This window comes from Desulfogranum marinum, from assembly GCF_963675105.2.
In the GTDB taxonomy this organism is placed as follows: domain Bacteria; phylum Desulfobacterota; class Desulfobulbia; order Desulfobulbales; family Desulfobulbaceae; genus Desulfogranum; species Desulfogranum marinum.
In genome coordinates this window covers 180,514-238,184 of the sequence record NZ_CAXXRO010000002.1, presented here as the reverse complement: position 1 = coordinate 238,184, position 57,671 = coordinate 180,514, and the positions used below count along the sequence as shown (strand labels likewise).

Annotated in this window: 49 protein-coding genes and 1 pseudogene (1 of these 50 running past the window's edge); 23 read left to right on the top strand and 27 right to left on the bottom strand. The window is 45.4% G+C overall.

Annotated features, from left to right (window positions below):
• Nucleotides 1-108: 108 nt before the first annotated feature.
• The 5 genes from ACHZCY_RS01825 to ACHZCY_RS01805 are packed head-to-tail and all read left to right on the top strand — an operon-like array spanning nucleotide 109 to nucleotide 4,847.
• Nucleotides 109-792, top strand: a complete 684-nt coding sequence (locus ACHZCY_RS01825; RefSeq protein WP_205223128.1) for an amino acid ABC transporter permease — start codon at nucleotides 109-111, stop codon at nucleotides 790-792.
• Nucleotides 789-1,553 carry an amino acid ABC transporter ATP-binding protein gene (locus tag ACHZCY_RS01820; RefSeq protein WP_205223129.1) on the top strand — a complete coding sequence of 255 codons (765 nt, stop codon included), beginning with the start codon at nucleotides 789-791 and terminating at the stop codon, nucleotides 1,551-1,553. Before ACHZCY_RS01825 ends, ACHZCY_RS01820 begins: the two co-directional genes overlap by 4 nt.
• Before the next feature lie 2 nt (nucleotides 1,554-1,555).
• Nucleotides 1,556-2,221: an amino acid ABC transporter permease gene (locus ACHZCY_RS01815; protein ID WP_319547635.1), complete on the top strand. Its 666-nt coding sequence runs from the start codon at nucleotides 1,556-1,558 to the stop codon at nucleotides 2,219-2,221.
• Between the two features lie 32 nt (nucleotides 2,222-2,253).
• Complete coding sequence (locus ACHZCY_RS01810; RefSeq protein ID WP_319547634.1) at nucleotides 2,254-3,666, top strand: FAD-binding oxidoreductase; 1,413 nt, start codon at nucleotides 2,254-2,256, stop codon at nucleotides 3,664-3,666.
• Nucleotides 3,663-4,847, top strand: a complete 1,185-nt coding sequence (locus ACHZCY_RS01805; RefSeq protein WP_205223131.1) for a pyridoxal phosphate-dependent aminotransferase — start codon at nucleotides 3,663-3,665, stop codon at nucleotides 4,845-4,847. The genes ACHZCY_RS01810 and ACHZCY_RS01805 overlap by 4 nt, the downstream gene beginning before the upstream one ends.
• 77 nt (nucleotides 4,848-4,924) lie before the next feature.
• Here ACHZCY_RS01805 and moaA read toward each other — a convergent pair whose 3' ends face one another.
• Nucleotides 4,925-5,971, bottom strand: a complete 1,047-nt coding sequence (gene moaA / locus ACHZCY_RS01800; protein WP_205223132.1) for a GTP 3',8-cyclase MoaA — start codon at nucleotides 5,969-5,971, stop codon at nucleotides 4,925-4,927.
• Between the two features lie 89 nt (nucleotides 5,972-6,060).
• Between moaA and tsaD the strand changes: the two genes are divergently transcribed.
• The 4 genes from tsaD (at nucleotide 6,061) to ACHZCY_RS01780 (ending at nucleotide 9,773) form a co-directional block, all read left to right on the top strand.
• On the top strand, nucleotides 6,061-7,068 hold the full coding sequence (gene tsaD / locus ACHZCY_RS01795; protein WP_319547633.1) for a tRNA (adenosine(37)-N6)-threonylcarbamoyltransferase complex transferase subunit TsaD: 1,008 nt from the start codon (nucleotides 6,061-6,063) through the stop codon (nucleotides 7,066-7,068).
• 69 nt (nucleotides 7,069-7,137) lie between these two features.
• Nucleotides 7,138-7,995 (top strand): 16S rRNA (adenine(1518)-N(6)/adenine(1519)-N(6))-dimethyltransferase RsmA, encoded by an 858-nt coding sequence (rsmA, locus tag ACHZCY_RS01790; RefSeq protein WP_319547632.1) that lies wholly within the window; start codon nucleotides 7,138-7,140, stop codon nucleotides 7,993-7,995.
• 84 nt (nucleotides 7,996-8,079) lie between these two features.
• On the top strand, nucleotides 8,080-8,595 hold the full coding sequence (locus ACHZCY_RS01785) for a DUF2062 domain-containing protein (protein ID WP_319547631.1): 516 nt from the start codon (nucleotides 8,080-8,082) through the stop codon (nucleotides 8,593-8,595).
• Nucleotides 8,596-8,600: 5 nt separating this feature from the next.
• Entirely contained in the window at nucleotides 8,601-9,773 is a 1,173-nt protein-coding gene (locus ACHZCY_RS01780; protein WP_205223136.1) for an iron-containing alcohol dehydrogenase, read from the top strand.
• A gap of 35 nt (nucleotides 9,774-9,808) precedes the next feature.
• Here the strand turns inward: ACHZCY_RS01780 and ACHZCY_RS01775 are convergent, their stop codons facing one another.
• The 6 genes and pseudogenes from ACHZCY_RS01775 to ACHZCY_RS01750 form a co-directional block, all read right to left on the bottom strand.
• The gene (locus ACHZCY_RS01775) at nucleotides 9,809-11,665 is read right to left on the bottom strand and encodes a monovalent cation:proton antiporter-2 (CPA2) family protein (protein WP_319547630.1); all 1,857 of its coding nucleotides are present in this window, start codon (nucleotides 11,663-11,665) and stop codon (nucleotides 9,809-9,811) included.
• Between the two features lies 1 nt (nucleotide 11,666).
• Complete coding sequence (locus tag ACHZCY_RS01770) at nucleotides 11,667-12,275, bottom strand: NAD(P)H-dependent oxidoreductase (protein ID WP_319547629.1); 609 nt, start codon at nucleotides 12,273-12,275, stop codon at nucleotides 11,667-11,669.
• 182 nt (nucleotides 12,276-12,457) lie between these two features.
• Nucleotides 12,458-12,853, bottom strand: a pseudogene (locus tag ACHZCY_RS01765) (IS66 family transposase); the annotation flags it as partial.
• A gap of 334 nt (nucleotides 12,854-13,187) precedes the next feature.
• Nucleotides 13,188-13,607, bottom strand: coding sequence for a single-stranded DNA-binding protein (locus tag ACHZCY_RS01760; protein ID WP_319548315.1), 420 nt, complete (start codon nucleotides 13,605-13,607; stop codon nucleotides 13,188-13,190).
• Between the two features lie 87 nt (nucleotides 13,608-13,694).
• Nucleotides 13,695-14,810, bottom strand: a complete 1,116-nt coding sequence (locus ACHZCY_RS01755; protein WP_319547628.1) for an SPL family radical SAM protein — start codon at nucleotides 14,808-14,810, stop codon at nucleotides 13,695-13,697.
• Between the two features lie 2 nt (nucleotides 14,811-14,812).
• Nucleotides 14,813-15,658, bottom strand: a complete 846-nt coding sequence (locus tag ACHZCY_RS01750; RefSeq protein WP_319547627.1) for a glycosyltransferase family 2 protein — start codon at nucleotides 15,656-15,658, stop codon at nucleotides 14,813-14,815.
• A gap of 128 nt (nucleotides 15,659-15,786) precedes the next feature.
• Here ACHZCY_RS01750 and ACHZCY_RS01745 point away from each other — a divergent pair, with 128 nt between their 5' ends.
• From ACHZCY_RS01745 to ACHZCY_RS01725, 5 genes are all read left to right on the top strand, one after another.
• A complete protein-coding gene (locus tag ACHZCY_RS01745) occupies nucleotides 15,787-17,286 on the top strand; it encodes an Rne/Rng family ribonuclease (protein WP_394713360.1) in 1,500 nt (499 codons plus the stop codon).
• 208 nt (nucleotides 17,287-17,494) lie between these two features.
• Nucleotides 17,495-18,886 carry a M23 family metallopeptidase gene (locus ACHZCY_RS01740; protein ID WP_205223142.1) on the top strand — a complete coding sequence of 464 codons (1,392 nt, stop codon included), beginning with the start codon at nucleotides 17,495-17,497 and terminating at the stop codon, nucleotides 18,884-18,886.
• A gap of 53 nt (nucleotides 18,887-18,939) precedes the next feature.
• Nucleotides 18,940-20,370, top strand: a complete 1,431-nt coding sequence (locus tag ACHZCY_RS01735; protein ID WP_232371084.1) for an LptF/LptG family permease — start codon at nucleotides 18,940-18,942, stop codon at nucleotides 20,368-20,370.
• A complete protein-coding gene (locus tag ACHZCY_RS01730) occupies nucleotides 20,367-21,272 on the top strand; it encodes a lysylphosphatidylglycerol synthase transmembrane domain-containing protein (protein ID WP_319547625.1) in 906 nt (301 codons plus the stop codon). The genes ACHZCY_RS01735 and ACHZCY_RS01730 overlap by 4 nt, the downstream gene beginning before the upstream one ends.
• Nucleotides 21,273-21,306: 34 nt before the next feature.
• Nucleotides 21,307-22,524: a glycosyltransferase family 9 protein gene (locus ACHZCY_RS01725; protein WP_319547624.1), complete on the top strand. Its 1,218-nt coding sequence runs from the start codon at nucleotides 21,307-21,309 to the stop codon at nucleotides 22,522-22,524.
• 210 nt (nucleotides 22,525-22,734) lie between these two features.
• Here the strand turns inward: ACHZCY_RS01725 and ACHZCY_RS01720 are convergent, their stop codons facing one another.
• Nucleotides 22,735-23,439, bottom strand: coding sequence for a phosphatase PAP2 family protein (locus tag ACHZCY_RS01720; protein WP_319547623.1), 705 nt, complete (start codon nucleotides 23,437-23,439; stop codon nucleotides 22,735-22,737).
• A 544-nt stretch (nucleotides 23,440-23,983) separates the two neighbouring features.
• Between ACHZCY_RS01720 and ACHZCY_RS01715 the strand changes: the two genes are divergently transcribed.
• The 4 genes from ACHZCY_RS01715 (at nucleotide 23,984) to ACHZCY_RS01700 (ending at nucleotide 28,349) form a co-directional block, all read left to right on the top strand.
• Nucleotides 23,984-25,537 carry a glycosyltransferase family 39 protein gene (locus ACHZCY_RS01715; RefSeq protein WP_205223147.1) on the top strand — a complete coding sequence of 518 codons (1,554 nt, stop codon included), beginning with the start codon at nucleotides 23,984-23,986 and terminating at the stop codon, nucleotides 25,535-25,537.
• A 170-nt stretch (nucleotides 25,538-25,707) separates the two neighbouring features.
• The gene (locus ACHZCY_RS01710) at nucleotides 25,708-26,190 is read left to right on the top strand and encodes a hypothetical protein (protein ID WP_205223148.1); all 483 of its coding nucleotides are present in this window, start codon (nucleotides 25,708-25,710) and stop codon (nucleotides 26,188-26,190) included.
• Nucleotides 26,191-26,254: 64 nt separating this feature from the next.
• On the top strand, nucleotides 26,255-27,865 hold the full coding sequence (locus ACHZCY_RS01705; protein ID WP_319547622.1) for an NAD(P)H-hydrate dehydratase: 1,611 nt from the start codon (nucleotides 26,255-26,257) through the stop codon (nucleotides 27,863-27,865).
• Between the two features lie 28 nt (nucleotides 27,866-27,893).
• On the top strand, nucleotides 27,894-28,349 hold the full coding sequence (locus ACHZCY_RS01700) for a CBS domain-containing protein (protein ID WP_205223150.1): 456 nt from the start codon (nucleotides 27,894-27,896) through the stop codon (nucleotides 28,347-28,349).
• Between the two features lie 49 nt (nucleotides 28,350-28,398).
• On the opposite strand, the gene ACHZCY_RS01695 is transcribed toward ACHZCY_RS01700, so the two are convergent.
• The 9 genes from ACHZCY_RS01695 to rplU all read right to left on the bottom strand — a co-directional run bounded on the left by ACHZCY_RS01695 (nucleotide 28,399) and on the right by rplU (nucleotide 39,986).
• Nucleotides 28,399-29,745 (bottom strand): diguanylate cyclase domain-containing protein, encoded by a 1,347-nt coding sequence (locus ACHZCY_RS01695; protein WP_319547621.1) that lies wholly within the window; start codon nucleotides 29,743-29,745, stop codon nucleotides 28,399-28,401.
• Nucleotides 29,746-29,951: 206 nt separating this feature from the next.
• Entirely contained in the window at nucleotides 29,952-31,640 is a 1,689-nt protein-coding gene (locus ACHZCY_RS01690) for an ATP-binding protein (protein ID WP_319547620.1), read from the bottom strand.
• Between the two features lies 1 nt (nucleotide 31,641).
• Nucleotides 31,642-34,923: a UvrD-helicase domain-containing protein gene (locus tag ACHZCY_RS01685; RefSeq protein ID WP_319547619.1), complete on the bottom strand. Its 3,282-nt coding sequence runs from the start codon at nucleotides 34,921-34,923 to the stop codon at nucleotides 31,642-31,644.
• Nucleotides 34,920-35,585 carry a nicotinate (nicotinamide) nucleotide adenylyltransferase gene (gene nadD / locus ACHZCY_RS01680; RefSeq protein WP_319547618.1) on the bottom strand — a complete coding sequence of 222 codons (666 nt, stop codon included), beginning with the start codon at nucleotides 35,583-35,585 and terminating at the stop codon, nucleotides 34,920-34,922. Before nadD ends, ACHZCY_RS01685 begins: the two co-directional genes overlap by 4 nt.
• Before the next feature lie 8 nt (nucleotides 35,586-35,593).
• Complete coding sequence (locus ACHZCY_RS01675; RefSeq protein ID WP_205223155.1) at nucleotides 35,594-36,859, bottom strand: glutamate-5-semialdehyde dehydrogenase; 1,266 nt, start codon at nucleotides 36,857-36,859, stop codon at nucleotides 35,594-35,596.
• A gap of 229 nt (nucleotides 36,860-37,088) precedes the next feature.
• Nucleotides 37,089-38,255: a glutamate 5-kinase gene (gene proB, locus ACHZCY_RS01670; RefSeq protein ID WP_205223156.1), complete on the bottom strand. Its 1,167-nt coding sequence runs from the start codon at nucleotides 38,253-38,255 to the stop codon at nucleotides 37,089-37,091.
• Entirely contained in the window at nucleotides 38,239-39,264 is a 1,026-nt protein-coding gene (obgE, locus tag ACHZCY_RS01665; protein ID WP_205223157.1) for a GTPase ObgE, read from the bottom strand. Before obgE ends, proB begins: the two co-directional genes overlap by 17 nt.
• Nucleotides 39,265-39,392: 128 nt before the next feature.
• Entirely contained in the window at nucleotides 39,393-39,647 is a 255-nt protein-coding gene (gene rpmA, locus ACHZCY_RS01660; RefSeq protein ID WP_205223158.1) for a 50S ribosomal protein L27, read from the bottom strand.
• 27 nt (nucleotides 39,648-39,674) lie between these two features.
• Entirely contained in the window at nucleotides 39,675-39,986 is a 312-nt protein-coding gene (gene rplU / locus ACHZCY_RS01655) for a 50S ribosomal protein L21 (RefSeq protein WP_205223159.1), read from the bottom strand.
• Nucleotides 39,987-40,230: 244 nt separating this feature from the next.
• On the opposite strand from rplU, the gene ACHZCY_RS01650 reads away from it, so the two are divergent.
• Nucleotides 40,231-40,389 (top strand): rubredoxin, encoded by a 159-nt coding sequence (locus ACHZCY_RS01650; RefSeq protein WP_205223160.1) that lies wholly within the window; start codon nucleotides 40,231-40,233, stop codon nucleotides 40,387-40,389.
• 137 nt (nucleotides 40,390-40,526) lie between these two features.
• Here the strand turns inward: ACHZCY_RS01650 and ACHZCY_RS01645 are convergent, their stop codons facing one another.
• A complete protein-coding gene (locus ACHZCY_RS01645; protein ID WP_319547617.1) occupies nucleotides 40,527-40,943 on the bottom strand; it encodes a hypothetical protein in 417 nt (138 codons plus the stop codon).
• 500 nt (nucleotides 40,944-41,443) lie between these two features.
• Here ACHZCY_RS01645 and ACHZCY_RS01640 point away from each other — a divergent pair, with 500 nt between their 5' ends.
• The 3 genes from ACHZCY_RS01640 (at nucleotide 41,444) to ACHZCY_RS01630 (ending at nucleotide 44,390) form a co-directional block, all read left to right on the top strand.
• Nucleotides 41,444-41,935, top strand: coding sequence for a DUF3124 domain-containing protein (locus ACHZCY_RS01640; RefSeq protein ID WP_232371085.1), 492 nt, complete (start codon nucleotides 41,444-41,446; stop codon nucleotides 41,933-41,935).
• 10 nt (nucleotides 41,936-41,945) lie between these two features.
• Nucleotides 41,946-42,749 carry a transporter substrate-binding domain-containing protein gene (locus ACHZCY_RS01635; protein ID WP_319547616.1) on the top strand — a complete coding sequence of 268 codons (804 nt, stop codon included), beginning with the start codon at nucleotides 41,946-41,948 and terminating at the stop codon, nucleotides 42,747-42,749.
• Nucleotides 42,750-42,821: 72 nt separating this feature from the next.
• Nucleotides 42,822-44,390: an RNA-binding domain-containing protein gene (locus ACHZCY_RS01630; RefSeq protein ID WP_319547615.1), complete on the top strand. Its 1,569-nt coding sequence runs from the start codon at nucleotides 42,822-42,824 to the stop codon at nucleotides 44,388-44,390.
• Between the two features lie 33 nt (nucleotides 44,391-44,423).
• Here the strand turns inward: ACHZCY_RS01630 and ACHZCY_RS01625 are convergent, their stop codons facing one another.
• From ACHZCY_RS01625 to kdsB, 8 genes are all read right to left on the bottom strand, one after another.
• Nucleotides 44,424-46,235 (bottom strand): ABC transporter ATP-binding protein, encoded by a 1,812-nt coding sequence (locus ACHZCY_RS01625; protein ID WP_319547614.1) that lies wholly within the window; start codon nucleotides 46,233-46,235, stop codon nucleotides 44,424-44,426.
• Nucleotides 46,228-47,988 (bottom strand): ABC transporter ATP-binding protein, encoded by a 1,761-nt coding sequence (locus ACHZCY_RS01620; protein WP_319547613.1) that lies wholly within the window; start codon nucleotides 47,986-47,988, stop codon nucleotides 46,228-46,230. Before ACHZCY_RS01620 ends, ACHZCY_RS01625 begins: the two co-directional genes overlap by 8 nt.
• The gene (locus tag ACHZCY_RS01615; RefSeq protein ID WP_205223166.1) at nucleotides 47,985-48,989 is read right to left on the bottom strand and encodes a hypothetical protein; all 1,005 of its coding nucleotides are present in this window, start codon (nucleotides 48,987-48,989) and stop codon (nucleotides 47,985-47,987) included. Before ACHZCY_RS01615 ends, ACHZCY_RS01620 begins: the two co-directional genes overlap by 4 nt.
• 61 nt (nucleotides 48,990-49,050) lie before the next feature.
• Entirely contained in the window at nucleotides 49,051-51,033 is a 1,983-nt protein-coding gene (locus ACHZCY_RS01610; RefSeq protein ID WP_319547612.1) for an ATP-binding response regulator, read from the bottom strand.
• Nucleotides 51,026-51,394 carry a response regulator gene (locus ACHZCY_RS01605; RefSeq protein ID WP_205223168.1) on the bottom strand — a complete coding sequence of 123 codons (369 nt, stop codon included), beginning with the start codon at nucleotides 51,392-51,394 and terminating at the stop codon, nucleotides 51,026-51,028. The genes ACHZCY_RS01610 and ACHZCY_RS01605 overlap by 8 nt, the downstream gene beginning before the upstream one ends.
• Nucleotides 51,391-53,031 carry a hybrid sensor histidine kinase/response regulator gene (locus tag ACHZCY_RS01600; protein WP_319547611.1) on the bottom strand — a complete coding sequence of 547 codons (1,641 nt, stop codon included), beginning with the start codon at nucleotides 53,029-53,031 and terminating at the stop codon, nucleotides 51,391-51,393. The genes ACHZCY_RS01605 and ACHZCY_RS01600 overlap by 4 nt, the downstream gene beginning before the upstream one ends.
• 86 nt (nucleotides 53,032-53,117) lie before the next feature.
• Complete coding sequence (locus ACHZCY_RS01595) at nucleotides 53,118-55,481, bottom strand: gluconeogenesis factor YvcK family protein (protein WP_319547610.1); 2,364 nt, start codon at nucleotides 55,479-55,481, stop codon at nucleotides 53,118-53,120.
• Between the two features lie 140 nt (nucleotides 55,482-55,621).
• Nucleotides 55,622-56,383, bottom strand: a complete 762-nt coding sequence (gene kdsB, locus ACHZCY_RS01590) for a 3-deoxy-manno-octulosonate cytidylyltransferase (protein ID WP_205223171.1) — start codon at nucleotides 56,381-56,383, stop codon at nucleotides 55,622-55,624.
• 114 nt (nucleotides 56,384-56,497) lie between these two features.
• Between kdsB and ACHZCY_RS01585 the strand changes: the two genes are divergently transcribed.
• A complete protein-coding gene (locus ACHZCY_RS01585; RefSeq protein ID WP_319547609.1) occupies nucleotides 56,498-57,304 on the top strand; it encodes a class I SAM-dependent methyltransferase in 807 nt (268 codons plus the stop codon).
• A 44-nt stretch (nucleotides 57,305-57,348) separates the two neighbouring features.
• Here the strand turns inward: ACHZCY_RS01585 and ACHZCY_RS01580 are convergent, their stop codons facing one another.
• On the bottom strand, nucleotides 57,349-57,671 hold the 3' end of the coding sequence (locus ACHZCY_RS01580; RefSeq protein ID WP_205223173.1) for a DegT/DnrJ/EryC1/StrS family aminotransferase. Its footprint extends 877 nt past the window's final position; only the last 323 of its 1,200 coding nucleotides appear in the window; the start codon falls outside the window, past its right edge; it ends in the stop codon at nucleotides 57,349-57,351.

The window sequence follows — 57,671 nt, the reverse complement described above, 5'->3', positions numbered from 1 at the left end:
AAAAAAACCTAATTATTCAAGACATCCTATATATTTTCCCCTGACCCCATCACCCCATTTTCTGACTCCCTATAACCTCTAAGGGTTATATTTCACTCTCCGGAAATTATGCCAGCCAGCCTTTCTGTTATTGTAGATTCTTTTCCTTATCTTCTTCAAGGCACTCTCAATACCGCTGGTATTGTCTTTGCTGCAATGTTTCTTGGGTTACTGATAGGAATTGCTGTCGCGGTTGGGATTGTCTATGGCAAGCGGCCGATACAGCTTCTACTGAGCACCTATGTTTGGTTTTTCCGGGGTGTACCTGTTTTGGTACTGCTCTTTCTTTTTTATTTTGGCCTGTTTTCTTATTTCGATATAGGTTTCAGCGCTTTCACCTCTGTCACCATTGTTCTCGGCCTGACAACCGGCGCTTATCAAGCAAATATTTTCAGAGGGGCCATTCTCGCGTTACCCAAAGGCCAATTTAGAGCTGCCAGTGCCTTGGGAATGAGTAACAGCCAGGCCGTACGATCTATTATATTGCCCCAGATACTGCGTATGTCCATTCCCGCATGGTCCAATGAATATTCCATTATCCTTAAAGACTCCGCCCTGGCTTTTGTTATAGGCGCTCCGGAAATCATGGCCCGGACCCAGTTCGTCGCTTCGAGGACCTATCAGCATCTTCCGTTGTATATAGCAGCTGGAATCCTCTACTTTTTCCTGACATGGGCAGGAGTGTATGCATTAAACAAACTTTCTGATGCGGTACGCATTCCCGGCTACAGTCACAATGGTATACAAGAATGACCTCCAATACTCCAATACTCAAAGCACAAGCCATCCAAAAATCCTTTGACGGCAACACCATTTTAAACGGTGTTGATGTTGTACTGGAAAAAGGTGAAATTATCGTCCTCATAGGACCTTCCGGGGGTGGTAAAAGTACACTGCTGCAATGTATTAATTGCCTGGTTATTCCGGACGACGGCCAGATAGAACTGGAACAACAGCCGATAGATTTTTCCAACAAGCAAGATCTTTATCGACTGCGGCAACAGGTTGGTATGATTTTTCAGGAATTCAACCTGTTTGATCACCTCACAGCCTTGGACAACATAACGATTGCCCTGCGCAAGGTAAAAAAACTCGACCGTAATACAGCAGAAAAACGCGCCCGACTGGAACTGGAACAGGTCGGACTAGGGGAGAAAGGTGACCTCTACCCTGCTCAGTTGTCTGGAGGACAAAAGCAGCGCGTCGCCATTGCCAGGGCATTGGCAATGGATCCTAAGATACTGTTGCTCGATGAACCAACTTCGGCCCTCGATCCCGACCTTATAGGCGAGGTCATATCCGTCATCAAAAACCTGGCTGCAAAAGGGATGACCATGATTATGGCTACCCACCAAATTAGCCTGATCTCGACCCTTGCCGATCATATTCTTTTTATGGAAAACGGGCAGATTGTGGAGTCCGGAACCCCAAAAGAGCTCCTTGCCAAGGGCAACGTCAATAAAACGCAAGGGTTCTGTGACCGCTTAAACGAGCTAGCCACCGGAGAGCAATAAACGTGGATTTTTCTCCATTCTATCAGGAACTTTTTTCAAGCCTTAATCGGGGCCTGCTCATGTCTGTTGCCCTGATTGTTCCCTCTGCCATTGGCGGTGTCCTTATCGGGATTACCGCCGGGTGCTTACGCGCATACGGCAACCGGGCAGTCCGGCTACTTGGTAACGGCTATGCTGCCGTGTTCAGAGGGACCCCGCTTGTAGTCCAACTTTTTGTGCTCTACTTCGGGTTACCCAACCTTGGGATCTATTTCTCTCCCTATGCAGCTGCTGTAACCGGTTTTATTCTTTGCAGTGGTGCGTACCAATCAGAATATATTCGCGGAGCACTGCTCTCCATAAAACGCGGCCAATACGCCGGTGCCCATGCACTCGGTTTAACCCATTTTCAAACCATTTTCTGGATTATTATTCCCCAGGCAGTGCGCCGCGCTATTCATGGCTGCGGCAATGAAATCATCTACCTTATTAAATATTCATCTCTTGCCTATATCGTTACGTGTTTAGAGCTCACAGGAGAAGGTAAAACCGTCGCCACTGAATACTTCCGTTTCACTGAAGTATTTATAATCATCGGCCTTTATTATCTTGCCCTGGTAACATGTGCCTCTTTTCTTCTAAAAATTATCGAAAAACGACTCTATATTCCTGGTTTTGGCCATAAATAAAACACCAAACCGCTCCCAACCTTTTCTTTGCCATGCCATATCCCTTTTCTCCCCTTACCTCCGCAATTAAGGAAATAATCACTGCTGCCGTTGCACCAGGTTCAGTGATTACCGACGACCAAGCTTTACACAAATATTCCGGCGATGCCTCCAAGTTACGCTACCCCCCTGAAATGGTCATCTGCCCTCAGTCTGTTGCCGATGTCCAGCATGTTATACAACTTGCCAATAAATATAATTTCGCGGTAACTCCTCGGGGAGCTGGATCCGGTCTTGCCGGAGGGTGTCTTGCTGATCATGCCGGCGTTGTCCTCTCAACCGAACGGCTTACCGACATCCAGGTTATGGATCCGGTTAATGGTATTATCAAAGTACAGGCCGGCGTAATCAGCCAAGATGTGAAAAGTGCAGCAGATGCCGGCGGACTCTACTATCCTCCTGATCCGGCTGGCATGGATCTCAGTACCATTGGTGGCAATGCCGCTACAGACGCCGGCGGACCTGCCTGTGTTAAATACGGGACTACCAGAGATTATATTCTTGGCCTGGAAGCGGTATTGCCTAACGGCGAACATATTGCCACCGGTGTCCAAACCAGAAAAGGCGTGGTGGGGTATGACTTGACCAACCTGCTTGTAGGCAGTGAAGGAACTCTTGGAATTATCACCAGCCTCTGGCTAAGGCTCATACCCAAACCTCCCGCTGTTATCGGGTTAATGTGTGTGTTCAGCGACATGAGCTCGGCCATGCAAAGTGTCACTACCATAATGGCTTCTGGGCACCTGCCCTGCGCCATTGAATTTCTTGATCACAAATGTATTTCCCTGGTTGGAGAAATGCTCCCTTTTGACCTGCCAGGCGCGACGCCCTCCATACTCATCATCGAACTCGACGGCCCGGCAAGCCAGATTAAAGAGGAGCTCAGCACCATCGAGCAGATCCTCCACTTACATGGTGCTGCTGCCATTCTACCGGCCACCAACAATCAAGAACGGCAGGAAATTTGGAACGTTCGACGACAGGTAAGTTTACGCATTCATGATTACGCCAATGTATACATCCCGGAGGACGTAGCCGTTCCGATCAGTGCCATAGCCCAACTCATTGATGCACTGCCTCTTTATGAGGATAAATATGGCGTTGAAATCTTTGCCTTTGGGCATGCAGGGGACGGTAATATACATCTCAGCGTTACCGCAAAAGAGAGTAACAACCGACATAATGCTGAATCCGCTGTCAAGGATCTGCTGGCGCACAGCATTGAACTCAAAGGAACCATTTCAGGTGAACATGGAATAGGACTTGCCAAAAAGAGTTACCTGCCGATGGAACTTTCGCCAACGAGCATAGCCTTGCAGCAGAACATAAAGAAGCTCTTTGATCCCAATGCTATCCTCAACCCCGGAAAAGTTTTCCCCGACCTTTCTGAAAGCTCAAACCCATGACCCCAATGATACGCAAACCATTTAGTCGACCAAGTAGCAGAATACAGGCTGTTGCCCCTTCAGCCACCAAAGTAATGGCAGATCGTGCAGCCGGTATACACAATTGCGTTTCTCTGGGGCAAGGCGTCCCCGGTTTTGCTCCTCCGCCGCATGTTATGGAGGCCGTGCAACAAATGCTTGTGGATAATCCCACCATCAGCAGGTACACGCTCCAAACGGGTATGCCCCAACTGCGCGAACGGCTCAGTGAGTACTTGCTGGCTGAAAAGGGAGTTAAAGCCGACCCGGTTCACGAAATATGCGTAACAGTCGGCGGTATGGAAGCACTGCTCGCATCGATCCTTGCAGTGGTTGACCCTGGTGATGAGGTGTTGCTTCCTTCCCCCACCTATGCCTCGTACACGGAGCAAGTCCTGCTTGCCGGAGGCGTTCCTGTTTTTGTCCCTTTAACCAAGCAGTGGGGGCTGGATCCGGCCGGTCTTAGAGCGGCTGTTACCCAAAAAACAAAAGCAATTCTGCTCTGCAACCCCGGCAACCCAACGGGAAATGTCTATTCCGCAGACGAAATCCGTGCTCTGTGTGAGCTCGCTGTCGCCAACAACATTGTTCTCATCATCGACGAAGCATATGACTACATTGTCTACGATGACACCACGATCCTTAATCCACTGAGCGTGGATGCGTATAGGGATCACGTGATAGCCATCGGCTCTTTATCAAAAAAATATTGTCTTACCGGATGGCGGGTGGGCTGGGTAGCAGCAGCCAGGCAATGGATGGAACATATAACCAAAGTACACGACGCGGCAACGATATGTGCACCAACCATATCACAATGTGCAGCTCTTGCAGCACTCAATGGTGATCAACAATGGGTAGCTACCTGTTGTCGGGAATTAGCAAAGAAAAAAGAAGTGTGTTGCAGTCGGTTGGACAGGCTGGCTCCCCACTTTAGTTACGTTGCTCCCAAAGGTGCATTTTACATCATGGGCAAGTATCATTTTACCACCGATAACTCGCAACAGACAGCACATCGATTACTGGATGAAACCGGCGTTATAACGGTACCTGGAGGTTCCTTTGGCCAAGGTGGTGAAGGTCATCTCCGGCTCTCATTTGGAGGCGAAACTGCAGAGATTAATGAGTCTTTTGATAGGATTGAACGTTGGTTGGGGGCGTAGCCTCCGCCCCTTAAGGATTTCCAATGAATCTGTTGGAGTAGCTATACAATCATCATGAAAAACGCGGGTTCAACGACTCAGCCGCCTATGCGAGACATCTGGCCGTGGCAATTGTTTCCTGAGTTTTTTAAACGCTCTTCCAGTTGATGTCCCTTGGGTTTGTTACGAATAGCATCCAACAACGCCTTACAGATTTCCTCATCACCGCCGCCCTGCCTGAGCACCGAACGAAGATCGACCTCATCATCATGCAGAAGACACGACCTGAGCCCCCCCGCTGAAGTAAGCCTTAATCGGTTACATTGATCACAAAAGTGATGTGACATAGGGCTGATAAAACCAATGGAGCCCACTGAATCTTCTCCAAGTCGGTACACCTGGGCAGGTCCATCCGCCTGAAGACGCTCCATGGGGATCAATTCACCATGTGCTTCCAGACGCTGTTTTATTTCATCGGATGAAATAAAGGTTTCATCATTCCAACGGCTGGAATCGCCGATGGGCATAAATTCGATAAACCGAATCTGCAGCGGCATTGTCTTTGAGAGGTGAACAAAATCACTAATCTCATCGTCATTGATATGGCGCATAGCCACTACATTAACCTTTACTGGGTTAAAACCGACTTCCAGAGCTTTATGCAGCCCCTGCCAGACATCGTTAAAACAATCGACACCGGTGATGGAAGCAAATCTCTCCGGGCGGAGGGTATCCAGGCTGACATTTATCTTTGATACCCCTGCGGAAAAAAGCTCTTGGGCATATTTGTTGAGCAGTACCCCATTGGTGGTCAAGCGGACATCGGTTAGCTGTTCTATCGCGTTAAGGTCGCGAATAAAACCGAGAACATTTCTGCGTACCAGCGGTTCACCGCCGGTAAGCCGAACTTTTGTAATTCCCATCCGAACAGCAACCCGCACAACTCGGAGCAGCTCTTCATAAGTGAGGAGATCATCATGACGCAACTTAACAGGTCCGCCTTTCCCTTCTTCTTCAGTGACACAGTACATGCATCGCAGGTTGCAGCGATCAGTAAGACTGAGCCGCAGATAGGAAATGGAACGTGAAAACATATCAATGAGTTTGTTTTCACTGGGAAGGGAACTGGCTATTTCTTTATTCATCGAGTAGTATGTCCAAAAAAAATTTATCCTTCAATTTTGTCAACAGATACCACTGAATTGTTCTGATTGCAATAGCTCCCAAGCCATCTATGCTCATTCTTGCCATTGAAAGCTCATGCGACGATACAGCTGCCGCTGTACTCGAAGCAAAGACAAATACTGTTTTATCTTCGGTTGTCAGTTCTCAAAACGATGTCCACGCACGTTTTGGCGGCATTGTCCCTGAGCTTGCCTCCCGTTGCCACATCGAAATGATCTGGCCCGTTGTCAATCAGGCCCTGGCTGATGCCGGGGTACAACTCGATGATATCCAGCTGATTAGTGCCACCCAAGGACCCGGCCTTGTCGGCTCCCTGCTGGTTGGTTTTACCTTTGCCAAATCCCTTGCCCTTGTTCGCGGTATACCCTGTGTGGGAGTCGATCATATGGCAGGCCACCTTTTATCCTGCATGCTGGAAGAGGAAAAGCCCGAGTTTCCGTATACAGCGCTGATAGTCTCCGGCGGTAACACCTCCCTTTTTTCCGTTGACAGCCCTGTCAACTACACCCGTCTCGGACGGACACGAGATGATGCTGCAGGAGAAGCATTTGACAAGGTCGCCAAACTGCTCGACCTCGGCTATCCAGGAGGGCCGGTTGTTAGTCAATATGGCCAAAAGGGCGATGCCACCGCCATTGCTTTTCCGCGGGCATGGCTGAGCAAACACAGTCTTGATTTTAGTTTCAGCGGCCTGAAAACATCGGTGATGAATTACGTTCATCAACGCCGTCAAAAAGGGATCGAACTTGGCATAAACGATATCTGCGCTTCCTTTCAAGCGGCGGTGGTAGATGTACTGGTAAAAAAAACCATCATTGCTGCTAAATCTAACCATCATCATAGAATTGTCATGGGTGGAGGTGTTGCTTCAAACAAACAGCTGCGAACCGACATGCAACAAGCGTGTCGGCATGCAGGAATGGATTTTTTTGTACCCCGTCCTGTTTACTGTACTGATAATGCAGCCATGATAGGGCTAGCCGGCTATCACCATTTTCAAAATGGCAGCATGGTCAATCCGGACGATGATGCCTACTCCCGCTCTCCCCTAAACTAGGCTGACAGCAACAGGTTGTCGCAGCATCATCCTGAAACTCCCCATAACCCATCATTTTCTCTATAGCTTATGGCTTACCAGCAGACCAGAAAAGTCCTTAAAAAAGAAGGCCTTGCCCCCAAAAAGAAACTTGGTCAAAATTTCCTTGTTCACCAGCATACTGCAGATCGTATTGCCGGCGCTGCCCATTTGGACAAAACCGACACGGTCATCGAGGTTGGAGTCGGTCTCGGTGCCCTGACAATGCCTCTTGCGAGCATGGCAGCAAAAGTTATCGGCATTGAAGCTGATTCAGGAATTGTGAGGATGCATCAGGAGCAGGAGGACCTGCCGGCCAATGTTGTGCTTCGCCATGAAGATATTCTCAAAACCAATTTACCCGCGCTGAGAGATGAGACCCAGGCAAGACTAAAAATCGTTGCTAATCTTCCCTACTCGATTTCTACTCCTTTTCTCTTTCGCTTGATAGAGTTCAGCGACTGCATCCACTTTGCAGTGGTTATGGTCCAGAAGGAAGTGGCCGAACGGCTCATGGCAAAACCTGGAACAAAGGCCTATGGAGCGCCCACAATTCTCCTTGCAAGCTGTGCCACCGTGGAGCCTTTGCTGCTGGTTAAACCTGCAGAATTCCACCCCAGGCCCAAAGTGGATTCCCTGGTCATTAAAATTACGTTTTTTCCGAGCCCGGAGAGATTACAATCGATTGAAGCCTATGACAAAAGGTTGTTTAAACGGGTTGTTAACGCAGCATTTGGTCAACGGCGAAAAACGCTTGTCAATGCATTATCAGCTAGCTTTAAGGCCACCGACAAACAGGAAATAGCCCAATGTATACAGGATGCTGATATTGATCCCGGAATCCGGGCGGAAAAACTGGAACTTGAAGATTTCATACGGCTCAGCTCTTTTCTCAAAAATAGAGAGTAAAGGTATATAGAAAAAGGCTTTGTTTAGTTCTCTGCTTCGTATACAGTTGATACATCGTTCCCCTTTGCTCTCTTTTTTATACTTGTGAACCTTAAACGAATCACAGTCTATTATTACCTGCGCCTGCGAAGGCTGCAGGGTACTCCGAGGGCCCTTGCCATGGGTGCTGCTGTCGGCGCTGCCATAGGCATTACTCCCACCCTTCCCTTTCATACGGTGATGATCCTGACTGCATGCCTGATCATGCGAGTCAATCCCATTGCCGCCATCATTGCCGGTACCATAGTCAGCAACCCATTGACCTTTATTCCGCATTACTATGCTGCATGGTGGCTGGGTGACTTTTTTTTGCCTGACCGGCTCACATGGCTGCAAATCAAAACACTGCTTCACCAACTCAAGAGTGTCGGTATATTGGAAAGTTTGCAAACTATTTGGGAAGTAGGCTTAAATACAAGCATGGTCATGATGACAGGTGGTCTTTTACTTGCCATTCCAACTGGAATAATCAGCTATATACTTGCCTTAAAATTTTTTGTTATCATGCAACGTAAACGTCACGAAAAACATTTACTTAATCACCGGCGGAAGCAGGGCTAACCCGTATGCATAACTTTGTATTCCATAATCCTACCAAAATTCTGTTTGGCAAACAGACCCTGCCATCCATTGGGCCGGAAACAAAAGCATTTGGTTCAAGAGCCATGCTTATTTATGGCCGACAGAGTTTAAAACAAAATGGCACCTACCAGCAAATAGTCCAATCCCTTGCCGCTGCAGGTGTTGAGGTGACCGAGTTTGGCAACATCCAGGCAAACCCTTTACTTTCCCGAGTCAGGGAAGGAATACAGGTGGCCAAAAAGGAAAAAGTAGAGGTCGTGATCGGTGCAGGCGGCGGCTCTGTAATAGACACCGCCAAAGCCATTGCAGCTGGAGCGGTTGTGGAACATGATGTCTGGAAATTTTTCACCGGTAAAAAAGGCGTAAAAGGTACCCTTCCTGTCAATACGGTCCTTACGCTACCAGCCTCCGGCTCAGAAATGAATTCCGGAATGGTCTTGACCCATGACGAAAAAAAACAAAAATTCGGTTTTGGTCATCGGTTCCTGTTTCCTAAAACATCTATCCTAGACCCTGAACTCAGCTATACAGTGCCGCCTGATTACACTGCCTATGGGGCTGTTGATGCTATCTCCCACATCCTCGAATTCTATCTCACCACCGCAGACCCTGATACACCTGTCCAAGATAGATTTATGGAAGGCCTGATTGCAAGCATTATGAATGCATGCAATCGTTGTTTGACACATCCAAGGGATTATGGTGGCAGAGCAAGCCTGATGTGGTCTGCCACTCTTGCCCTTAACGGATTAACAGCAGCCGGACTCGGACGGGTTGGATTTCCCATGCACCTGCTGGAACATTCCCTAAGCGGTCTTTATAATTCTGCGCATGGGGCAGGACTTGCAGCTCTCCTGCCCGGATGGTTGCACTACTATAAAGAAACCGCTCCAGAACGCCTGGCAATGCTTGGTAAAGGAATTTTTCCGGAAACAATTTCGGCAAACGCTCCTCCTGCAGAAAGGGCCGAACAATGTATTACTCAATTGCTGCAATGGCTTAGGGAAATAAATGTTCCCACATCACTTGCCGAGATGGGGGTTACAGCTGCAGACATACCTACCATCGCCGAACATTCCAGCGGGCTTGCTAAAATCTGGCGCCTACGTGAATACTCGCAGCCATTGCTGGAGAATATTCTTACTCGATGCTGTTAAGGAAATTTTGCACAATGAGAATTTACTGAGCATCTTTACATTTCCGGATTTTTTGCAGTCCAGGCCTTGTCCAATTCTTCGGTGTCTGCATTCTGGTCCAGTCTCATCAACTCCTCAAGATCGATGTTATGCTTCTGGTACATAGATATATACTGATCTTCATCTTCTCGATGCATTCGGTATAACTCAGGCATCATTTCTTCATCTTTTTTCCTGAAAATACGTTTGAGCCTATACGCCTCATAGGGGTCAACACCCAATAATTTCAAGGATTCCTGGCCCAGGGACAATGCACTGCCAAAGGTCTCCCGCCGAATAACAGTAATGCCAAGATCCATGAGTTGGTAGGCTGCTGAACGGTCTGCCGCGTTGGCGGCTATTTTGAGATGCGGATAGTGTTTCTGTACCAACTCAACCAGCTCGGATGCTTTATCTTTATCCCCTATGGTAACGATGAGGAGTTCCGCTTCATCGGCGCCGGCAGCTTCCAGTAGATCCAGACGTGTAATATCTCCGTAATATACCTCAAAGCCGAATTTTCTGAGTATATCTACATTGGCTGCATCATGATCGAGAATGACCGGTTTTATGCCTGCCGATATCAGGAAACGGCCCAGGTCGGTGCCAAGACGACCGAACCCGGCAAGAATAACCCTATGCTCTCCATGGTCGATCGTGTCGGCTTCCCGCTGCACGTCCTCTGCACCATGGGGGCCTGCAATAAATTTGTCATGAGCGAGAAAAAGCAAGGGAGCGAGAAACATGGAGATGGCAACGGCGCTGATCAGCGGCTCTATGATCTGCGCCGGCAGTACGCCGTTGGTCCTGGAAAACTGAAAGAGAACAAAGGCGAATTCTCCTCCCTGGGCAAGGGCTATGGCAAAAAGGGAGCGCTCCTTTTTAGCCATCTTGAAAAGGAAACCGGTTACGACGAGTACCAGCCATTTCAAGCCGATCAACGCTATTGACAGGCCCGCGATCAGCAGAATTTCTTCACCGATCAGTGTGAAATTAAGACTGGCTCCTATGGAGATAAAAAAAATGCCAAGTAATAATCCCTTGAAAGGCTCTATATCGCTCTCGAGCTCATGGCGGTATTCACTGTCGGCCAGGACAACCCCGGCAAGAAAGGTACCCAGTGCCGGTGAGAGCCCTACAGCGGTCATCAATAGGGAAATACCAACCACCAGTGCCAGAGCCGCTGCAACAAAGATTTCCCTTACCCTCGTTGCCGCAATGGTTCTGAACATCGGCCTACCCGCAAATTTACCGAGGAGAAAGATAGAACTGATGGCAAGCAGAGTAACAAGGATTCGCAAGTATCCAGGCAGTGAGCTTATGTCAAAAAATATTGAACCGTGATGGCCGTCGTCGAGCATGGCGATGGTTGCCAGCAAAGGCAAAACAGCAAGCATCGGAATGACCGCGAGATCCTGGAAAAGCAGCACCGAAAAGATAGAGCGTCCTGGAGAGGTGTTCATCAACCCTTTCTCGCGCAATGTTTGCAGAACGATCGCTGTCGAGGAAAGGGAGAGAATAATGCCGACGGCTACTGCCTGCTGCCAGGGTAAGTAGAGCAGAGAAAAACCACTGATAAGAACACTCGATAACGCAACCTGTAACCCTCCCATCCCCACGATGGGGGTACGCATCTGCCAGAGAAGAGAAGGCTTGAGCTCAAGTCCGACCAGGAAAAGCATCATAACCACACCGAATTCAGTAAAGTGCATAACTTCTTCAATATCGGCAATGAGCGAAAGACCAAACGGTCCTATGATTATTCCTGCTATCAGGTATCCGAGAACCGAGCCGAGCCCCAGTTTTTTGGCAATGGGTACTGCAATGGCTGCGGCAGCGAGGAAAATAAACAGCTGAAGGAGAAAATGCTCCATGCTAGGGTCTCCTGATTATTGCATGTAAATCGTTGTTGAGATAGTCTTCCTTCCTGCCCTGCTCAATATCCAGCGTACCGTCGCGTAATCCGATGACCATTCGACTATAATCCTCTCCGTGCATCTTAATTTCTTCTTCGGGTAGTCCCCTGTGGATACCGAGGACCGCAAACGGAGGAAGCCATACCATATTGCACAATTTGGCTGTGGCTCGATAAGGCGAGATAAGTTCCCTGAGGGAGAACTCATTATACCCGTCTTTACGGTAGGTGGAGTCGTCGCCGCCGGCAGTTATAGCCTGCAAAAAGAGTTTTCCCTTGAGTAGGGAAGCTTGCGAACCGTATGCCCAGCCATGTTCAAGCACCAGATCAAGCCACTCTTTCATTATGGAGGGTGTTGAGTACCAGTACAACGGATGCTGAAAAATAATGGCGTCGTGTTCTTCACAGAGCTGCTGTTCCCTTTGGACATCGATCAGAAAATCGGGATAGGTGGCATAAAGGTCATTAATGGTGACCCCATCAAGTCCCTCTACGGCAGCACGGAGGGTATTGTTGATTTTTGAGCGTGATCTCGCCGGGTGTACAAATTGAATAAGAATTTTTCTCATGGGGTAGTCGGGATTTCTCATCAATTCAGACGGTGCCGGGTTCAGAGTTTTTGGGAGTAAAAAGGTAGCGCTTACCTTTTACTGCCAAAATACTGGTTATGATGGTTCCGAATGGACTGACCTTTGGTAAACATTTGGTTAATTTCTATGTAACTGTTCAGCCTATTTTTACTTGCAAAAGCTTATAGTTTCAATGCAGGATAATTTCCTTCAAAAAAAACGGACAAAGCATGGCTTAAACTAAAGCCTTGTTTTCTACAAGTAGACAGGTAACTTCGAACACGACAGAAAATATGAGCGCCGTCAATTGAACGAAAGCATCCCGATATTTTTTGTTGAACTTTTGTCATCCTGAGATCGTTTTCTCCAAGGTTGTTCGTGAAAAAAACGATCACATTTTCCATGAACAAAAGGGTATCATCTTCGTAGTCACGCAATCTTTCTAATAGGTTTCGGGCTTTTGTTTTCTTTATCCGCCCTCTTTTTCCTTTTCTTTTTGTCTTATCTGGTGGCGGGCTTTCCAGGTCCCCTGCTTTTAAGATTGCTCTATATTTTTGCCGATATTCTTCAGCTTCATCTGACCTGGGAACAAATCTCGTCAGACCATGGGTAAATGAGTTTATGGACACCTACCCTGACTTGAGTGTGCGTCTCACTCTCAGTGACAGCAATGTTGGCTTAAATTGATTACCCCGGCCGCAAGGCTGCTCAGGGACACAATAAAAAAGAAATGTACCGATATCCTGACTCAATTAATCGATCATGATATCGTAGAGGAATGCCTTCTTGATGAGAAAATTTTAAATCGTGAACCTTGTAAGACTTGCCGGCTTTAGGTTAGCTTTCAAACCAAAAAGCCTGCTTATACAAGCAGGCTTTTTGAAAAAAATACTCTGTGTAGACAGGAATTATCTAAAACGGTACATCATCGGCCATTGGAGGCGGTTCCTGTGGATAATCGCCAAAACTGCCGCCACCGCCACCGCCTGTTCCGGCAGCACCAGCACCTCGTGGGGACAGCATCTTCATTTCCCGTGCCACAATTTCAGTGGTGTATTTATCATTCCCATTCTGATCCTGCCATTTCCGAGTCTGTATCTTTCCTTCAATATAGACCCTGGAACCTTTTGACAAATATTCACCACAAATTTCTGCAAGACGTCGCCAGGCAACTATGCGGTGCCATTCTGTCTGTTCCTGCATTTGCCCATCTTTGCCTTTCCATCTCTCGCTTGTTGCTACAGTGAACGACGCCACTGCGTCGCCACTCTGGGTATACCGTATTTCTGGGTCAGCACCAAGATTACCGATAAGAATCGCTTTATTAATCATCATTCACCTGTTGTTTAAAATTCAGTTTACGGTTTCCCTTATACTTTTGATTTTGAAAAATTACAAAATAATCATTGGCCGAAGATACTAACTAACCGACCGATCCAGCATCTTGGGTAACCCTCCATGTTCTTCCGGGGTATAACCAAATACCTCCTGCCATATCTCGCTGCTTTCCATACAAAAGTAAATACAAGTTCGGTCTGCAGCATATTTTCTTAATTCACCAAGAATGAATTGGTACATGGAGACACGTTCTGGTCGGAAATAGCGGTATTTATTATCAAGGCCATTGATAAATTCTTCGTAAAAAAAAGTCGAAGTCGGAAACCGTTCTGTGGCTATATTTTTAAGGGACGGCAGGTAACGTAAAGCCCCCATGCTTATCCAAGCAATTTTGTCTGCAGGGACGGCCTCGAATAATCGCCTAATAGTCTCCCGGTAGCCTTGCTGCCAGTTATCATGTTTAATGATAGGATCAAAATGAAAAGCAAGGTGATATCCCCACTCAGCTACTTGGGATGCAGCTTCGAGTCGTTCATCCAGCGTGGCGGTTCGCAACTCCTCTTTGGCCATTATGATGGGGCTGTTGAGTGACCAGGCAACTACTGTGCGCCCATTGTGTGGAACATCTTTCAGTTGCTTTATAATGTTGCACTTGGTTTTTAATTCAAGAACAGCATTACTTTTGTCGTTCATGTACCTGATTAATCGTGAGCTTAAACCTGTCAACGAATCAATGGCAAGGCTGTCCGTAAACTCACCGGTGCCAATCCGGTAGAATTGTTCGGGTTGGTTCAGCAGCGCGTTGTCCAATTCGGCCAACATATCTTCAACGTTAACACAAAAACTCAGCCACGGATTGTTGAGGTAGGCCTGCAAAATACAGTACACGCAATCCATGGGACAATTCATACCTATATTGAGCACCTGATACCCACAACAAGTATACTCCCTTGTACCTGGACAAGGTTTAAAAAACACACCCCGATGTTTGCATAGCAGCAGGTGGTGTTTCCCCTGGGTGAGGTTTTCAGGATAGCTTCCTGGAATATCAGGCAGGGTGCCGTCTTCAAGAATCGTAACCGGAAGATTTGCCCTTTCTATAATCTCTTGAGCATATGGGTTGTCCACACACTCTCTGGTAACATGAAGATGAGTCACATAATGTGCCGGATCACCATAGGAAATAACTTTTTTCACGCTTACTGCTCTCCATTTGACAAATATTTATTTGGCAGTTCCAGATATCGCCGGCCCTCCTGCAGGCGACCATGTTTTATACAGCCATTCCCATAAATAGTACATTTTCGCTGCAATTCAATGAGGGTAAGGGCTCGCTGTTTTTCACTAAGACGGCCACCTTCTAACAGATTACACAAAGCCTGTATTCGAAAAGTATCCATCCCCATTCTGTGAATAAACGACAGCTGGTCAGCACGCCCCCCATCTTTACAGATTAGTGGTGTATCAATTCTCAAAAAAGGAAGCTGACAACTCATTCTGAGCCAAAGATCATAATCTTCGCAACATGGGAGCTGTTCATCAAAAAAACCAAATGTTTCAAAGCACGCCTTTTTGGCCATCACTGTCGACATACCCACCATGCACATACGTAAACTTGCCTCAAAAATATCGCCATGCGGAGGATCATGTTTCTTTTTCTGATTTACCCTCTTGTCGTTCCTGTACCACATTTCGCGTGTATGGGATATCTGGTAGTGTGGCTGACTAAGCATGGACTGATACTGCTCTTTCAATTTTCCAGGAAGCCACCAGTCATCGGAATCGAGGAAAGCCACATATTCATACATGCTTGCCCTGATGCCTGCATTCCTGGCAGCGGCAGCACCACTGTTTTTCTGATACCGGTATTGTATTGGAACAGGGCTGTCACCAGCTATATTCTGCACAATTTGCGCCGTATTATCCGTAGAACCGTCATCGATTATAATCAATTCTGCAGGAGAAAATGTTTGACAAACCACCGACAGGATTGAACGAGAGAGGAAATCAGCTCGATTAAATGTTGGAATAATAACGGAAATCACAGGGAGAAGTTTTCGATTTAATATTTATTTTTGGCAGTTTTATCAGGTGTGTAGTATACTGCGAAGTTAATTGAAAAGTGATATCTGCCTTCATGGTATTCATCTGCTCCGGCGTCGACCGCACATATATGTACACAGACATACTCATCAATGCAACAACGTATGAAAATCGTATAGCTTTAGTTGAAAACGGCACTCTCCTGGAATTTCACACTGAGCGTTTTTCTGAAGAAGGCCTTATCGGCAACATCTATCTTGGCCGAGTTGTTCGGGTTTTGCCCGGCATTGATGCAGCCTTTGTTGATATCGGCCTTGCGAGGACCGGCTTTTTATATGTTGATGACATCATCGTTCCAGCTCAAGGCGGACTCAATCAACAATCTTTTCAACCGGTAGATGGCGTTGAAAACGGGAAAAAGCATACCAATCGTCCAATAAACGAACTCCTCAAAGAAAACCAACCGATTCTTGTTCAAATAGCCAAAGAACCTATTGGCACCAAAGGCGCCCGCCTGACCTGCAACATCACCATCCCCTGTCGCAATCTGGTGTACATGCCCCTCACCGATCATATCGGTATATCGAGAAAAATCGAAAATGAAGGAGTTCGCAATCAACTTAAGGAAAAAATAGAGAAACTTCGTCCCTCGGGAGCGGGTTTCATCATCAGAACGGTTGCTGAAAATATCAGTAGCGATGAACTAGAAGCAGACATGGAATTCTTACTGCTTCTTTGGGACGAAATTCTTTCTAAATCAACGAAGGGTAAAGTTCCAAGTCTGATCTACAAGGATCTGGATATTATTCTTCGTGCGGTGCGCGATTTTTTCACCGAGAACATCCATGAATTAGTGGTTGACAACCGTGAAGTATATAATCAATTGCTAACCTATGCCAAAACCTTTGCCCCACACCTGCAACGAAAAATTATTTACTATGATGGAGACGCCCCCCTGTTTGAGTCATATGGAATCGAGGTGGACATCAATTCAGCACTGGATAAAAAGGTGTGGCTGAGATCAGGAGGCTATATCATCATAGAACCGACTGAAGCACTGACGGTTATTGATGTCAATACTGGTCGATATGTAGGTAAAAATGATCTTGCTGAAACCATATTTAAAACAAACATGGAGGCTGTCAAAGAGATTGCCTACCAGTTACGCCTTCGAAATATCGGTGGGATTATAATCATAGACTTTATTGACATGGACGATGAACAGGACAGAGAAGACCTGTATAACGCCTTCAAAAAAGCAATGCAGGATGATAAAAGTAAAGTTAATATCCTGAAACTCTCTGAATTCGGCCTGGTCCAAATGACAAGGAAACGACTTTCAGAGAACCTGATCCAAACCATGTGCGAGCCCTGCTTTTATTGCGGTGGTGATGGATTTATAAAATCAAGCCGTACCATATGTTACGAGATATTCAGGAAATTAACAAAAGATGCTCGTAAAATCGAGTGTGCTACAGCAGCTCTGAAAGTGCATCCCAATGTGGCTGATTTACTGCGAAACGAAGAGGCCGTCCATGTTGACCAATTGGAGCAGGCCACAGGAAAACGGTTTACCATTACTTCCGTTCCTGATATGCATATAAAGAGATATGAAATTATTTGGAAGTAAGTTCGGCATGGGTGCTGTTATCTTGTCATGTTGAAAGAGCTGGAATCAAACAGATCAAGGCAACGAAACAAAACGGTATGCGCAAGATACGCATATTCGTGAACTACTATATAATAGTTAGTAACCCTACACCCAACGTCTTGCTAGCAGTCAACCTACTTAGAATGCTTCCCATTGGTACTTAACCACAATTTAAAAGATATATACAATGGCAAGAAAAAATAGAAGGCGTAACACTTCACGCCCCAGTAAAGGCAGTTTCTTTCGTAAATTTTTCATTACTCTTTTCGTCGGAGTAGTAATTGCGGTTGCCGTCTCAGGGTTTATTTTATTTGAAACGGAAAAACCCACTCTTCTCCTCGAAAAACAAGTACATTCTCTCGGCACCAATGTGGATTTTCCACTCAAGGCCGAAGATAAAAAAAGTGGTATTCGGTCGGTTGAAGTTGCACTGGAACAAGATGGCAAAACCAGCCGGCTTTTTAACCGTTCTTTTGACCGCAAGGCCTGGTTTAAGGATGCAGGTCCCCAAAAGGTGGAGGAAACACTCGTAATCGATGCCCAAAAAGCGCAATTGGCAGACGGTCAGGCATCACTGATTATCAGGGTCCGAGACTTTTCGCTTAACTCGATGATGCGAGGTAACGAGACCGTGCAGACCATACCGGTAATGATTGACACGAAACCACCTAAGGTTTCCATCACCCATTCTCAAAAATATATTACACCAGGCGGCAGCGGTATAGTTACATACCAGCTTTCGGAATCCTCCCATCGCCATGGAGTTCAAATCGACGATCTCTTTTTCCAAGGATTTCCTACGGGTAAAAGCGAGAACCAATTTGTAGCTTATATTGCCCTGCCCTGGAACAGCGAGGAACCGGTTCTCACAAAAGTGATAGCAGTTGATGAGGCAGGCAATGAGGGAAAATCTCTTTTTTCCTTTACCTTTAAACCCGCCAAGGAAAAAACGGATAAACTTACGGTGAGTGATGGCTTTTTAAAAAACAAGACCCCGGAATTCGAACAACAGTATCCTGCTATTGAAGGGCAAATGATTGAAAAGTATCTGTATGTTAACAATGAAATCCGTAAACAGAACGCAGAACGCATTAAAAACATTTGCACTAATCCCAACAGCGGCCGACTCTGGACGGGTCGTTTTTTGCGAATGCCGGGAGCCAAAAAAGCAGGGTTCGCAGATCAAAGAACCTATTATTACAAAGGCAAACCAGTAGATTACCAAACGCACCTCGGCATCGATCTTGCTTCTACTGCACGGGCAGATGTACGCGCAGCTAACAGAGGTACAGTTGTTTTTGCTGATTACATGGGTATATACGGCAACATGGTCATCATTGACCATGGACAGGGTCTTTACAGTCTTTACTCACATTTAAGCCGTATCGACACTGAAAAAGGCACCATCGTTGATATTGATGAGCATATCGGCAATACAGGAACGACAGGTATGGCTGGAGGTGACCACCTCCATTTCTCTATTCTTGTGCATGGTATTTTCGTCACCCCTGTAGAATGGTGGGACCAACACTGGATAGATGTGACTATTGATGCATTTGTCGGTCCTGACCCGTCTTAATTTTTTTAGCACTTACCTCACAAAACTGACTTGCTGTTTCAAAAGTGAAACAATTGCGCCTGCCATTTATATTGTACAGCTATATAGCTGCTGAACTTCTTGCGCCTTTTTTTGCAAGTTTTATCATTCTTTACTCGGTTTTTTTCCTGGTAAGACTGATTCCCTTGCTTGAAGTCGTCCTTGAACTACGTATAGGGTTTGCGGATTTCATCCGTCTCTTTAGTTATATTTTTCCCCATATGTTGCTCTATGTCATCCCCATGGCCAGTATGACCGGGGTGATCATCGGTTTTACCCGCCTGACCAATGACCGGGAAATTCTCGCCCTGAAAGCCTGTGGAGTCAGTCTTCGCACAATGCTGCCTCCAGTGGTTATGATTGCCGCATCCATTGCCATTCTTACCGGTTTTTTCTCTATTCGCTTAATTCCTGCAGGTGAACAGGGCATAAAATTGCTCATGTTCCAGCTTGCTAAAGAAAAAATCGACAAAGGACTCAAAGAGAAAAAATTCACTGAAGCATTGGGAGACCTGGTTGTCTACGTTGATGAGATTGATGAGCAGGAGAACTGGTACGGAGTCTATGTTTCTGACATGAGGAACCGTGACCAACCGATAATCACAGTTTCTAAAAGCGGCAGAATGAAGGCTGATGTCAATAAAATGGTTGTCACCATTGTTCTTAATGACGGTACGCTGCATAATGCAGAGGGCCCCGATAACCAGGTCGTTCGTTTTCAGCGCTATCAGCTTCAAATTCCCCTTCGACCACCAACCAGAATAGATGGTGATGATGTCACCCAGATTGGGAAGGGGGCAATGAGCCAAAAACAATTGCTGCACACAGCAGCCCAATTTGGGCCCAATACCAAAAAAGGGATTGTTTACCTTACGGAATATCACCACCGACTGGTGCTCCCTGTCGGGTGTTTTATTCTCAGTTTACTTGGTCTTCCTCTCGGCCTGCAGGCCGGTCCTGGAAAACGTGCTGCCGGTATTCCGCTCGGTCTCGGCTTCTTTGTTTTTTATTACATAGCCTTTACCACCGGCAGAGTATTGACCGAAGATATGGTTCTCCCACTTGTGTTAGGCATGTGGCTCCCCAACTTCCTTTTCCTCCTGCTTACAGTCTATGTTTTTTATAGAGTAGACCGCGAAAAGCCTATACTCCCTGAAAGGCTGCAAGCAGCAATCAGCAGACTGTATGAAATGCTCATCCAGCCGTTGATAACCATTGTAGCAACAGGATGGAAGAAAATTATCACCAGAAGGACAGAACAAGCTCCGATAAAGGACACTATAAAGCTAGACAAAAATGTCCCTGTACATGCGAATGCAGTGAGCCGTATTTACCATTTTTCAGCATGTGAAGAATATAATTGCTCCCAGTGTACCATTGAATTTCTAACATCTACCATTGCCGAAGAATCAGGGTTTAAGCCGTGCCCCTTCTGCAAATCCCTGGTTGAAAAGCAAAAAACGTGAAATTTGTAACCAAACTTGTCATAACCACCCTCCTCTTTGTACTCATCTTTCGTAACATTGACTTTGGGGTAACGTTTGAGGTCGCTTCCAAGGTCAAGGGAAAAGCCCTTGCCATGGCATTATTCCTGCTGATCTGCAGCAGCTGCACAGCTGCTTTTCGGTGGAGCATCATCATGAAACAAATAGGATTCAAGGAGCCATTCTCCTTTTATCTGCAAAGCTACTTTAAAGGTGCCTTTTTCAATCAGGGATTGCCGACCAGTATCGGTGGCGATGGCTTACGAATTTTAGATACCGCACGCATAGCAGAAAATAAAGAGGACGCTTTTAACGGAGTATTGATAGATCGCATTGTTGGCCTTGGAGGTCTTTTGCTGCTCAACATGACGGCCCTGCTACAAAATCGTACCCTTTTGCCGCTCCAAGTTTACCACCCCCTTTTGGTGATTATTGTCCTTTCTTTAATAGGACTGGTTGCTTTATTTTTCCTGCACCATATTGAGCTCTTGAGCAGAATTAAGTTACTTAGATACCTGAACAGACTTTCGCAACGGTATGCCAGCATCTACTCTTCAATAAATGCCATATCGATACAGGTGACGCTGAGTGTATTAACCCACCTGTTTGCGATGAGTGCCTTCTTTATTCTCGGACATGGTGTCGGGTTGATGTATCCCTTGCAAACGTACCTTGCTCTTGTTCCCCCGGTGATCCTGCTTACTATCCTGCCGATATCACTAGCTGGATGGGGAATCCGAGAAGGTGCAATGGTTGGTTTTTTTGTATTGATCGGTGCTGATAAAGCCTCCGTCCTTTCACTTTCCATCCTGTACGGAATACTTGCCTTAGCTGCCTCACTGCCGGGACTTTTCGTATTTCTAGCGCAGAGACAACGCATCTAAAAAATATCTGCTGTACCCCAATTTAGGAAATATCATGAATATTGACACAATGCGAGCGGTTGACAAGTGGGCCGGAATACCGCTGACCTTCTTCCTCACTTTGCCGGTTAAACTTTTCTCTCGCTTCAAAAAAACGCAGGGGAAAAAGCCACAACGTGTTCTGTTTATAGAACTCTCGGAAATGGGGTCAACCATTCTTGTTAATCCTGCTCTGGAAAAAACGAAAACGCAACTCGGAGCGGAAGTTTTTTTTGTTATATTCCGTAAAAACAAACCCAGCCTTGACCTGTTGCACACCATCCCGAATACTAATATATATACTATCCGTGAACACAATATAGCGGTTCTTGCTTTAGATACGCTTGGCTTTCTATTATGGGCCCGCTCAAAAAGAATCGATACGGTTGTGGATCTTGAACTTTTCTCGCGCTTTACAGCGCTGTTAACCGGCCTTTGCGGTGCTGCTTTCAGGGTTGGTTTTCATAGTTTTCATAATGAAGGCCTGTACCGTGGCGATCTGCTAACCCATAAAGTTGCCTACAATCCTCATGTACACATTGCCAAAAATTTTATCGCTCTCGTCAATGCGTTACTTGCTCCATCTAAAGAGCTCCCTTTTTCAAAAACATACATAGATGATAAAGAGATTGAGCTTCCTGTGCTCACCTCATCAGAGGCAGAGATAGCGTCTATCCGAGCACTCATTAAAAAACGTTACAGTGCTTACGATAGTAAAGTACACAAAATTGTGCTTATCAATCCCAATGCCAGTGAATTATTGCCGCAAAGACGTTGGATGCCGGAACGATACGTAGAGTTAATCCAGCGAATCCTCAAGACAGATGAGAGTATCATAGTTCTGATTACAGGTGCTCCATCAGAGGCGAAAGAAGCAGATGAAATGTGTGCCCGAACAGGCAAGGAACAGTGTGTTAATTTTGCAGGAGCCACCCCCTTACAGCAGCTACCAGCCTTGTACAATGTTGCCACCCTAATGGTGACCAATGATTCCGGACCAGGTCACTTTTCCTCGATTACGGCCTTACCGACCTTTGTCCTTTTTGGACCTGAAACCCCTGCATTATATGGATCGTTGGGAAATTCCACGCCAATCTATGCCGGGCTAGCCTGTTCTCCCTGTGTGAGTGCATCCAACCACAGGAAAACACCATGCCAAGATAACAAATGCTTGCAGGCTATTTCAGTGGATCAGGTATTTAGCCTTGTTAAAGAACAGCTCCAACAAGGCTGAAGCAGAGCCCAGCCGGCACAGTTGCCTTTTCGCGCAACCTTTCGGAGTCCTCGCTTACCTCGTTATGTTCGAAAAAAGCTTCCTCGGAGCTCAGCGTTAGACTCCAATAGTAAACATATGACTGTGCTGGTTTTTTCAAGCATGCCTCAACCTTGAACAACCAATCCAATTATTCAAAATACACTACAGCATGACCAGAGTGGAGATTGCTTAATGGCTCTTCCTTTCCAAGGATAGCTTGTCCGGTGCCGGCAACTCTGGTTTTATCCATATAGCAAGGAGTTGACCGACGATATACACTATCCCCCCGGCCCAGAGCGTATCACTAAGAAAATGTCCTCCCTGGAGTATCCGGGTAATGCCGACCAAGGTGCCCCACCCAATCCCGATTAATAAGAGAAAACGGGCGTCCTCCCGCCCGAACTTACGAAACACAAACCAAGGGCCTATGAGAGCAAAGGCGATGCTGGCGTGGCCTGATGGAAAAGAGCTGTTTGCTCCGGCTTGCCCAGGCTCCCAAAAAAGATGGAACTGATGTTGCCCGTTAAACTCCACCACTTCTCTCGGTCTCGGCCTGCCGAGGTTGTCTTTCAGGAGAACATTGGCTATTAATCCGGGGCCCAGCAGCAAAAACAAGAGTATAAATATGGCTTGTTTTCGAAGGCGTCTTAATGTAACCACTTTGCTTCCAAGTAGCAGGACGAATAAGGCAATCCCACCCGTCAACCAGGCCGGCAATGGTGCCCACGTGTAAATAAACTCCCAAAAAAATGCATTTACACCTATCCATCCTGTATCTTTATCAAACGCCAGTGCAGCCAGCCATCTGTCTGCATCGGTCAACCAAATGAGCAAGGTCGATGCAATCAACACTAAAAGCACTGCAAAAAGTTCGTTAAGCTTGTCTATAAGCATAGAAATGAGATAAATAAAAATTGTTGGCGTCGTAAAAAGTCTGATCTATAAGGCGCAGTTTTTGTCCTTAGCCATCTTGAGTGTGTGATGGACTTTTTATGAGTCCATTAAACTTATTATTACCTAAATCTTGCATGTCAAACATGACAAAAATACTTTTAATTATGTTTTTTCAGACTGTTGTCGGTTTTATCAACAAGAAATCAGTTCACTTTTTATGTGAGTTACATTTAAGAGCATTTTTCTCATGCTTGCCACCCTTCGGGATTGCCGATTTTACCGAATCTGCTTTGTTTGCGCACACTTGAAGTACTACGGTACGTCTGCGTGTACGCAGCCTCGCACCTTCGGCAAACTTGGCAAATGCAGGATTTAGGTATTATTAAAATACGTTAAAATATATCAAGGTAGCCGCAACCAATTCATTGTCCTTTTTTCAATCTATATAGCCCTCTTGAAGACTCCAGGCAACGAATCTCTTGCCATGTGAAAAGCTGAATCTTTTAAGATATTGCGCAATCAATTCAAATTTAAGTACTTGTTTATGAAAACCACAGGCCGTAATTATCAGGTGGCGACCGGAATCGTCATATTGGCAGCGCTAGCCATTCGCCTTTTTATAAGTTCTCAATTTCTACTGGTCCCAGATGAAGCCAACTACTGGCAATGGACCAGATACCTTGCCCTCGGATATCATGATCATCCCCCGATGATTGCCTGGACAATCCGGCTTGCTACCGAAATTTTCGGACAAACCGAATTTGCAGTACGCTTACCGACGGTCATAGGATGCGCCATTTTTTCTTGGTATACCTGTCTCCTTGCAGCACGCCTTTTTTCCTGGCGGTGCGCCCTGCACACTGGAATTCTCCTCCAGCTTATATTGCTTATTAACGGTTCTGCCTTGATTGCCACCCCTGACGGACTCTTACTGCCGTGCTGGGCTGCGGCATGCTACCATGGCTACAGATCGATTACTGATCGAAGCGCCGCACAGTGGCTGTTTACAGGTCTATGGTTCGGCCTTGGACTTTTATCCAAATACACTATGGTCCTGTTTCCGGCATCTCTCTTAGTCTGTATTCTTTTTACCCGGGAATACAGAACCTGTCTTCGTTCCATCTGGCCCTGGATTGGACTCGTTTTCAGCCTTTGCATCTTTTCGCCGGTGCTTGTCTGGAACAGCCAAAACGAATGGGCAACATTTCGCCATGTTCTCTTTCAAGGGGGCGTTGACAACCGAGAATTGGTAACGCTTTCTTATTTAGGAGACTTTTTAGGATCCCAGTTATTGTTGGTGACTCCGGTTTGTTTTCTCCTACTCCTGCATTTCTGGATATTCCCTGCTTCACGCGTAAAATTTCCAGGGCCTAAGGTTTCGTACTTGCTGTGGATGTCTTTACCTGGCTTTGTTATTTTTCTTCTGCTCTCATTCCATGTACGCATCTATGGCAACTGGCCGGCACCTGTTTATACCACCGGCATAATTCTCATTGCCGCTGCATATGCTCCCTGGAAAAGCAGGGGTATAAAAATGAATGCAATCTGGAAAGCAACTCTTGGTGCAGCTGCGCTCATCTCTTTGCCTGTGATGATTCAGGTCGTTTATCCCCTTCTCCCACTCCCTATAGATCTGGACAGAACAGCCAGGGAAACGGTCGGCTGGGACATACTTGGGAAAAAAGTCGAGGCTGCAGTACAACAAATGCCCACTCCAGAGGCTACCTTTATTTTTGGGTTGCGTTATCAATATGCCAGTGAGCTGGCTTTTTATACGCCTGGTCAACCAAAAACATTGTCCATCAATAAATGGGCAAGACCCAATGTTTATGATTTCTGGTTTCATGACAGTATGGTTATCGGCCAAGACGCTGTGGGAATATTCACCTATCCAGGAATGGAAGATAGGGTAGCGACCTTATTTGAACATTCGGAACCTGTGGAAGAAATAATTCTCACCAGAAAATCCCCTTGGTTCGGTATCCAGAACGTGCAGAAAATCTATCTCTTTCGTGGTTATGGATTCAAAGGTGGATTGCGATGGCAGCCACAAAATAACAACGATATCCGTGCCACCTTACACCAAACCTCGCCATAATATTTAAGGGTACCAGTACAAAATACTGTATATTCAGGCTTACTTTTAGTGTGAAATCCCCTTGATAGAGGTATCATGCAATGATACCGTATAATAAGGGTACAGGAGTAGAAGAAAACTGCTCTGGAGATCTCATACGCGGTTAAAAGGAATATGCAGGGGGCCATAAATTGAAAACAAAGAATGTTTATACCGTTACCCGTAAGGTCTTTTTTTTTGAATGTCTCACTATTTTATTGTTGATGTCAGGAATCTGGGCAGATGAACTGTTTGATATCCCCTTTCTTTTATTTGGCGCACAACCAACACCTGTGAATTGGCAGGAAGCAATTTTTGAAAGTGTGCTCATCCTCGGCGTCGGTGCCTTGGCTATTGCCCATAATCGCAGGAGCCTGCTTAAACTAAATAAAATTGCCGAGGTAATCCCTGTTTGTGCTTCCTGCCATAAGACGTATGATACTGAGGAATTTTGGAATATTCTCCAAGAAGGCGCGAATCAATATTGCAAGTCACAGTTTGTAGACGGCATCTGTTTGGATTGTCTAAAAAAATACTCTCCGGAGGTATACGCTCAGCATATGGAAGAGATGGCTCAACACAAAAAAAACGAATCTGATATAGAAAATGCTGAATTAAAAAACAGTCAACTATAATCACTTATATTGATTGTTATACATCTCAGTAACTATCCCGAAACTCATATCATTTGCATTAGCCATGAAACTTGCCACCACCCAACAAATGCGAGAACTTGACAGAAGGACAATAGAAGAACTGCAGGTACCAGGAATGGTGCTGATGGAGATAGCCGGTCGAGGCACCGTTGAATACCTGGAAAAAGCCGTTGAAAAAGTAACTGGAAAGCATGTCGTTATCTTTGTCGGTCCGGGCAATAATGGGGGTGATGGGCTTGTCATTGCACGCACAGTCTTTAACCGAGGTGCTGTACCACATATCTTTTTCCTTGTTGCCCCAGATGAACTGACAGGAGATGCCGGACATAATTTTTCAATTATCAAACATTGGGGCATTCACTACACGGTCGTCGATACCGCAGACACTGTCCATGCTGCTCAAAAGACTATCCTAGCCCTCCACAACGAAAAACCAATCCACTCGATTGTTGATGCTGTTTTCGGAACAGGACTCTGCAGAGACGTTCGAGGTCACTTTTTCGATGCGCTTACTCTTATCAATACGCTGCGTCAAAATTACCAGTTCTTTGTTGTCTCAGCAGATATCCCATCCGGCATGCACAGCGATACAGGACAAATCTTAGGCGGTGCCGTCCGTGCTGACTTGACTGTCACCTATGGGTTGCCCAAACCCGGACATGTGCACCATGGAGGAGAAGGTATTGGACAACTCAAAACGGTTGACATCGGTATCCCTCCTTTCTTGCTTGATCCGGTTGGTGTCACCGGCTTTGCTCTTGATGAAACAACATTGCCCCAAATACGAGAGAAATCCACAACAGGGCATAAAGGAAGTAACGGGCACCTCCTCGTCCTGGCAGGATCAACTGGAAAAACAGGCGCAGCTATATTAAGTGCCAGAGGGAGCCTGCATAGCGGCTGTGGCCTGGTTACCTTGTGCGTACCACAGGATCTGAACCAAGTCTTTGAGACTTCCCTTATTGAGGCAATGACTGTTCCTCTGCCCGGCTCAAATACGGCAATTTCAATTAAAGATTATCAACAGATCACCGAGCTCTGCCAAGGAAAAAACGCCCTTGTCATAGGACCGGGAATGGGAATGGAGCCTGAAACTGTCGAGCTTGTTCTCCGCCTGTACAAAGAATGTAGTCTGCCGCAGGTGCTGGATGCTGATGCTATTACTATCCTGGCTGATCATCCGGAGTGTCTTGCTCATCCTGCCGGGCCAAGGATTTTCACCCCTCACCCAGGTGAAATGGCTCGATTAATCAACACTACGATACCCGCAATACAGCTTGACCGGCTGCATGCCGCACAATGGGCTGAAACCATGGAAGACATGGAGCACGATTTTCCTATAATTACCGTACTTAAAGGGGCTGGGACCGTGATCGCCTCCAACCAAGGTCAATGGTGCATCAATACTTCTGGAAACCCGGGCATGGGGACAGGCGGGATGGGGGATGTTCTTTCAGGCATAATAGGCAGCCTGTTGGCACAGGGATACAACCCATGGGAAGCAGCCTGTATTGCAGTCTATATTCACGGAGTAAGTGGCGACTTGCTGGCAAAAAAACAACCCTACGGTTTTTCCGCTTCCCAGGTTGCCTTGGCGCTTCCAAAAGCTATTGGGCATATTTTACACCTACCAAAAAAATCTTCGGTACACTAATCGAAACTGATCCTCCAAAGGAGAAAAGATGTTAAAAGCAAAAGATATCATGAGTCATGAAGTCATCGTTGTCAATGAATCGGACTCTGTTAGAGAGCTTGCAGTAACCCTCATTACCCATAAAATTAACGGGGTGCCGGTTGTTGATGATACAAATCAAGTCGTTGGTGTGGTCACTGAAAGTGATTTAATTTTTCAAAATAAAAAAGTTCATATTCCGACTGCCGTGGCTATTCTTGATTCCTTTCTCTTTTTGGAACGACCTAACAAAATGGAAGCAGAGATGAAAAAAATAGCCGGCTCCCAGGTCAGTGATATCTGCTCCTACGAGATTGTCAGCGTTACTCCTGAAACACCGCTTGATGAATTGGCCACATTAATGGCGGAAAAAAAGGTTCACACCTTGCCTGTGCTGGAAAAAGGAGAATTGGTGGGGGTCATAGGACAGACCGATATCATTCGGACAATCGCCCAAAAAAAATAATGCGTTGATTGCCATTTCCTGATTCAAATAGGTTCCGGCACTATTTGAATCAGGAAATTTGAGATCGTATTTTCCCTTTTTTTACCGGTCCTTTCTCGTCATAGAAGCACCAGCAGTTGCGCCCGTTCTTTTTTGCCTGATACATCGCGATATCTGCATGGCGCAACATAGCTTCAGCATTTTGGCAATCGTCAGGAAACACTGATATGCCGATACTTGCTCCGATGTAGCAAATGTGATTATCGACTTCAATGGGTTCATTGAGCAACTCAATGGCCATCTGTGCAACATGACTTGCCCCCTCTGCTGTTTCCGTGCTTTCCAAAAGGATGACAAATTCATCCCCCCCAAGTCGGCAGACCGAATCAGAGGAACGTAAGGTGGATCGTAATCTTTCCGCAACCTGCACTAAAACCAAATCGCCAATGCCATGTCCATATGTATCGTTGATAGGCTTAAATCGGTCAAGATCAATAAAAAGCAAACATAAGAGTCTATCATACCTTCGTGCCAGCGAAATAGCCTGGGGTAAGCGTCGCCGAAAGTAATTACGATTAGGCAACTGGGTCAAGGTATCATGATTTGCCATGTAGCGAATGAGTTCGGCTGCCTCCTGACGTTCGGTGATATCTTGAAACACCAAAACCCCACCACTCAATTTTCCCCGCTGGATGATAGGAGTTGCGGAAAACTCCACAGGGAAAGAGGTTTCGTCACTGCGGATTAACCGTGCTTCGTCAAAGTGTACCGGATCGGCATTTTCAGCACCTTGAAAAAAAGGGCAACAATCGACGCTGAAGTCATCACTCCCCGGAGTAGAGAGCCTGAAAATAGACATATAGTCACGCCCAGTGACTTCACGCTCTTCATACTCAAGCATTTTCAAGCCGGCCGGGTTAATATAACTGATCTTCCCTTCTCCATTTACTCCGCAAATCCCGTTGGCTGCTGCATCAAGAATCATTTCATAATTCGTGGACAGTAGTTCCTGTTCTATTTTAGAACGATGCGATCCTAGGATATAACGAATACGATTTTTCAACACCGGCCAACGAATTGGTTTTCGGATAAAATCGACTGCACCAGCACTAAAAGAGCGGTCAATCGTTTCCTCATCATCAATTGCGGTGATCATCAATACCGGCGGAGCATTGACAAAAGAGGTTGTAATATTTTCACAGACCGTCGGCCCATCAATTCCCGGCATCGCAATATCAAGAATAACCATGTCATAGGTTTTCTTGCCCAGACAATCTAGGGCGCCATACCCATCAACAGCTTCATCAACAACATACTGTTCGCTTTCCAGAAATTGGCGAAGAAGAATCCTGATGACTTCATCATCATCAACAATCAATATTCGTGGTCGGCTCTCTCGGAAAAAAGATGGACTCATAGTGTATTATATATTGATGCCTAGACTGCGCACACTTCAAGGAAACAGAGTATATCTGCGGGAAAATTGATTTTCTTTTCCTGTCAGGGAATTTCGTGGTACAGCCTCATTGGTATGTACCTAAAAAATAAGAAGCTATGATAGAACTGACAGTATTGGTAATGATATTTTTTCCAATTACTGCATTCTACGAAATATAGGGGCGATTAATCAAGTTGTTCCTTGAAAAAACAAGCGACATCTTTAATTGCCTTTCGGATTTTAGGCAGTAAACGTTGTATTTGCAGTATTTGTCCATTTTTACCTGCCTTTTCGACCAGCAAACATAGCCGTGTCAGCTCATCTGCACCGATCTGGCTACTACTTCCTTTTAAGGTATGGGCAATTTTTTGTGATCCTTTTGCATCGTTTTGTTGTATCGTCTCTTCCAGCTCGACAAGCCGAGCCTCCATGGATTTGACAAAAACCCGTGCAACGTGATCCATATTGCCGACATGGTGCTTTAACCGGTCAAAAGAAGCTTGATTGATAATTGCCCGTTGCTGCTTAGTCTGTTGCTGTTTGTTTTTTTGTTCCTGCCTATCCATTGTGAGTGCAGGTACAGTAAGTTCCGGCAGCCATGTCCTGAGCACCATATACAATTTATGAAAATCGATAGGTTTTACCAGGTAATCCACCATCCCTACAGCATAACATTTATCTTTGGTCTTCGAAGTCGCGTCAGCAGTCAGGGCTATGATAGCCGGTAGGTCCTTTCCTTCTTTCCCCTGCCCTTGACCAAGGATAATTTCAGTCGCTTCAAACCCATCCATTACCGGCATTTGGCAATCCATAAAAACAACATGGAAACGACTCTCTTTGCACATAGTAACCGCAACCTCACCGTTGCTCGCAAAAAAAAGAGAAGCTTTGGATAAACGAAAGATCTCTTCCATCACTATTTTGTTTGTATTATCGTCGTCAACTATAAGGATCTTAATAGGATTGACTTCTTTTCCCTGCGTGAAATTTGGAAGAGGAAGCTGTTTGTGAGGAGAGGGAAAAAGCTGGGTAGAGGGTGCCTTTACGACCTGAGAGTCCTTAACAGCATCGGTGGCTGGTTGCAGGGTAATTTTAAACCAAAAAACGCTGCCGCCTTGAGGTGCTGGTCTCACCCCGATTTCCCCTCCCATTAGTCTAACCAATTTTGCACAGATAGAAAGCCCCAACCCTGTCCCGCCAAATCTGCGGGTTGAAGATGCATCCGCCTGGGTAAAGGGTTGAAAAAGGAAGGCAGCCGTCTCTGGAGCAATACCAATCCCTGTATCCCGAACAGTGAAATATAAAATATCTTTACCTGCGTTAACCCCTTCTTTTTTTATGCTAAGAAATACACTTCCTTTATCGGTAAATTTAATACTGTTACCAAGCAGATTAACCAATATCTGGCGAAGACGATATGCGTCTCCCCGGTAACTGCCGGCCAGATTTTCATCTAGTGAGAGGTGAAGGGAAAGTCCTTTTTGTTTTCCGGTAACAGCATACAGGGCAACCAATTCCTTCGCCAAAACATGGATATCAAATTTATCAATATCCAGAATCATTTTATCTGCTTCAATCTTACTAAAATCAAGCAGGCTGTTGATCAGGGATAATAAACTATCTGCAGAGCCTTGTATGAGTTCGGCAAAATGCCGCTGCCGAGGTTCAAGCTCTGTTCCCAAAAGGAGTTTACTCAGGCCAATGACCCCATTCATAGGAGTTCTGATCTCGTGACTGATCATGGCGAGAAAATCTGATTTCGCCTTACTGGCACTGTCTGCCTGCTTGGCCCTTTTTACGAGAAGCGCATTTTGTTCCTTGAGCTGAGTTACTTCGGCTTCAAGGTGCGCAAGCTGTTCTGCCTGATCTTTCATTTTATGTAAAAAGAGAAAGTTGTCGGTTGCGGCTGTATTTGTTTTTGCTGGCCGGCCTACTGCTTTTTATCTTTGAAAAAGACGAGGTGGGTATTTCACTGATAAACTGCGACGGTTCAACTGCTTGCATCTTTTGCCCGTAAAACATTCTTGATCGAACATGCGTAAAATACAGGATATCGATCGCCCGGGTCATGGCCACGTAAAATAATCGTCGTTCTTCTTCAACATGATTCATCAGCGCAGCATCTGCCAATTGTTCTCTTGGCTGCAAAGGAATAAGTCCCTGTTCAGCGCCGGCAATAAAAACGACCTTATACTCCAGTCCTTTTGCAGCGTGCATGGTAGAAAGGGTAACACATTCAGCCTTATCATCATAAATAATGGAATCACTGTAGCGCAACAGATACTGAGCGTAATCGCGAATAGACTGCGGATAATTGATCGACATTTTTTGCAATCTTTCGATATCACTCCCCTCTTTATCCAACGTATAATACGATGCAAGTCGGCCAATAACATCTACCAAAGACTCGGTTGAACGTACACGCTGTTCCAATCGGCTAAAAAATAACTGGAACGTACGCAGCCTTGAACGTATTTTTTCTTGAGCCACTAAAGAGGGATTAAGCTCAAGTAAGCTCGATTCCCTGTTCTTTTCATCATACAGGTGGTGCCGAACGGTATTGAGCATATTGGCGCCTACACCTTTTTCTTGACCAAACAAAAAAAGCTGCTGTTCCTTGTCTGCCAAACCTGCCAAAAGCAAAATAGCCCAATAAAGCGGCCTCATTTCAGATCGAGTATAAAATGCCTTAAGATCGACGGTTTGAAAAGGGATCCCATGCTTTGCCATGGCTTTACCGACAACCTGCATCTGCTTGGATGTTCGAAACAGGATACCTATATCGCGCAGAGAAAAATATGCGTCCTCCAGTATCTCAATTTGCTCTATTTCTCGATGGGAAGTGCCTCCTACCAAGACTTCTATCTGGTCAATTATCCAGCGGGCTTCATGAATAGGGGTCGTGCAAAGTTGAAGATGCAAACGACCGGTACTCTTATAAGCGGTCTGCATAGGTACAATAAACGCTCTATCCGTGTTTTTACCAATAACCTGCTCAGCGGCCTCCATAATAGTGCTGCTGTTGCGGTAATTTCGGACAAGCTGATGGCAACTGGCCTGGTGTACATCAATGAATCGTTGAAACCATGAAGAATCAGCCCCACGAAAACCATAGATCGCTTGGTCCGGGTCTCCGATGATAAACACTGGAGAGGTTTGAGCCAAAGAACAGACCAGATCATACTGCCCCTGGTTAATATCCTGGAATTCATCGACAAATAAATGGCCGGTATGGGTTCGCATGTCCTTACCTGCCTCCCCCTTTTCCCTAAGTATTTCCAAAGCAAAGGGAATGATCATATCAATATCTACACAATCATTGGCATGCAGATATGCTAGATAATTTTCCCTTTGAGCTGGATAAGCAGATGAAGACAGAATCTCTTGGCCGAGCTGTTTGAGTTTGCGCGGCTCAAAATCAGGATAGAGTGTCTGTAATATCTGGTATCGTTTGACCGGACCAACAGGTTGCAATGATGGGTTATACCTGCGAAGCCAATAGAGACAGTACCCATGAAAAGTATGTACCTGCAATGAAGCAGGACAGAGACCAATGGTATGTTCAATTCGTTCGCGCACCTCATCTGCGGCTTTATTAGTAAAGGAAATAATCGTGCATGGTTGGTCTTGTTCTTTAATTATCCTTACAACCCGTTGCACTAATGCATGGGTTTTGCCTGTTCCAGGTCCTGCCTTGACAACCACAATAGGTGCAGCATCATCAACCACTGCCTGCTGCTCAGTGTTGAGCTTTTGCCCCGTTTTTTTTTCAGCGTTAGTCGTTGCTGGAGATTGAGGCCTAGCGGCTTTCACCTTTTTGCTTTTCTTTTTCGCGCGAACAAGTGGTGCAAACATGCTCAGTTGACCAACAAATTTGTCACGCTCACCTTCAGCAAAGACCTTTATGATGCCGAACTCTCCATCATACCCTGGAGTTCTGATCACTTTATTTTCTCTAATACGACGAATAGCTTCTCCTATAAGTGGAGTGGATTTACGCTCGATATCATCAATGGGGACGTCAAGTAAAAGAGAGAACTCAGATTGAAAGAGATTAATTAACTTGGCATAGGCAGCAGCAACTTTTTTAGTGGCAGGACCAACTCCAAGCAGTTCGCTCAGCACCTCCGGCAGGGGAATAGAACTGTGAACCAATGGGTCATGCTCATTGTATAGTGGCCTATCACGATCCGCAAGGTCCAAGACCCGGCTCAACACCCCCACAGTAAGCGGTCTGTTGCACACAGGACAACGGCCTTGATTTGCCTTGGTTTCTCCAGGTTCAAAACAAACGCTGCATTTTCGATGTCCGTCGCAGTGATATTTTCCCTCTTCAGGGTAAAATTCAACAGTTGCCTCAAAAACCCTGTGCCCCTTTTCATCCATTGGAGACTTGAGCGCTTCACGCATGGAAAAATAATCAAAACCAGTAGAAAAAATATTGGCTTCTCTGCCTAGCTTGGCCGGGGAATGACAGTCAGAATTAGAAATAAGGGTATATCGATCAAGGGCTGAAATTCTTCTGTTCATTTCCGGGTCAGAGGAAAGACCCGTTTCGAGGGCAAAAATATGAGGAGTAAGCTCCTCAAAACATTCTTCTATTCTGTCAAATCCGGATTTAGACCCAAAAAGGGAAAACCAAGGGGTCCACACGTGGGCAGGCACTAAAAATCCCTGGGGTGCTTGTTCAAGAACAATCTCCAATAAATTTTTAGCATCAAGGCCCAATATGGGCCTCCCATCGGAGTGTAGATTACCGATATCGCCAAGGGTACGATTGAGACGACGTACGCTCTCTAAATCAGGCGCAAACAAAAGATTATGATTTTTACGAACCCGGTCATTCTTTTTATAGATTGAGCTAATTTCAGCAGTCAGGACAAAACGAATATCGCTTAACGGTATTTGCGGACGCAAATCTCCCGGCAGATAATCACCTCCTGATTGGTGGTTCCGGCGTAATTTAAAAAAACCTGGTTCCGCTTCTTCCAATTGCTCTGTAATCTGGGCAAACCATTGGGGATGGGTGAAGTCACCTGTGCCAAGCACTTGAATTCCTTTGACTGCTGCCCAGGCTGCTAATCCCGGTAGATTGCTGGCTTTACTGGTTGCCCTTGAAAACAAAGAATGGATATGCAGATCAGCAATATATTTCACGATGAACCTGTATGCAAATAGAGTTTATTTTCAACAATATAACGATAAACGGCAGGTGACATCATGGTGGGCCGTTTTCCCTGAGCCAATTGCCGACGAAGTTCGGAAGATGATACCGGCCACTCAAGATCACTGAGGTACTGGATGGTATTACCGTTTTTAAGCACCCATTTATTGCCGGTTGCACAACTGGTATATGGAATATGAAAGGAGGTAATGGTCTTTTCTACTGCGGGCATAGCGACTTTATCTCTGCCTGCGACAATCAGATGAACGAGTGCAATCAATTCTTTGGCTTTGTACCATTGCGGCAAATCAACCAATGAATCGGCGCCAATAATAAGATAATATTCTACATCGTGCCGGCGCTGCTTTAATTCTTTGATGGTGCGTACGGTATAGGAAAGGCCAGGATACTCATTTTCAATGAGCGAGACCCTCATTTGTTGCTCCCCTTGCAAGGCAAGATTGAGCATGTCAACCCGCTGGGTGAAAGAAGCTGAGGTTATTTTTTTATGGGGAGGGTGTGGAGCAGGTATAAATAGAATGTATTGAATATCGCAATAAGCCAGCACATGACGAGCCACAGCAACGTGACCGTCATGCACCGGATCAAATGTTCCCCCAAACAGACCAACTTTCTGTTTGTTTAAAACCGTCATTGATGTAATCAGCTACGGATTTCACCTTGGCCAAAAACAATAAATTTTTGGGTGGTTAGTTCCTTGAGTCCCATGGGTCCATATGCGTGAAGCTTGGTTGTTGAAATCCCTATTTCCGCACCAAGCCCAAATTGCCCACCGTCATTAAACCTGGTAGAGGCATTAACCATGACGGCAGAAGCATCGACCTCTCGTAAAAATCGCTGACTTCGCTGGTAGGAATTGGTAATGATGGTCTCGGTATGCAGAGAGCCGTGTTCTGCGATATAATCCATGGCCTCATCCATATCGGAGACGATTTTTACCACCAAAATAAGGTCGAGAAATTCTTTTCCCCAATCCTCTTCTGCTGCTGGCTCGACAATATCACTTATGGCGCAGCTTTTGGGACAGCCAAGAAGCTGTACCCCTTTATCCTTTAAAGCAGTAGCCAAAACAGGGAGCATTTCAGTAGCGCATGCTTCGTGTATCAGCATGCCTTCAAGCGCATTACAGACTCCAGGACGATGGGTTTTGCCGTTAACAACAATCGATACGGCCATGTCCTCTTCTGCATCGCGGTCTATAAAGACATGACAAACCCCTTTATAGTGCTTTAAGACGGGAATCATGGACTTTTGGGTAACCGCCCGGATCAAGCCTTCCCCGCCACGGGGGATCACAAGATCGATGTATTCTTCCTGCTGGAGTAACACATCGACGCAAGTACGATCAGTATACGGCAACACTTGTACGGCAGCCTGATCAACACCGGCTTTTTGCAGTACATCCTGCATGATCCCAGCAAGAGCCAGGTTGGAGTGAATGGCCTCAGAGCCACCACGCAGCACGACAACATTGCCCGCCTTGAGGCATAAAGCAGCAGAATCGATGGTAACATTGGGACGGGATTCATAAATCATGCATATTACCCCAAGCGGAACGCGCATTCGGCCAACACTTATACCACTGGGGCGTTTACGCATCTCTTGGATTTCACCAACAGGATCTTCAAGGGCAGCGATTTCATGAATTCCCTGTACCATATCAGCAATAACCTTTTCGGTAATGGCCAACCTGTCGAGCATTGCACCGGACAATCCTTTGTCTTTGGCGGCTTCAAGATCCTTTTGATTTTCGGCAATAATTGCATCCTGACTCGCCTGCAGAGCAGATGCAGTATCAAGTAATATCGTATTTTTGGTAGAAGTCGGCAAAGATGCCATATTCCTTGAGGCTGCGCGCGCTTTTCGTGCAATTTCTACAATTGCTGTTTCAAGCTGTACACTCTCCATTTTTCCTCCTTTTCAAGTGGCTTCGTTTGCCTGATGTTAAACAATCATAAAGCTAAAAACCGTGTAACGGTAATCTTGATTTAGCAATATTTTATACTCGCAGAATTACAATAAGTTAATTTGCGTGTCCGGACTACACTACAGAGCACTGTTCCTATCTGAAAAACCAAAAAAAAAGGAATAGAGAACAGGTATATATCAAGTAGACACTTTTCGATCACTCTACGATCTATGACGGCTGCTTCAGTACCAGGTTGTCGCGATGAATGATTTCATCGTTATCTTTATATCCCAGTACTTGCTGAATATGTGAGGTTTTCAGTCCTTTAATTCGTTCAATATCAGAAGATGAGTAATTACTCAATCCGGAAGCTATAATTTCACCATTTTCGTCCTGACACTGAACAGGAGCTCCAATATCGAAATTGCCGATAACAGTTATAACACCGGAAGGGAGTAAGCTCCGCCCTCTGTTCATCAGCGCGTTGCAGGCCCCCGGATCAATGACGAGGGTACCTTCTGGACGCAGCACATAGGCAATCCAATGCTTTCTGCTTGTGATTCTCTCTTCAGCGGGCAGAAAAAAAGTACCTATCATTTCTCCGCTGAACAATTCTTGGAGAATGTTAATATTTTTCCCCGGCCCAATAAAAGAACTCCCCCCGCATGCAGCAACCATCTTGGCGGCATTTATCTTGGCAAGCATGCCCCCGGTACCGAGCAAACTTTTAGAGTGGCCTGCCATTCGCTCAACATCAGGGTCGATATGGGCAACCGTATATACCGGCATGGCACTGCTATCATCACTGGGATTGGCAGTATAGAGGCAGTCAACGTCGGTGAGAATAATAAACATGTCTGCACCGATCATGTTGGTAATCAGGGCGCCGAGAGTATCATTATCGCTGAAACGCAGTTCCTCGCCGGAAACTGTATCATTTTCATTGATGATCGGCACAACCCCGAACTCAAACAAAGTCAGAATAGTGTTCCGGACATTTAAATACCGACTGCGATGGGAAAGGTCTTCATGGGTAAGCAGAACTTGAGCGACCTGTTGCTGATATTCGGCAAAAGCCTGCTCATATGCCTGCATAAGCAGCCCTTGTCCGGTCGCAGCAAGGGCCTGTTTAATCCTTAATTCTTCATGCACCTTTTTGGCAATATCCAATTTCTGTCTGCCGGCCGCAACAGCACCTGAACTAACCAGAATAACCTCCCTGCCGGTGGACTGGAGAAAAGAAATCTGGCGGGCAATCGCTGCAATAATCTCCGGATCAACACCATGCCTGTTCGTGAGGACAGCACTGCCGACTTTAATCACAACCCTTTTGGCCTGGTCAAAAAGGGTCTGTCTGAGAAAAAGCCCTTCTTCTCTACTAACCTGGAATGTCATCACCAACACCTGCACGTTGATTTTCCAGCAGGTCCCCAAGCATACTTTTCAATTCTTCTATCCCTTCTCCAGTCTCGGCAGACAGTGACAACACTGTCTCATTTTGTTGAGCCAGAAGATCAATTTTAGCGATTCGTTCCTCAGCAGTCAAAAGATCAACCTTGTTTGCCACAACAATTTGCTTCCTGGAGAGCAATTCCTCGTTATAGGCACTCAATTCGTCTCTAATGGTAGAGTAATCAGCAAGCATCTGTTCTGCATCGACTGAGATATCAATAACGTGCAAGAGGATGGAGGTTCTCTCAATGTGACGTAGAAATTGGTGTCCCAAGCCTACCCCCTGGTGGGCTCCCTCTATCAAGCCTGGTATGTCAGCAATAATACATGATTCAGTAAAAGGAAAGTGCAGTACACCCAACTGTGGATCAAGGGTGGTAAAAGGATAGGATGCAATTTTTGGATTTGCAGCTGACACCTTGGACAGCAAGGTGGATTTCCCGGCATTGGGCAATCCGATAAGTCCAACATCTGCCAGAAGTTTCAACTCAATTCGCAGCCAACGTTCTTCTCCTTCCTGACCGGGAGTGGCTTTACGCGGTGCCCTGTTGGTTGAGGAAGCAAACCGTGAATTGCCAAGGCCGCCTTTACCGCCTTTAGCAGCTACAAATGTCTGTTCAGCAACGGTGAGGTCGGCGAGAACGACACCGGTTTCACCATCTTTGATGATTGAGCCAAGGGGTACTCTAATCACACAGTCTTTGCCACCCTTGCCATGACGGTCACTCCCCTGACCATTAACTCCACGCTCAGCTTTAAAATGAGACCGGTATTTGAAATCGATCAATGAACGTAGCTGGCTATCGGCAACCAAAATAACATTGCCGCCTTTACCGCCGTCACCACCATTTGGACCGCCTTTGGGTACAAATTTTTCACGTCGGAAACTGACACAGCCGTTACCTCCGTCACCCGCTTTTACCCAAAATTTTGATTCGTCAACAAAACCCATAGATCACTATCTATAAAATTAAAAAAAAAGACCCGGCACCAATATCTATATTGATGCCGAGTCTTTTAGATTCGGTATGCAACGTGGTGCTGCTCTATATAACCCTAATCAAAGGGACGCTGAGTGCATCAATCAGGATACACTGAAACGCGCTTTCTATCTTTACCAAAAGTTTCGTACTTAACAGTACCATCAATCTTGGCAAAGAGTGTGTAGTCTCGACCACATCCCACATTTTCACCAGGATGAATCCTGGTGCCGAGCTGGCGAACCAGAATACTGCCTGCACGTACTACCTGACCACCAAAGCGCTTTACACCACGCCGCTGACCAGCACTGTCACGACCGTTCCTTGAACTACCGCCTGCTTTCTTATGTGCCATGAGATATACTCCGAATTAGATCAACAATTATGCTGAGATTTCTTCAATGGTCAGCGCTGTAAAAGGTTGACGAAAGCCTTTCTTTACGCTGTAGCCTTTGCGCCGTTTCTTTTTGAAAACGATGACTTTTTTGTGCCGGCCTTGTTCTGCTATTTTAGCAACGACCTTCGCACCATCAACGACTGGTTGTCCTACGGTGACGGCTTCTCCATCAGCCACCAGCAGCACGTCCGCGATTTCTACGGTATCACCAATCTCACCTTCAAGTTTCTCAACGCGGAGTGTATCGCCGGCTTCCACCTGATACTGTTTTCCACCGGTTCGAACTATTGCATACATGCGACTTCTCCTCGATAACGTCAAATAAAAATTTTTTGCAGAATTTACAAATAAAACATAAACCTTCCTACATGTCAACCTCAACATTGTAACATTAGCGATTGTTATTCATTTTTTAGTATGTCGATAAAGATAACAACGTCTTTTTCTTGAAAAGCCGATTTAAAAAAAGTATCTTTTTTTCTCTGGGAAGTAAAATACAAATTGCTTTTCACAGAGTACCCGTAAATTACAGGAGATAAAAATGGAAAAAATGGAATGTCCATGTGGCTATATTTATGATCCGGAGGAAGGAGATGCCGATAGCGGTATCCCTGGAGGCACTGCCTTTGCGGATCTACCTGATGATTGGGTCTGCCCAAAATGCGGTGCAGAAAAAGAATATTTCTATCCCGCCGATTAACTCCTTCTCGCAGGCTGATTTTTTTTTGTCAGCCTGCGGGTCTTTTGCAGCCAAACACAGATCAAAAACACTCCCCCCTTGACGCGTCCGTTAAAACTCGACAATCTGCCTCACTTTTCTTTTATTAAGAGACCCGACTAATTACAACCAATACAGCCTGCTACTTCACGTGCATCTTGCCAGGGAGCTGCTTCCTGCACCAGCCTGCCAAACAGGATCTCGTTGACCTGAATCATGAGTGACCAACAAGCAGTCCCGGCCGTTGAAATCCGCAATCTCTCCTCTCGATACAACCAGCTGCCGGTGTTGCCTGATGTGGATTTTGTCATTGGCGCAGCGCGCACACCCTTCATTGTCATGGTTATAGCCTTGTTGACACTTGCTGCTGCTATCGCAGAAAACTTTGCCCGTAATATTTTATCCGGATGATGACAATCTCCACTTTTTCCTGCGCCCTGTTCATTGTTTGAGAATTGGCGCTCAGCTATACAATAGAGGTTTTCAGTGCTCCTGCCATTATTGTTACTTGCTGCAAGCAGTTCTCTCATCATCATTCTTGGCCTTCGCACAACGGCACGGGCGCGCAGGAGACACAACACCTGGAAAAGGTTGCATTTCATCCATCGATTAAGTAGTTTTTTCGTAACTATTGAGCAACACTCCAAATCGCCACTATCTGCTCACCCATTGCACCGATGTATAGCTATTCGGTATACTGTTGAACATTTTTAGTGCCGCTAAACAGCTTAGCTTGGGGTAGATTGACGGTTTTCAGATTTTCGCTGAATGGTTATACATTTGTTATTGGGTTGAGGTCGAAATCCAGCATTTTTCATCATTAAACGAACAATTCACCCTCCACGCAAACTGGACGATAAACGCCCCAGGGTTAAAAAAATCTCAACCGTGCTGATTTCTCAACAACACTCGCAAACACAAAAGAGGACTATGACAGTTATGTGCAATGTGCATCCGAATCTCTCAGTCAACTAAGTCTGGAGATAGCTGATACACTCCGAGCAATCAACAAATCTACACTTCAGGAAAACGTTCAATGAAAAACATGGCCTCCCTTGTTGCGAGCATACTCAGCACCTTGCTCCTCTTTTCATCAAACAGTACCGCTTCTGCAAACAACCTTGATCTCTGGTTGGAGCAGACGGTATATGTTCCGCTCTATTCTCATATTTATGCTGATGAGCGATTTAAAAACAAACCTTTTCTCCTCACCGCCACCCTGTCCATACGCAATACAGACCCTGACCATAAGCTCACCTTGCTCAGTGTTGATTATTACGACTCAACCGGCAAATTACTGAGCAACTATCTCCCCGAACCACTTACTATCGGTCCGCTTGGCTCCACCAGGTATATAGTTGAAGAATCTGAATCAAAAGGTGGGTCTGGAGCCAAATTCCTGGTTACCTGGAATGCAGAAACCGGCATAACAGAACCCATAATTGAATCCATTATGATTGGTACCAAAATGCAGCAGGGTATTTCTTTCATTTCCAGAGGCAGAGTCATCAAAGGTAAAACAAGGTAAACAGAATCTTATGAACAACAGCGCCGTTTTTTCAGTGTTCGTTACGTGTTTCTTGCTGCTTTCGGGCTGCAGCCAGTTAGCAACAGACAGCAAATCTTCAGCAAAACCTTCCACTCGGATTTTAAAAGTCGGCATATCTACCAACTCTCCTCCCATGGCCTTCCGCAGTAAAGGCGAAATAGTCGGACTTGAAGCTGAATTAGCCAGAGGGCTTGCTGATTTCTCCGGGAAACAGCTCAAATTCATTCCGCTTAAATGGCAGGATCAGATCCCAAGCCTGCTCACAGGAAAAACAGACATCATTATGTCGGCAATGACCATGACTCGTGCACGCCAGTATCGGATCGACTTCTGTAAACCGTATATGGCGACCGGACAAATCTCACTTGTTCACCGCAGTCAAGCAAACAAATTCAGTAATGGCCTTGCATCACTTCTTAATCAGACGGTAAAAGTAGGTACTGTCAAGGGAACCACCGGCGACCTCTTGATAGAAAAAAATAAAGCCAAAGGAAAACGTCACCAGTTTATTTCATCCCGAAAAGCAGTCCAGTCACTTCTCGACCATGATATTGATGCCTTTGTGTATGACCTACCCGGTAATCTCTACTATGGTTCGATTTACGCGGAAAAGGGCCTGGTTCCAATTTTACAGCCAATGACCCGCGAACAAATAGCCTGGGCAGTAAGAAAGGAAGATACCCGGTTACTCCAGACAGCAAACAACTTCCTTGCTACTTGTCAACAAAACGGCTCTTTGAAAAAAATGATTGAACATTGGGTGCCTTTCTACAAAAATCTTTATAATCGGTAGCCACTTACAAATGCATCAAATTCGTCACCGCATTCATTGAATCCAAACACCTTCTGTTCCGGTCAATAAAGAATGAAGAATATACGTAAAGCTCTGCCATTTATAGTCCCTATTGCAGGTTTCCTTATAATATTCATTGGAATCAACATTTTCCAATACTACAAGGTTAAACAAACCATTAAAAACGGCCTTATCCAGACAACGGGTGAATCAGAGCTTGCAGAAATCAGATCTTTTTTTTCCGGCGTTACCAACAAACTAAATATTGTCAGGGACTGGGGAAAGAACGGCGTGCTTGACACAGATGACGCTATAGATCTCAACAAAAAATTTATGCCCCTTGTGGATCACCAGGATCATTTAAACGGTATCATTTTCGCCAACGACCAGGGTGATGAATATTTGCTCATCAACCAAACCCCACATCTCATCACCCGGTTGACAAAACTTCGTCAGGACAAGGCTGAAATGGAGTTTGCAGAATGGTCTGCACCGGATAAATCGATTCGAAAATGGCATGAGACGACTACCTATGACCCGCGCAGCCGTCCTTGGTTTCGCCAAGACCCATCCGAGTCTGAAATCTTTCTTTCAAATATCTATACCTTTTACCAGTCCAAAAAAAAAGGTATCACCGCTTCTGTTTCCTGGACACACGAAGAAAAAAAAGCGAAACAACATGTATTTGCCATAGACATATACCTCGATGAAATAGAGCTTCTCTTAAAGACCATCAACAAGAAAAAGGCATCATTACTTTTCCTGGTCAATACCCAAAACAACTACTTTATCACCGAGCAGTCTGTCGCCGGTACTTCTACCATTGAGAACGATCATCTTGCAGGGGCAGTAACGGCTTTACCAAAAATCATAGAAAGTTGGAAACAAGATGGTACGCCGGTCTCTCGCCCAATGGAACTGCAGGAAAACAACAATCAATGGATAGCTTCTTTTCAGCCTCTTTTTCCAGAACAGCCTTTTTTATGGATAGGGGTAATCTCAAATGATGAGGCCTTGTTAGGCTCTTTTGAGACTTCACTTTTCACCATAGACTTCTTTGATATCGGCATTGCCTTTACGGCTGCCTTGCTCTTATTTTTCATTATATGGAAAACTGGATTGTTTCGATTTGAGGAAGTTCCCCCAACCGAAGAAGATCGACTTCGTCAATACCTCGCTGCCGGCGAAGGCGCAACCGTTGAGTTCAAATCAACAATCCGAACCAATCTGAAGACAGGGAAGCAAGGGAAGGAAATTGAATTTGCCTGGCTCAAGGCTGTAACCGCCTTTCTTAATAGCCAGGGGGGAACCCTGTTGTTAGGAGTAGATGATAGCGGGGAGCTGCTCGGCTTAAAAGCAGATATTTTTGAAAATGATGATAAAGTTCTCCTCCATATAAAGAATCTTATTAACCATCACATTGGTGCCGAGTTTGCATCGTATACTGCTTTTTCATTGTTGAATATAGAGCAAAAGCAGGTAATGATGATAGAGGTCCTCCCAGCCACCTCCCCCGTATTTTTAAAAATTGGTAAAAACGAAGAGTTTTATATCAGGTCCGGCCCTTCCTCGATAAAATTAACCCCTAGTCAAATGGTTCGTTTTGTGCTCCAGCATAAGGATGAAAAGCAGGTGAAATAAGTAGGTCACCATTGAACCGATGAGAATTCCTGGCTAGGACGGGAACGGCTGTTTTTGTAAATCAAAATTGACAAATTTTCTATAGACCGAGTCACTAGCCATCAATTGGTCGTGGGTGCCCTGCTCAACAATAATGCCGTTGTCAATAACGATAATACGATCAACTTTTCTTATTGTAGAAAGACGATGAGCTATAATGAAAGAGGTTCGACCTCTGAACGACGCCGCAACGGCATGTTCGAGCATCTTTTCCGATTCAACATCGATAGAGGACGTTGCCTCGTCCAAAACAAGGATAGTCGGATCACGATACAAGGCACGCACAAAAGAAAGCAGTTGTTTCTCCCCTACTGATAAATCCTTCACATCCTCACCGATAACCGTCTCTAAACCTTTAGGTAGCTTATCAATAAATGACTGGAGCCCGGTCTGGTTTAGAATAGCCCGTAATTTATCCTGATCAAGAGGCTGATCAAGGATGATATTAGCAAGGACCGTATCCGGAAAAATAAAAATATCCTGCATGATAATGCCGATATGGTTCCGCAGTTCCTTTAGCGGAAAATCTCGCACATCGGTTTCCTGGATCCTGATTGTGCCCTGATCCGGGTCGTAAAACCTTGCCAGTAAGTGAATCATGGTTGATTTTCCTGATCCGGTGGCCCCAACCAAGGCAACAGATTCTCCGGACTTGATATTCAGATCAATTCCTTTAAGGACCGGTACTTCTTGATTATATCCAAACCATATCCCATCAAATTGAATATCACCGTCAATGGGATGCTGCGCGCCCTGAGCGCTCCAATCTATGTCCTTCAAACGTGGAGAGGTATCAAGTAATTGAAAAATCCGTTCGGCTGAGGCCATTGCTGACTGAACAATTGAATATTTTTGGGATAGTTCACGCAATGGTTGAAAAAAAAGTCGCATATAAGAAAGAAAAGCAACGAGCTCACCAAGGCTCAACTGGCTACGGATGATTTCACCACCACCATACCAGAGAATTAAAGCCACTGCAGTCGAGTTCATAAAGTCTGTCAGCGGCATAAATTTGGCGAACAAGCGAACCTGTTCAATATTTTTTTTCAAATATTCACTGGTATGCTCGAAATATTTTTGCCGGCTTGTTTGTTGACGGTTAAAAACCTGTATAATATTTATCGCGGTGAGCGATTCCGCAAGAAACCCATTCAACACGGCGACTTGAGTACGTATTTTACGAAACTTTTCTCGGGCTATGCGGGAAAAATAGAACGTTAACCAAAATGCCAAAGGGATAAAGACAGTCATAAGCAGGGCGAGCCTGCCGTTCATGTAGTAAAGAAGACAAAAAATACCAAACAGCTTGAGGACATCATTAAACAGAGTGACCATCACCGAGGTGAACATTTCATGCATATTTTGAACATCATTGGTTAACCTGGTCACCAACCGCCCCACCCTCTGTTCATGAAAAAAATACATGTCCAGGGTAAGAATGTGAGCAAAGAGTTTTTGCCGCACATGATCCATTATCGACTGCCCCGCCCATTCAAGCAGTACTACCTGGGTGAATCCTCCACAAAAAACGATCCCGACAAGTATCCCGTAGCCGATGATAATGTTACGCAACCCTTCAAGGCGTTGCGACAGATCCAGGCTGGTTTGCGGCGCAATAAAATTGTCAATGGCAACCTGCATCAACTTGGGCAGCATAAGGCTCGCTACGGTAATAAGCAATGACAGGGCTATAGCACTCCACAAGGCCTTCGCATGTTGCCGGCAGTAGGTGAGAATGCGACGCCAGAGGTGCACATCTTTGATGTTACCCTGGTGTCCCTCTTCTGAATAGCCGTAGTTACGCATCTGTCTGTTGTTTTTCCACCATTGCTCTATAAAAAGGATGCTCTTGTAATTGGCTGTGATTACCTTGAGCGGCCACTTCTCCCTGGTCGAGAATAATTATATTGTCAGCCAGTTGCAGAACATTAATCCGATGCGAAACTATAATTATTGACTGATAGTTTTTTGAAGAAACCAGATTTTGCAGGACCTGTTGTTCGGTCTCAACATCTATTGCATTTAAACCATCATCGATTATAAGCAGGGAGCGCTTACAAACAAGCGCTCTGGCAAGGGCCAAACGTTGCCGCTGACCGCCGGAAAGCCTCACCCCCCTTTCGCCGATAAGGGTGGCATACCCTTCCGGTAACTGCAAAATCTCCTCGTGAATGGCCGCAGCGCGAGCTGCTTCCTCTATTTCAAGCCGGCTCGCCCCTGGTTTTCCAAAAGCAATATTATGGGCAATAGTTTCTGAAAAAAGGGTTGTTTCCTGGGGCAAATAGGCAATGTATTTACGTAGTTCGTTAACTGCCAGATCATTGACGTCAATTTGGTTACACAAAAGACATCCTCGTTCAACCGGGTACATGCGAAGCAGTAATTTACATAAAGTGGATTTGCCCGATCCTGTCCTGCCGGTGATAGCCAAATGACCCGGCTCAATCTCCAAAGAAATGTCTGTGAGAATCTTTCGTTGCGTTTCAGGATAGCAAAAGCTGAGATGACGACAGGAAAAATGCAGAGAAGTTTGATTAGCCGGAAAAGTTCCTGTTCCGCCAATTACTATTGGTTGCTCATTGAGCAGACGGTAAATTCTTCTTAAAGAAGTCATGCCCCTTTGGATAATATTTGCCACCCAGCCGACAGCCATCATAGGCCATATCAACATATACATATAGGTTATAAAGGCCACGAATTCACCAATGGTGATAACCTCTGTCATAACCAGAATTCCGCCGTTATACAAAACAAGCAGCATCCCGATATTGCCGATCAAGGTCGATGCAGGAAACAGCGCCCCCTGGATGACGGCAACATTAAGGTTGCTTTTTACATATTTTTTTCCAAGCCGAGCAAACCCTTGCTTTTGCATCTTTTCTAGAGTGTAAGCCTGGATGAGCTGGATGGAGGAAAGCGTGGTACGGGCAAATTCGGTAATAAGAGCAAATTGCTCCTGCACCAAATTAAAACGGGTGTGCAATCTTGCCGATAAGATTCTTGTACAAATAGCCAAAAGCGGCATAGGCATGAGCGCAAACAGGGTAAGCCTGGGACTGATTGAAACCATAAACCCAATGCCCACACTGGTCAGCACCAGTGCATCAACAGCAGCCACCAGTCCCATGCCGCAAGCCATTTGAATAGCATTCAAATCATTACTTGCATGGGCCATCAAGTCACCGGTTTTCCAACGTTCAAAAAAGGGCTGATCCATCTTTACAATATGGGAAAACAGCCTGTCTCTAATATCTTTTTCAAGAATTCGTGAAAAACCAATGATAAGGAGTCGCCACCAAAACCTGAGAAGAACGACACATGCCGCCGCACTGATAATTATAATCCCTAACCACAATAAAGAGGTTGATGTAGCACTTTTTTGAGCTAGAGAATCAACACCGTGCTTAATAAATTTTGGTATGACCAGCTGGATAAGGTCCACACAGACCAGAGCAAAAAATCCTGTGAAAAGGCGTATTTTATACTTTTGAAAGAGAGGAAAAATAATGTGTAACACCGACTGCAGATCGGTGTTTTTGTTGGAGAAGAAAAGGCTCATGGACGAGAATGCAGCAGCTCATTATAGGCCGCTGTTAAACGGACAAACTGATCATGATCACCGCCTTTGTCCGGATGCATGGAATGGGCCTTCTTTCGATAAAGACTGGTCAATTGTTTTTTCGTCATTGCTGCTATCTGTTCATGGCTCACCCCAAAAACAGCTACAGCTTGAGATACAGTCATTTTTTCCGCGGAGACAGGTGGACGATAAGCCCTTCGTGCCCTTCGAAACCGCTGCCCCATGGCATTCCATGACAGATCCCCATCATGTGCCATATCAAAATACATAAACAGGTAGCGCAGCAAATATTTGGGGGTGCGACCCTTTCTGTTATACCCCGCCCAAAACCGGAGGTCCTGATCCAAACGGCAATATTCCCTGAGGAAATATTCATCCACTTGTTCCTGATCAAGGGTACTGGGAATTGTACGAGCATACCGAGCAATAAAAAAACGCTGCAGATCAAAGATGGAAAACAAATAATTTTTAAATTCTCGGGGCTGCAGATCCATTTCACGCTTCATGATCAGCTGCTCAATCTCATCCCGGGACTTATTGAGCAGAACTTTGTAAAGTGGAGGCGATTTATCTACAATTTCCGTAGTGCAGTGACCAAAACGAAGAAAATGAATCCTTCGTTTATCCAGGAAATGCGTTTCGGCAATCACCCGTAATCGCTCATCTTCGCCCATGGATTGCCACTTTCTGTATTTATGGCGGTTGCGAAACGGTTCTAATTTATACCTTACGTAGGGATCAAGAAATGGAAAAAAAAGGTCCTCCAGTTCATCTTCATCGACCTCCACGCCCTTTTCTTCCAATGCGTCGTAAATGATGCTTGCGAGTTGGTAATGAACATCCCCTGAATAAACAATGAACTTTTCCGGGTTACGCCCCAATTCAATCACATCCCGAGACCTGTAGACACTGCCATCCCAAAATGATTGTCGTAAAACGTGGTAAACTCCATGGGGAGTTGCTTTTTGCGCAAGATACATACTATCTATGAATTAAAATCGTTAGAAAAAGACAGCCATTCACCTGCAGCAAGCAGACTCCTCAGCTGTTCTCCTGGCGCAGAAAATGCTGGACAACAGACTCCACCGTATCAATGGAAAAGGGTTTGGTGAGGGCTGCAACAAACCCATATTCTTTATAGTTGAGAATGACTTCATTACCGGCATCTCCACTGATTAAAATAATCTTTGCGTCAGGGTTGCTCTCAAAAATCTTTTCAGATGCCTCCACGCCCCCCATTCCTTCATTGACCCTTAAGTCAAGCAGGGTCAGATCAAATCCAGCTTCTTCTTTTTCAGCTTTGCGAAAAAGGAGCAGCGCCTCTTCACCACTTGAAGCCAAACTAACATTGCAATTGTAGTGTTGAAACATTTTTTGATTGATGATTCGCATCATCTCATCGTCGTCCATGACTAGAACCCGAGGCTGCCTGGCAAGGTGTTCTGCAAATATTGCCTCGCTGGTAACTGGCGCTTCGGTTATTGGCAGATACATATGAACCGTACACCCCAGCCCTGGTTGCGATTCGACCCAGACCATGCCTCGATGTTTCTTAACAGTGGAATGAACAATAGTCAGACCAAGCCCCATGCCCTTCTGGGAGCCTTTTTGTTTGGTTGAAAAATAGGGATCGAACACATGATCCAAAATTTCCGGAGCAATGCCGGGCCCATTGTCTTTAAAAGTAATCCGGACCAGTTCGCAGGAAGGCAGAGGTTGTCCGGTCTGCCCTGCTTCGATTTCACCATCTACCAACTCTATGGCCACCTGAATGGTACCCTGCCCATTCATTGCGTCAACCGCATTGCTGGTCAGATTGGTCAACACCTGATGAATAAGAGCAGCGTCCAGTTTTATCGATGCATCCCTACTCTTGTCATCTATTTCTAAAAAAATATGCGTATCGGCAAGTTCATGCTCAAGGGTCTCTGTCACCAATTCGCTTACATTCACCTTTTTTGTTTGCGGTAAGTAATTATCTGAAAACGTAGTGAATTTGCGGATAAGCTGAACCGTTAACTGCAATGCCTTGCCGGCTTCTTTTAACAACCCATCAACCTGCTTCTCCTTATTCAAAAATCGAGACATTTCGACATTGCCGTTTATCACAGTTAGCAAGTTGTTGAAATCATGGGCAATACCACTAGCCATTACTGACATTGCATCAATTTTCTGAATTCGATGTAATTCCTTTTCCAGTTTTCTCTGTTTCTTTTCCAGGAGCTTATGAGGTGTGATATCCTTGAGAATAACTATGATAAAAACCGTATCATCTTCTGCTACAGGCACAAAATTTACAATAACAAGTTGCCCTTGCAACTCTACAGGTTTGTCATAGTCAAAAACCAATGGAGCCAAATCTCTAGAAGGCACCAGCGAGGCAATCCATTTTTTTACAATTTGCTGTTCTTCTGGAGGAAACATCGTATAGACACGATGGCTGAGCAACTTTGCCTCATCAATCCCGAAAAGTTTTATGGCTGCACCGTTTGCCATCACGATCCGGCCCTCATGGTTAAGTTCAACCACGCCTTCGGTCATGTTTGCCAAGATAACGTCCCTATGTCGTTTACTGACCAGCAGCTCTCTGGTCACCTCTCTTGGGTAGAGGTTTTCCATCCCCTCTATATTTCCTTCGTTACGAATTCCTGACTCAAATTTCCCCAGAGCCACGAGAATATGGTCCCGCATTGTTGCCGCAGGCCCTTTGGCAATACAAACGTCAGCTCCCAGCTTAGCAGTATGATCATCGTCTTCCATGGCCACACCGGAGAGAATAACCAGAAAAATATGCTTCAACTCCGGGGTACTACGGATGATATAGGAAAGTTTTTCGCCATCGATCTTGGGCATAATCAGATCTGTAAAAATAATATCAGGACGACGTGAAGCGATAAAATCCAAGGCTTCAAGACCATTTTCAGCGGTCTGCACCAACCAGCCTTCTTTTTCCAGCACAGAACTGACTATTCTTCGTATTACCGGACTGTTATCTACCACTAGGGCATATGGCTGATTATCCATTTTCAAGCAACTCCTTTACGGTCTGCGCCAACTCTTTTACATCAAACGGCTTGGAGAATACTCTGTCAGCTCCAAGCTCTTTAGCTGCTGGGAGATAGGCCTCCGGCCCAATACGGCCCCCACCGGAGATGGCTATAATACGGACGGAAGGATATAGATTTTTCAATGCAGTGATGGTTTCCAAACCTTCCTGTTCCGGCATGATTAAATCAGTTATAACGAGGTCTGCCTGTATTTGTTGCTGCATCTTCATGCCGGCCCGACCATCTTCAGCCTCCATCACCTCATACCCGGCCCACTCCATGACCTGGCGCAGCAATTTCCGCATCTGCTGATCATCGTCTATAACTAATACTCTCATACTTCTTCCTTTGGCTTGCTAGGTAATATTTCTCGAATAGCGATGGCCAAAAGACGCATGTCCAGTGGCTTCGCAAGAAAACGCCGTATACCTGCATCCTGAGCTTCTTCAGGGGTAATCGGATCACTATAGCCGGAACACAGAATTATCGGTAACTCTTTATCGTATTCCAAGGCAGCTTTTGCAAGCTGCAGGCCTGTCATCCTCGGCATGGTATGGTCAGTGATCAAAAGATCAATTTTATTCTTTCCTTCAGCAAAATACTCTAAAGCCGTTTCCGGTTTGGTTGCCGACAAGACTGTGTACCCCAAATATTCGAGCATCCGTGTCCGCATGGTGACAATCTCTTGCTCATCGTCGACAAAAAGAATCGTCTCTGAACCACTAGGCATATTTGCCGTCACCTGCTCTTCAAGGGCGCTCTCTTGGATGGAACGAGGGAAAAAAACCGTGAACGCAGTTCCTTTTCCCAGTGTAGATTTAACATCAATAATACCATCATGAGCCAAAATTATCCCATGGAGCACGGCCAATCCCATTCCAGTCCCATCTCCCACAGAACGGGTGGTAAAAAAAGGATCAAAGATACGCTGCAAATCATTTTCCGAAATACCCTTTCCATTATCCTTTACCGTCAGAACCACATATCGTCCGGGTTCCAGATTCGGGTAACGATTCTGCTCTGCCCTGCCGGCCTCAATCTCCCGAAGACTAATCTCAATTGTCCCCACATTATTTTCCAGGGACTGGGCAGCATTATTGCCGAGGTTCATTAACACCTGTTGCACCTGGCCGGGATCAGCCATAATAGGACCAATATTACTTGCAACCGAAACCTTTAATTCAATGGTGGAAGGCAGTGAAGAGCGCAACAATTTACAGGATTCTTTAATTAATGGGGTAATATCAAAATTTTTTCTCTTAACTGCTGATTGGCGACTGAAAGCAAGTATCTGAGTGACAAGCTCCTTCGCTCTGTTGCCGGCCCGTTTAATGGAATCAACATGCTCAACAATTTCTCCAATGGTAATTTGTCCAGGCGAAGCATCCAAATTAGCAGTAGTGCCTTCTTGCGGCAGCCTGTAGAGTAAAAGATCGGCATTACCAAGAATAGCGCCCAGGATATTATTAAAATCGTGTGCTATACCGCCGGCCAATGTAGCTATTGCATCCATCTTATGCGCTTGAACCAATTGCTTTTCCAACTGGCGCTGATGACTTATATCCTTTATCGAATAAATATAGCCGATTATCTCTAGTTGGTTAAGAATAGGTGTACACGTTACGGAATAAACCCTGCCTAAATAGGAATGCTTCACCTCTTGATTAATAGACTGTCTTTCCTTTTTTACTACAGGAATCGGGCAAAACTTGCAGGGCTCATATGTATCTGCAAAAAGTTTATAACAATACTTCCCTCGGATATCCGTCCCGTCTACGGAAAGGAGTTCAATTGCAGCCTTGTTAGCCTTTACCACTCTTAGATGTTCATCAAGGATCAACACCGGATCAACAATCGCATTAAACGGAAATCGCCAATCAGCCAAGAAGTAATCGAGTTCATGTTTTCGCTCATTATCGCCGCTCTCATCGATAACATTCACTCCATCCTTGACTGATTTATTTTCCTTTTTCATAGTATTAGGTCTTATTTTCACTACATAATAAACGAGTGTAAAAATCAGGTATATACTCAGGGCAAAACTGAAACAGATCCAAAAAGTCATAGTTTTCCCTTTTTCTGTTGATGAATAGAAAATGGAAGCGTATGTCTGAAAACCTGTTCTCTAAAAAAAGTAATGGTCGTTTCACGGCAAAAATGGGTACGAATCTGTTCTGGAATAAGATCGGATATATCATTTTTCATGATTGACATCTTATATTCTATATGCGGCGCAAAACGATTATCAAGGTACCAGGCATAAAATAGCCCAAAAAAAAGACCTGGTGGGGTAAATCCTTCGTCAAAATTAAGCATCCGGGTAAATATGCTTTCAGAATGCTGTGCAGGTTGCATTTTGCAAAACTCGAGATAGGTAGAAATCTGCTCAAACGATAAGTAACTTTTCAGCTGATCACGTTCACGAAGCTGCAGTTTATACATCTTCCCTACTGTATGGCTATCATGGGAGACAGTCACCATCTCTTTTGTCTGCGCATAATTACCTAAAAGAGACTGCCCCAGGGCAATAAGGAAAACCACCTCAAAACTATTCAGGTTTTCGGTTTGGTCCTGGCGAATTTTTATTTTCCGGTCAACCGGATCATAAAAAGAAAATACATTGTCCCACTGCTGACTTCTTTTCCAGCAGTCTTCAGCAATCAATGTTATGCCCCTAAAATACTTAAGATGATCAAATAATATATCCGGATGTAACCAAGTAAGTTCCACCAAACGATCTAGTAGCCGACGCCTCTGCGCTTCTTCCATTTTTTGAGGCAAAGCGGAATGGCTGGTAAGGGTCTCGGTGCTTAAAAAATGCATTAACGCTTGAATCTTTTCGTACCGGTGACAGGGAATTTGCTTTACAGGATACTTGCCAGGACAGAAAAAGTCAGCTGTCGGCAAGGCCGATGACACTGGAGCACCATCCAGAAATTCTGAAGTTTTTAAGGCCCACAGGGTTTTAATTGCACCTGCCAGGGCGGCTGGATCATGTTGAATTACACCCCGGTTCTGTAATTGCGTATCAGAATAAATACGGGCGGCAACCGTTCTAAAACCCAAGGCTTCGACCCGGTGTCGATCAAAATAAATGGGTTCTTTATCCTCAAGGGCGTAGCGCTGTAGAGTAGAACCGGGAACCTCTCGCATATTTAGCCCTAAAACGGAGGTGAACAATCCTTTGACCCCGCCGGGTATATTTCGGTGATAAGCACGGATAAGATCTGAAACATAGAATTTTCTATCAGGCGAATCACGTGCCGTATCAGTCTCTCCTTTCTGCACCCAAATATTTGCCACAAGTAATTTTAACGCAGAGTGGTTGTGCCGAATAGCATCAGCTAGACCCGGAACCTGCAAAATGGGGATAATAGAAGTGTACAAACTACCTGGTGCAAAAACGATGATATCGGCGGAGGCTATGAGCTGTTCAACCTCCGGCTGAAAATAAGGATTTCTGCTGAATTCCATCAAAACCCTGTCCACGGGATAGCCTCGCTGGGCGTGGCCTGACTTATATTCACTGGTCACCAACACCCCATTGTCATAGAGAATCTGTAATTGCGACGAGGTAGTCGTACAGGGAAAAACACTGTTTTTTCGGGTGCCGATAAAATGTTCTATTTGTGCGAGCCCACGAATGGTAGCAGTACGTACTACTTGGTGAGAGGCTATAAGGTCGCCGGCAGTCAATTGTGGGTCCAGCTGTTTATAAATAGCCGCAGCAAGGAGCAGGTTTCCCAAACATTGAGGCCTATAGAGTGTGGGAGCAAGCCGCTCATCGTTAAAGAGCTGTTTGCTCAAATCATAAAAAAAGTTTCGCAGTGCTACAGGAAGGATGCCAAGATCCGCCCCGGTATCGGTAAGAAGTTCCGTCGAAGAATGCGGGCGGGAAATAAATCGATAATTAAAAATTGCATGCAATGCTTGAGCGACCTTAAGAGCGGTTCTATCATCTAACTGGTACCGTTTGATCAGCGCATCGTTTCGAACCGCTGAAAGAAGTACATGCCGCAGGTCGCCAAGGGCAATAAGGGGTAGATCCTTCAGTAGCTCACCGGTGGACCCGCCGTCATCGGTGACGCAAACAACCGAGTGAAGCTTGGCAAAAACTTCCTTCATGCCTGTAAAAGGCGTTTCCTTCCACGAATGCTGCTTGGAATCACCGCCGATAATATTGGATAATCCTGTGCCCCCTCCCAAAGCCACTACCTTGAGGTTGCTTACATCAATAGACGTTACTAAATCCTGAAAACTGTTGTAGGTGGCGGCCAATTCAGGATTTTGATGCGCAATAGTTCTTTCCAGCATCAGCGCTGTTACTTTTTCCGCTAAATTAGCTCCCGGTAAAAAATCCAGGGCAGCAAAGCTCGTTCCGGTAAGATTTTGCAGCTGCCTTGCTATTTCACATGGTTCAGGCATCACGTATTTCTTTGCTCATACAAATTATCGATTGAAGGATATAAAAACCTACTTTTTCTCTGAACAGGTAACAGCCGATTGATTTTTGTCTCTCACTTCATGTATATCCATTGCGTTTCATCCCGTCCGCGTTGCACGTTTTACGAGGGTTGCCTCAGCAATTGCTCGACTCTTTTTACATCCTCAGGGGTATCCACTTCTACAGAGTCGTGTTCAGTTAAAATGACCCTGATTGTGTATCCAAATTCCAATGCCCGAAGTTGTTCCAACTTTTCAAATTTTTCCCACTCACCTTCAGGGAGCCCAACAAAGGTAACAAGAAAACCTTTACGATAGGCATAAATTCCTAAGTGCTTGTAATAGGTAGGCTGTTCCTTTTCCTCTGGATTTCTTTGAAAAGGGATGGGAGAACGCGAAAAATAAAGCGCATTACGATGACAATCAAAAACTGTCTTCACATGGTTGGGATCATCTATTTCTTCAGGCCTCACGATCTTATAAATAAGCGTCGACATTGGAAGAGCCGGATCTTCAAGAAGAGGAGCTGCAACCTGTTCTATAATTTCTTCAGGAAACAAAGGTTGATCGCCTTGAATGTTTACAATAACATCCTGTTCATCTATATTCATCAGTTCGACGGCCTCTGCAAGCCTATCCGTCCCGGTTACGTGATCATCTCTTGTCAGCACGTATTCCCCGCCAAAACCGGCCACAGTTTCAGCAATACGATGATCATCAGTGGCCACAACAACCCTGCTGAGGAGTCGTACTTTTCCGGCACGTTCGACAACATGCTGAATCATTGGTTTTCCGTCAATAAGTGCCAACGGCTTCCCTTTAAAACGGTTTGAACGATAACGTGCCGGTATAACAGCAATGACTTTTGGATTTTTCTCACTCATGAAGCAACCTATCCCTCCTGGACCTCTTTCTTTTATAATTATATGTTTTTATGTTACAGTGAGCATAATCAAAAGGCAATTAACAACTCCATTCGCCCTGAGCACCATCTAGAAATGGCTTACAAATTTCCCCTTGCCCTCTTTGCAGATCCCTCAGTTATCAGCGGCCATGCACAACAGTTGGCAGACTTACTCAACATTCCACTTATCAGTGACCCACGAGGGTATCAAGTCTTTTTCAATCTAACGCCCAATCATCTGGAATTAATAGCTCATGAAGAAAACAATAAAAAACCGTCTTCTCTTCGGGTCGATTTCACAACCCCAGGAAACCTTCGCAGAGTGAAAAATCCCCACAAGGAATTATTGATACAAGCGATAAAAATCAGAAAAAAGATACCGGCTACAGTGGTGGATGCAACAGGAGGACTGGGAAGGGATGCCTTTCTGCTCGCCGCAGCAGGATGCAAGGTGGATGTTTTTGAACAAAACCATTTTATTGGGGCATTGCTGGCAGACGGGCTGAAAAGAGCTGCTCTTGCCCCACAAACAGCCCGCGTCTGCAATCGAATCACGTTACACATACAAAATACGGTGGAGCATATTGGAGAGCTTTGCCCGCCTCCAGAGGTTGTATACCTTGACCCAATGTTTCCCGAGCGTGATAAGAGTGCAAAGGTGAAACAAAACCTTCGAATTCTGCGCTATATCGAAGGAGATCAAGGCGAGGACCGGGAGCTGTTTGCAGCTGTCTGGGCAATCAAGCCAAGAAAAATAGTCGTCAAACGTCCCTTGAAAAGGGCTCCATTATGTGAAATTCGACCTACATATACACTGAAAGGAAAAGCCGTTCGCTTTGATGTTTATATCCCGGCTTCTTTTACAAAAGACTCAACCCCCTGCTTAAACAGCAAGTGTTGAGTCACCCTCCTTTACTCCATCTTACACGTGGATATCCAACGTGGTTATATGTGTGATGCCTTTTCCAGTGCATTGAGCAGCCGCTCTTTATCAGCCTCCGCCATCTTCACCGGAATGGGATAACAAAGGGTCCTCGCCATCAATTCGGCAGAGGCTGGTAGTGCCTGAGGATCATGATAAAAACGACGTTTACCACCTGCCGTAAACGGCCAGCCGTTCTTACACAGACTTTTCCCCTCCAACAGGTTTTCCCATTGGGGATAAAAATGCCAACAATTTTCCCCCCAATTGATTGCGCCAGCCCCATTTTCTCTTAAACAGGCATTTACAGCTGCAGCATGCTCAGCGTTTTCCAGCATGAAGACAA

Excerpts from the sequence above, each read along its gene's own strand:
- ACHZCY_RS01610 (WP_319547612.1), bottom strand. The coding sequence starts at position 51,033 with ATGGATAATCAGCCATATGCCCTAGTGGTAGATAACAGTCCGGTAATA.
- ACHZCY_RS01825 (WP_205223128.1), top strand. The coding sequence starts at position 109 with ATGCCAGCCAGCCTTTCTGTTATTGTAGATTCTTTTCCTTATCTTCTT.
- ACHZCY_RS01690 (WP_319547620.1), bottom strand. The coding sequence starts at position 31,640 with ATGAAAGATCAGGCAGAACAGCTTGCGCACCTTGAAGCCGAAGTAACT.
- ACHZCY_RS01615 (WP_205223166.1), bottom strand. The coding sequence starts at position 48,989 with ATGTATCTTGCGCAAAAAGCAACTCCCCATGGAGTTTACCACGTTTTA.
- ACHZCY_RS01770 (WP_319547629.1), bottom strand. The coding sequence starts at position 12,275 with ATGAGAAAAATTCTTATTCAATTTGTACACCCGGCGAGATCACGCTCA.
- rsmA (WP_319547632.1), top strand. The coding sequence starts at position 7,138 with ATGGCTTACCAGCAGACCAGAAAAGTCCTTAAAAAAGAAGGCCTTGCC.
- obgE (WP_205223157.1), bottom strand. The coding sequence starts at position 39,264 with ATGGGTTTTGTTGACGAATCAAAATTTTGGGTAAAAGCGGGTGACGGA.
- ACHZCY_RS01595 (WP_319547610.1), bottom strand. The coding sequence starts at position 55,481 with ATGCCTGAACCATGTGAAATAGCAAGGCAGCTGCAAAATCTTACCGGA.
- rpmA (WP_205223158.1), bottom strand. The coding sequence starts at position 39,647 with ATGGCACATAAGAAAGCAGGCGGTAGTTCAAGGAACGGTCGTGACAGT.
- ACHZCY_RS01645 (WP_319547617.1), bottom strand. The coding sequence starts at position 40,943 with ATGATGATGAGAGAACTGCTTGCAGCAAGTAACAATAATGGCAGGAGC.
- ACHZCY_RS01630 (WP_319547615.1), top strand. The coding sequence starts at position 42,822 with ATGAAGAATATACGTAAAGCTCTGCCATTTATAGTCCCTATTGCAGGT.
- ACHZCY_RS01675 (WP_205223155.1), bottom strand. The coding sequence starts at position 36,859 with ATGGAGAGTGTACAGCTTGAAACAGCAATTGTAGAAATTGCACGAAAA.
- ACHZCY_RS01605 (WP_205223168.1), bottom strand. The coding sequence starts at position 51,394 with ATGAGAGTATTAGTTATAGACGATGATCAGCAGATGCGGAAATTGCTG.
- tsaD (WP_319547633.1), top strand. The coding sequence starts at position 6,061 with ATGCTCATTCTTGCCATTGAAAGCTCATGCGACGATACAGCTGCCGCT.
- ACHZCY_RS01780 (WP_205223136.1), top strand. The coding sequence starts at position 8,601 with ATGCATAACTTTGTATTCCATAATCCTACCAAAATTCTGTTTGGCAAA.
- ACHZCY_RS01705 (WP_319547622.1), top strand. The coding sequence starts at position 26,255 with ATGAAACTTGCCACCACCCAACAAATGCGAGAACTTGACAGAAGGACA.
- kdsB (WP_205223171.1), bottom strand. The coding sequence starts at position 56,383 with ATGAGTGAGAAAAATCCAAAAGTCATTGCTGTTATACCGGCACGTTAT.
- ACHZCY_RS01715 (WP_205223147.1), top strand. The coding sequence starts at position 23,984 with ATGAAAACCACAGGCCGTAATTATCAGGTGGCGACCGGAATCGTCATA.
- ACHZCY_RS01700 (WP_205223150.1), top strand. The coding sequence starts at position 27,894 with ATGTTAAAAGCAAAAGATATCATGAGTCATGAAGTCATCGTTGTCAAT.
- nadD (WP_319547618.1), bottom strand. The coding sequence starts at position 35,585 with ATGACGGTTTTAAACAAACAGAAAGTTGGTCTGTTTGGGGGAACATTT.
- ACHZCY_RS01810 (WP_319547634.1), top strand. The coding sequence starts at position 2,254 with ATGCCATATCCCTTTTCTCCCCTTACCTCCGCAATTAAGGAAATAATC.
- ACHZCY_RS01620 (WP_319547613.1), bottom strand. The coding sequence starts at position 47,988 with ATGAGCCTTTTCTTCTCCAACAAAAACACCGATCTGCAGTCGGTGTTA.
- ACHZCY_RS01720 (WP_319547623.1), bottom strand. The coding sequence starts at position 23,439 with ATGCTTATAGACAAGCTTAACGAACTTTTTGCAGTGCTTTTAGTGTTG.
- ACHZCY_RS01745 (WP_394713360.1), top strand. The coding sequence starts at position 15,787 with ATGTACACAGACATACTCATCAATGCAACAACGTATGAAAATCGTATA.
- ACHZCY_RS01650 (WP_205223160.1), top strand. The coding sequence starts at position 40,231 with ATGGAAAAAATGGAATGTCCATGTGGCTATATTTATGATCCGGAGGAA.
- ACHZCY_RS01695 (WP_319547621.1), bottom strand. The coding sequence starts at position 29,745 with ATGAGTCCATCTTTTTTCCGAGAGAGCCGACCACGAATATTGATTGTT.
- ACHZCY_RS01775 (WP_319547630.1), bottom strand. The coding sequence starts at position 11,665 with ATGGAGCATTTTCTCCTTCAGCTGTTTATTTTCCTCGCTGCCGCAGCC.
- ACHZCY_RS01585 (WP_319547609.1), top strand. The coding sequence starts at position 56,498 with ATGGCTTACAAATTTCCCCTTGCCCTCTTTGCAGATCCCTCAGTTATC.
- ACHZCY_RS01820 (WP_205223129.1), top strand. The coding sequence starts at position 789 with ATGACCTCCAATACTCCAATACTCAAAGCACAAGCCATCCAAAAATCC.
- rplU (WP_205223159.1), bottom strand. The coding sequence starts at position 39,986 with ATGTATGCAATAGTTCGAACCGGTGGAAAACAGTATCAGGTGGAAGCC.
- ACHZCY_RS01640 (WP_232371085.1), top strand. The coding sequence starts at position 41,444 with ATGAAAAACATGGCCTCCCTTGTTGCGAGCATACTCAGCACCTTGCTC.
- ACHZCY_RS01740 (WP_205223142.1), top strand. The coding sequence starts at position 17,495 with ATGGCAAGAAAAAATAGAAGGCGTAACACTTCACGCCCCAGTAAAGGC.
- ACHZCY_RS01725 (WP_319547624.1), top strand. The coding sequence starts at position 21,307 with ATGAATATTGACACAATGCGAGCGGTTGACAAGTGGGCCGGAATACCG.
- ACHZCY_RS01600 (WP_319547611.1), bottom strand. The coding sequence starts at position 53,031 with ATGAAAAAGGAAAATAAATCAGTCAAGGATGGAGTGAATGTTATCGAT.
- proB (WP_205223156.1), bottom strand. The coding sequence starts at position 38,255 with ATGACATTCCAGGTTAGTAGAGAAGAAGGGCTTTTTCTCAGACAGACC.
- ACHZCY_RS01625 (WP_319547614.1), bottom strand. The coding sequence starts at position 46,235 with ATGCGTAACTACGGCTATTCAGAAGAGGGACACCAGGGTAACATCAAA.
- ACHZCY_RS01760 (WP_319548315.1), bottom strand. The coding sequence starts at position 13,607 with ATGATTAATAAAGCGATTCTTATCGGTAATCTTGGTGCTGACCCAGAA.
- moaA (WP_205223132.1), bottom strand. The coding sequence starts at position 5,971 with ATGAATAAAGAAATAGCCAGTTCCCTTCCCAGTGAAAACAAACTCATT.
- ACHZCY_RS01635 (WP_319547616.1), top strand. The coding sequence starts at position 41,946 with ATGAACAACAGCGCCGTTTTTTCAGTGTTCGTTACGTGTTTCTTGCTG.
- ACHZCY_RS01805 (WP_205223131.1), top strand. The coding sequence starts at position 3,663 with ATGACCCCAATGATACGCAAACCATTTAGTCGACCAAGTAGCAGAATA.